The following is a 57,671-nucleotide window of genomic DNA, read 5'->3' on the forward strand; positions in this document are numbered from 1 at the left end:
ATCGAGACGGTGAAGGCGGGCGAGACGTTGCGCTATCGGTGCGACCGGCCGCACACCATCCGCAACACAGGCACCGAGCCGGCGCATGCCTTCATGGTGTGCATGATGAAGGCGGCGGTTCTCGACTGACCACTGTCGCGCCTTTCGCGAAAAGCGGCCCTCAATAGACGTCGCGGCAATAGCGGCGTTCTTCGGCCAAGGTCTCCAGTGCCTGCGCGCCGATGAGGTCAGCGAGCGCATGCTCCACCGCCGGTGCCATCCCCTCCAGACTGCCGCAGACGTAGATGGCCGCTCCATCCTTCAGCCAGGACAGGATGTCCGCCCCAGCCGCCTTCAGACGATCCTGGACATAGACGCGCTCGTTTTGGTCGCGTGAGAAGGCCAAGTCCACGCGGGGAAGGGCGCCCGCGCTTTGCCATGCGGTGATCTCGTCGCGGAAATAGTAGTCGTGGGCAAGATTGCGCTCGCCGAAGATCAGCCAGTTGCGATCGCTGCCGCCCCGCACGCGCGCTTTCAGATGCGACCGCAGGCCGGCAAGCCCCGTGCCGTTGCCGATCAAGATCATCGGTCGATCCATCGGCGGGCTGTGGAATGCGGGGTTGGAGCGGATGCGCAGTGCGATGTCCTCCCCTTCCATCGCATGGGCAGTCAGCCAGCCGGAGCCGAGGCCAAGGCTACCGTCAGGAGCACGGGCCTGGCGCAGCAACAGCTCCAGCCGGCCGTCGGCGGGGATGGAGGCGATGGAATATTCGCGATGGGGCAGGGGCTTCAGGCTATCGGCCAGAATCTGCGCATCAGTTACAGCGAGCGCGGTGGCTTCGGGAAGGATGGAACCGGCCAGTGCGGTGCTGATGGTTTCCGCCTTGCCCGCCACCGTCACCTGTGCGTGCGGGGACAGGCCGAGCTTTGAGAGATACGCCGCTACCACGTCGGAGGCATGTCGGGGGCCGACCTCGGCGATGTCGCCCGCCTCCCAGGTGTGGGCCACGCCGTCGGCGGGTTCCAGCGCCACATGGAAGGTGGGCAGGCCGGCACTGCCTGGGTTGAGGCAGCGGCGCTCAACGAGGCGCCATTTCTCATATGCAGGTGGGGTCCAGTCCGGCAACGTGGTCGCGCCGGCGAGGGTGCTGAGTTGGGCCTGCCAGTGGCGCAGTGCGCCGGGATCGTCCTTGTCCGCCTCGATACGGTCGAACAACGGCGTGGCGCCATGGGTGCGCAGCCAGGCATCCAGGCTCTGGCCGAAGCCGCAGAATTGCGGGTAGGTGCGGTCGCCCAGCGCCAGCAGCCCGTAGTCGAGATGCCCCAGCGAGCGACCTTGCCCCATCATGCGCCGGGCGAAGGCACGCGCTTGGTCTGGCGGTTCTCCTTCGCCGAAGGTGGACACGACGAACAGCGCGCGTGAGGACGAGGCAAACGCTTCAGCGCCGAGTGTCGCGAGGGGGGCAACCTTCACCGAGAGACCTGCCGCCTGCAACATTCCCGCGCTTTGCCAGGCGAGGCGTTCAGCGGTGCCGGTCTGGCTCGCGAAGGCCACCAGTACCGGGGCTTCGCTGCCGGTCATCGACTGCACGGCACCGGCGGCCTTGCGCACCGCCTTCTTCTTGCTGCGGCGATCAAGATACAGCAGCCAGCCGGTGACGGCGAACAGCGGCATCAACAGGCTCGCCACCATCATCAGGATCAAACCGGGCATGCCGAAGAAGCTGCCGGAATGCAGCACGAAGATGCTGCTGATCAGCTTCTGGCCCCAGGCCTGATCCTCGTATTTGCGATTCTCCCGCACGGTGCCGGCGGGGTCCAGAACCATGGTGTTGTTGGCCCGCTCGTGGATCGGCACGACGGGCTGATAGCTGATGGTGAGGGTCTGGGCATTGCCCTGCGGCAGGCGCAGTGTGGCTGTCGAGAAGCCCCCACTCTCCTTCAGGAACACCGGCCAGAGCTTGCCTATATCCAACGCCGGGCGGTTCTGCCCGCCGCCTCCGCTCGCGCCGCCCTGCTGTCGCTGGCCGCCTTGAGCGCCCTGCGCAGGCGCGCCTTGTGCCGGTGCAGCTTGCCCAGGTGCACCCTGCGCCTGCCCCTGTGGCGGCGGCGGGCCGCCGGGCCGCATCTGCTGCTGCGGGCGGGGTGTGCCGGTGATGTCGAACAGGGCGTTGCGGTACCAATCATAGGACCACCACAGGCCGGTGAGGGATGCCAGCAGATAGAACGGCAGCACCCAGGCGCCGATGACCGAGTGCAATTCCCATAACAGACTGCGGCCGCGATGGGCGAAGTCGATCACGAACCAATTGCGCCAGTCCCTCCAGCGTCGCGGCCAGCGCAGGTAAAGGCCGGTGAGCGAGAGCACCACCAGCGCCACGGTGGAGCCGCCGACGATCTGCTTGCCGATATCGTCCGCCGCCAGCCAGCGGTGGATCTGCATGGTGGTGCGGAAGAAAGCCTGGCCCTGGACATCGCCGAGCAAAGCGCCGTCGTAGGGGTTCACATAACGTGTTTCTCCTCGTCCGCCGCCGCTGCCTCCGGGCACGGCGGCAAGGGTGACGCGGGCGGGGGTCTCGGGATCGGCGGAGACGGTTAGCGCCGTGATGGTCCGGCCGGGCGTGTTGGTGCGGATTTTATCCAGCAGTGCACTTGGCGCGAGCTTGCCGACCGGCTGGGCGATCACCGTGCGCACCCCGGGGTTCATGGCGTTGAGAATTTCATCCTCGAACGACAGCATCCCGCCAGTGAAGCCGACCACGGCGAGCACCGTGCCAGCGGTAATGCCCAGCAGCCAGTGAAGCTGAAACCAGATGGCTTTGATCATCAAATATGCCCCGAGGCAGCGGCGCTGAAGCCGGCGCCGTTCACTTCACTTCAAAGACGAGATTGGCGTTCGCGACGTAGCGGCCGTGCGTCGGCGCGGCCTCGGTCGCTGTGTGGGAGACCTTCACCAGCCAAAGGCCTGGAGCGGTGATCTTCACGTAGGCGATGCCATCCTTCTCGCTTCCGCTGGCATAGGCGTAGGTGGCATCCCGCGTGGAAAAGCCGTCGTAGGTCGCGAGGATCCGCGCAGACAGAGGCTTGCCATCGAACAGGATTTTCACCGGAAGCTCGCTGCCCACCTTAGCATCGGCGGGGTTCGCGAGAGGCACGATTTCCAACCGATCACCAGAAGCGGCACCAAAGTTCGCGTCGCCGGGGCCGAGGTTTAGAAGCGCCTTCGAGGTGCTTTCCGACAGGGTCGCCGGTTCGGGCGGCTTGCCGGCTTCCTCGCGCGCCGGACGCACGCGAGACATCTTCGCGATGGCAAGCATGGAGCCCGTCCCTGCCGCCGTGCCGGTCAAGGCCTTGGCGGCGGGATCGGCGGTGAGCGCGATATCGGTGGTTTGACCTCCCGAGATGGTGCGCAGTTTCACGTTCTCGATGGGAAGAACCACGTCGCCGAGGGCGAACACCTCTGTCAGCATCACCTGGAGAGGGACGCCGGAACCAGAGCCAGCCAGTGGTTTCAGCACGAGGTCGTGGGCGCTGACCGCAGATAGCGATCCAAAAGCAAAAAGCGTGGCGGCAACAAAGGTTCGATAACAGAGATGCGGCATGGTTCCTCGCAGGGAGGCTCATGCATGGCCTATTTTGCCATGCAATAACGGCGTGTCATGCCACATAACAAGCGCGCGAAGCCGCCACAACACATGGCGCCTTTCAATGGAATGATTGTAAGGCGCCTCTTTTAAATCGCTCTAAGCTTGTAATAACTTCGCTTACTCAGCGTTCGACGAATGCTTTCTCGATCACATAATGACCAGGCGTGGACTGGCTTCCCTCGTCAAAGCCGCGCGCTTCAAGAAGGTCGACCACATCCTTGAGCATCTGCGGGCTTCCGCACAGCATGAGCCGATCATTCGCGGGATCGAATGGCGGCAGGCCGATATCCTCGAACAGCTTGCCAGTCTCGATCAAAGTGGTGATGCGACCCTCGTTGCGGAACGGCTCGCGGGTGACGGTCGGGTAATAGATCAGCTTTTCCCGCACCTGCTCGCCGATGAACTCATTCTCCGGCAGATCGCGCGTCAGATAGTCGTCATAGGCGAGTTCGGCGACTGTCCGGCACCCGTGGATCAGAACGATCTTCTCGTAACGCTCATAAGCCTCCGGGTCCTTCACCACCGAGAGGAAGGGCGCGAGGCCGGTGCCGGTCGAGAGAAGATAGAGGGTCTTGCCCGGAAGCAGGCTGTCCTGCACCAACGTCCCGGTCGCCTTGCGCCCGACCAGGAGCTTGTCGCCGACCTTCAGGTGCTGAAGACGTGAGGTGAGGGGGCCGTTCTGCACCTTGATGGAGAAGAACTGGAGGTCTTCCTCATAATTGGCGCTCGCGAGGGAATAGGCGCGCAGAAGCGGCTTGCCGTTCACCATCAGTCCGATCATCACGAACTGGCCGTTGAGGAAACGAAAGCCGGTGTCGCGGGTGGTGGTGAAGGTAAAGAGGTCGTCAGTCCAATGCCGGACGCTGGTTACGGTCTCTTCGTTCAAATTGCTCATGGCGCGGCCATCTAACGGCGGAACGACCGGGACGGCTTTTCGCCTAATCACCGAGCCTGTTCTGTGGGATTTTCAATTTCACTCTATAATCCAAGCGTGCCGGGCGCGCCACCATGCGGCGGCGCATGCGGCGCCGTGTCCCCACGCATGGCTCGCAGTGTGCTTAGAACTCCCCGTCGGCGATCCGAACGAGATAGCGCCCATAGGTCGACTTGCCCTGGACCTTCGCGGCCTCGATCAATTGCGCCGTGTCGATGAACCCCTCGCGGAACGCGATTTCCTCGGGGGAGCAGATTTTCAGCCCCTGCCTCTGCTCGAGAATCTGCACGAACACGGCTGCCTCAAGCAAGGAATCCGGCGTGCCGGTGTCGAGCCAGGCGAAACCACGCCCCATGCGGGCGACATGCAACTCGCCCATCTCCAGATAGGCGCGGTTCACGTCGGTGATCTCGATCTCGCCGCGCGCGGAGGGCTTCACATTGGCGGCGATGTCGAGGACGCGGTTGTCGTAGAAATAAAGCCCGGTCACGGCGAGGTTGGAGCGTGGCTTGGCGGGCTTCTCCTCGATCGAGAGCACCCGGCCGCTGCGGTCGACCTCGGCAACGCCGTAACGCTCGGGGTCCTGCACCGCGTAGGCGAACACCGTCGCGCCCTGTTCGCGGGAGACCGCATCGGCCAGGAGTTCCGACAATCCATGCCCGAAGAACAGATTGTCGCCCAGCACCAAGGCGACCCGGTCCGACCCCACGAAATCCCGGCCGACGATGAAGGCGTCCGCAAGACCGCGCGGGCTTTCCTGCACGGCGTAGGACAGGGAAATGCCAAACTGGCTGCCATCGCCCAGAAGCTTGCGGAACAGGTCGCTGTCGTGGGGTGTGGTGATGATCAGGATGTCCCGTATTCCCGCCATCATCAGCGTTGACAGCGGATAATAGATCATCGGCTTATCGTAGACCGGCAGGAGCTGCTTCGAGACAACCTGGGTCATCGGATAAAGCCGCGTGCCGGACCCGCCGGCGAGGATGATGCCCTTCATGTGGCCTCCTTGAGGTCGGGAGCAAGCAGGCTATCCACCACCTGGGCGGCACGGGCCTGCCAGGGCTGTGCGCGGCAGCGGAAGCTGCGCTCGAACAGGCTTGAATTGAGTTCGGAATTGGCTGGGCGCCGGGCAGGTGTCGGATAGTCCGCCGTGGTGATGGTAGCCACCTCGGGCATTCGCCCGGTATGCCGCGCCGCCAGACGGATGATTTCCGAGGCGAACCCGTGCCAGGTCGTGACGCCGGTGCCAGCGAAATGGAACGTGCCGAACCGCGCGCTGCTAGCCGAAGCCCCAGCTGCGGCGGTCAGAAGCGCTTCCGCGATGTCGCGAGTGGCTGTGGGGCATCCGCGCTGGTCTGCGACGATGGTGAGGCGGTCACGCTCGCCGGCAAGCCGCAGCATGGTTTTCAGGAAATTGGCGCCATAGACGCCATAGACCCAGGACGTGCGCAAAATAATGTGCCGCTCCGTCGCTGCCCGCACGGCAGCTTCGCCCGCCGCTTTGGTGCGCCCGTAGACGCCGAGGGGCGCAATCGGGTCGCTTTCCACATAAGCGCCCACCTTGGTGCCATCGAACACATAGTCGGTCGAGATGTGGATGAGCGGAATGTCCTCACGCTTGCAGCGCTCGGCGATCAGCCCCGGGGCCAAAGCATTGACCCGCGCCGCGACGTCCGGCTCGGTCTCGGCCTTGTCGACAGCGGTGTACGCGGCGGCGTTAATGACGACATCCGGCCGTGCCGCCTCGAATGCCCGCGAAAGCGCAACCGGATCCGCGATATCGGCGCCGGCACGATCGAGCGCGACAAGGTCGATGCCGCGTTCAGCGGCAAGCGCCGTGGTTTCCCGCCCAACCTGACCATGGGCGCCGAACAGAAGCACCCGCATCACGAGGCAAGTCCCAGTCGCTGGCCGGCATAGTTCGCCCGCAGCGGCTCCCACCACGCCGGATTGGCGAGGTACCACTCGATCGTCTTGCGAAGGCCGCTTTCAAAGCTCTCGCGCGGGCTCCAGCCAAGCTCGCGGTTGAGCTTGGAAAAGTCGATTGCGTATCGCGCATCGTGCCCCGGACGATCGGTGACAAAGCGGATCAAATCCGCCCGCTTGCCGATGCGCGCATCGGGGCGAATGTCATCCAGGATCGCGCAGATGGTGCGTACCACGTCGACGTTCCGCTGCTCGCTGGCGCCGCCGACATTGTAGCTCTCTCCGAGCCGGCCCTGCGTGGCGATGAGATACAGGGCTTCGGCGTGGTCTTGCACGAACAGCCAGTCGCGCACGTTCTCGCCGGTCCCGTAGACCGGGAGGGGTGCGCCTTCTAGCGCGTTCAGGATCACCAGCGGGATCAGCTTTTCCGGAAAATGGTACGGCCCGTAATTGTTCGAGCAGTTCGACATCACGGCGGGCAGGCCGTAGGTGTGGAACCACGCCCGCACCAGATGGTCTGACGCCGCCTTGGAGGCGGAATAGGGGGAGTTGGGCTGGTAGGGGGTGTCCTCGCGGAACAGGCCTTCCGCCCCCAGGCTGCCGAACACCTCGTCGGTGGAGATGTGGTGGAAGCGGAAAGCGTCGGCAGCGTCGCCCTTGAGTCCGCGCCAGTAGCGCAGCACTTCCTGGAGCATGGTGTAGGTGCCGACTACATTGGTTTCAATGAACGCCGACGGGCCGTCGATGGAGCGGTCGACGTGGGATTCAGCAGCCAGATGCATCACAAGGTCGGGCTGAAAACCATCGAGCGCAGCGCGAACCGCCTCCGCATCGCAAATATCGCCGCGCACGAAGCGGTGGCGCGGGTTTTCCGCCACCGGAGCGAGCGAGGCGAGGTTGCCGGCATAGGTAAGCTTGTCGAAGGTGAGCACCTCAAGGCCCGAGGCGATCAGGTGGCGCACCACGGCCGAGCCGATAAAGCCCGCTCCGCCGGTGACGAGAATGCGTTGTGCCATGATAATGCCGTCCGGCCGTCAAGCGTAGTCAAACGGGCTGTCATAGCCGCGAAGCTTCGGGAGCAGCCGGTCCTTGTCCGAGAGGATGGCCTCCGCGACCGGCCAATCGATGGCAAGGTCGGGATCGTCCCAGGCAAGGCCCCCTTCGCTTTCCCGCGAATAAGGATTGTCCACCTTGTAGAGCACCTTGGTGTTCGGCACGAGGGTGCAGAAACCGTGGGCGAAGCCGCGCGGCACGAACAATTGCTCACGTCCTTCCGCCGTCAGCGTCGCGCCTACCCATTTGCCGAAGGTGGGAGAGCCTTTACGGATATCCACGGCGACATCGTAGATCACGCCCTGGGCCACGCGCACCAGCTTTGCCTGGGCGAACGGCGGGGCTTGAAAATGCAGGCCGCGCAGGGTTCCGATGGGCTCGGACAAGGATTCGTTGTCCTGCACGAAATCTCCGACGATCCCGTTCTGCTCATAGCGCGACTTGACGTAGGTCTCGCTGAAATATCCACGGGCATCATCCAGCCGCGCCGGGGTCACGAAAATGACCTCCGGGATGGCCAGGCGCGCAAAAGCGATCATGGTGAATTCAACGGCCTCGGTAAGGGAAAGCGCGCGGACGTTAGCCTTCCTGTCCCCTTATGGTCAATGTTAAGCCAAGCCACGCTCAAGAGCGGTTGTAGACGTCCTCCAGGCGGACGATGTCGTCCTCGCCCAGATAGGAGCCGGTCTGCACCTCGATCAGCTCCAGTGGAATGCGTCCCGGATTGGCGAGCCGATGCACACCGCCGAGTGGGATATAGACAGATTGGTTCTCGTGCACGGTGGACACTTTATCGTCCACGGTGACCTCCGCCGTGCCGCGAACCACCACCCAATGTTCCGACCGGTGATGGTGCTTCTGGAGCGAGAGCTTGGCGCCGGGCTCGACGACGATTTTCTTCACATGGAAGCGTTCGCCCCGGCAGATGGTCTGGTAGGTGCCCCAGGGCCGATGCATTTTCATGTGCTCGTCGGCTGCGGTGTGCTTCGCGGCCTTGAGGGAGGCCACGAGGTTCTTCACGTCCTGCGCGCGGTCCGAGGGCATGACGAGGACGGCATCCTCGGTTGCGATCACCGACACCCCTTCGAGGCCAATGCCTGTGACCAGGGGGCCTTCGGAGCGGACGTAGGAATTGTGGCTGTCCAGCAGCGCCACTGAGCCCTGCATCACATTGCCGTTCTCGTCGGCTTCCGCGATTTCCTGAACCGCATCCCAGGCGCCGATATCCGACCAGCCGAAATCACCCGCCACCACGGCGGCGTTGCTGGTGCGCTCAAGCACGGCGAAGTCGATGGACTTGGAGCGGGCCGAGGAAAATGCCTCCGGCTCAAGGCGTATGAACCCGAGATCCTCCGTGGCATCCGCCACCGCGCGCAGTGCCGCCGCTGCCATGTCCGGCTCGAAACGCTCGGCTTCGGCGATCATGAGGGATGCGGGGAAAAGGAAGTTCCCCGAATTCCAGAGGTGGCCGCTCTTTATATAAGCCTCGGCGGTCGCCCGATCGGGTTTTTCGACGAAGGCATCCACCACATTGCCGCCTTCGGGCAGCGCCGTCCCCGGACGGATGTAGCCATAGCTGGTGCGGGGCGCGTTCGGGGTGATGCCGAAGGTCACGATCTTGCCTGATGCTGCGACGCGGGCGGCGATCTTCACAGCGTCCAGGAAGGCCTGCGGATTGAGGACCACATGGTCCGCGGCGAGCGCCAGGACCAGCGTGTCCGGCCCGTAGAGCTTTTCCGCCACGGCGGACGCGGCCAGCAGGGCCGGGGCGCTGTCGCGCCGCGCCGGCTCCAGGATCACCGTGGCGTCTATGCCGATTTCGCTCGCCTGCCGGCGTGCAAAAAAACGGAAGTCTTCATTGGTGATGACGATGGGCGGCAGGAAGCCCGCCTCGGCGGGGGCACGCAGAAGCGTGTCCTGGTAGAGCGTCTTGTCTGTGGCGAGGGCCAGGAATTGCTTGGGCAGGCTGTTGCGCGACAGCGGCCAGAGGCGCGTTCCGGTCCCCCCGGCCAAGATGACGGGAACGATCTTTCCATCCGCCTGCATCCGAGCACCTTCAGTCACAATTCCCAGGCCCCAGCTAGTCGCACAGCCGCTTGCCAGCGTCCAGCAGGCAGCATCCCGCCGAAAGTGCCTGAACGAGACGCTGCGACTCTGCCATTGCGACTTTGCGGCGCACCCCTCACACTCCCAGACATAAAAAGAACCTGAAACGGGTTGGGAAACGAAAAAGGGTGGGTTTCATGTTGGCTTTGCTGCTGATTATCGTCTGCGGCCTCTTCGCCGTGGCTTATGGAGTTTGGGCCGGTCGCGCCATTCTGGCGGCGGACCCTGGGAATGCCCGCATGCAGGAGATCGCAGCCGCGATCGCCGAGGGCGCCAGGGCTTATCTGCGCCGGCAATATGCGACGATCGCCGTCGTCGGCATCGTGATCTTCGTTCTGGTGGGTCTCTTTCTCGGCTGGCTGGTCGCCATCGGCTTTGCCGTGGGTGCGATCCTATCGGCTCTTGCCGGATTCATCGGCATGAACGTGTCGGTCCGCGCAAACGTGCGCACCGCGCAGGCCGCGACCAAGTCGCTGGCCGGCGGGCTTGATATCGCGTTCAAGGCGGGCGCGGTCACCGGCATGCTGGTGGCGGGGCTGGCACTGCTGGGCGTCACGGTCTATTTCGCCGTCCTCACCCATGGCCTCGGCCTCGCCCCCAGTAGCCGCACGGTGGTGGATGCGCTGGTGGCGCTCGGCTTTGGTGCCTCGCTCATCTCCATCTTCGCCCGCCTCGGCGGCGGTATCTTTACCAAGGGCGCGGATGTCGGCGGCGACCTCGTCGGGAAGGTGGAGGCCGGCATCCCCGAGGATGACCCGCGCAACCCCGCGACCATCGCTGATAACGTGGGCGACAATGTCGGCGACTGCGCCGGCATGGCGGCTGACCTGTTCGAGACCTATGCGGTGACCCTGGTCGCCACCATGGTCCTCGCGGTGATCTTCTTCGCCGCAGTGCCGGCGACGCTCTCCACCATGCTGCTCTATCCGCTCGCCATCGGCGGGGCGTGCATCCTCACCTCGGTGGCTGGCACCTTCTTCGTAAAGCTCGGGCCCACGTCCTCGATCATGGGCGCGCTCTATAAGGGCTTTGGGGCATCCGCCGGGCTGTCGGTGTTTGCGGTCGCCCTCGTGACCTGGCTGTTGCCGGGGTTCGGCACCTTGCCGGGCAGCACGATCACGGGCTTCCACCTGTTCCTCTCCGGTGTGGTCGGTCTCGCTGTCACCGGCGCCATCGTGGTCATCACCGAATATTACACCGGGACGGGCTACCGCCCCGTGGTGTCGATCGCCCAGGCATCGGTGACCGGGCACGGCACCAACATCATTCAGGGCCTCGCGGTGTCGCTTGAGTCCACCGCGCTGCCGACGCTGGTTATCATTGCCGGCATTCTTGCCGCCTACGGCCTTGCCGGCCTGTTCGGCATCGCCATCGCCGCGACCACCATGCTGGCTCTGGCCGGAATGGTGGTGGCGTTGGATGCCTTCGGTCCGGTGACCGACAATGCCGGCGGCATCGCGGAAATGGCAGGCCTGCCGGCCGAAGTGCGTCACGCCACCGACGCGCTTGATGCGGTGGGCAACACCACCAAGGCCGTGACCAAGGGCTATGCCATCGGTTCCGCCGGCCTCGGCGCGCTGGTGCTGTTCGCGGCCTATAGCCAGGACCTGAAATATTTCATCGCCCAGGCCGTACCCGGCACCTACTTCTTCGGCGTGACGCCCAATTTCTCGCTGGAGAATCCCTACGTGGTGGTCGGCCTTCTGTTCGGCGGGCTGCTGCCGTTCCTGTTCGCCGCCATGGGCATGACGGCGGTCGGCCGGGCGGCCGGCGCCATCGTCGAGGAGGTGCGCCGGCAGTTCCGGGAGAAGCCGGGCATCATGCTGGGCACCGAGAAGCCGGATTATTCCCGCGCGGTGGACATGCTCACCAAGGCCGCGATCAAGGAGATGATCATCCCCTCGCTGCTGCCGGTGCTCTCGCCCATCGTCTGCTACTACGTCATCTATGTGGTGGCGGGCGGCGGTGTGGCGGGCAAATCCGCCGCCTTCTCGGCGCTGGGGGCAATGCTGCTGGGCGTCATCGTCACCGGCCTGTTCGTCGCCATCTCCATGACGTCGGGCGGCGGCGCCTGGGACAATGCCAAGAAGTCGTTCGAAGACGGCTTCGTGGATAAAGACGGCGTGCGCCACTACAAGGGCTCCGAGGCCCACAAGGCGTCCGTCACCGGCGACACGGTTGGCGATCCCTACAAGGACACCGCCGGCCCGGCTGTGAACCCGATGATCAAGATCACCAACATCGTGGCCCTGCTGCTGCTGGCGGTGCTCGGGCACTGAACTTGCCGCGATAACGGAAAATGCCCGGGCTTGGCCCGGGCATTTTTCAACGCAGAAAGTTTAATTGGGGCGCTTATTCATGTCTTTATCCGATTGGCTACCAAAACATGCGACGAAGTGGGGATTAATTTCAGTCGTATTCATGGCGGCTACTTTGGCAACGGCCCAAACACCAGCCCTGCAACAAACCGAAATGGAGAACAACCAACCGGCTAATGGGTTGAGCCTGCGCGAGCAAGAGAGGCCGCCTCCAGCGGGGGAGAATCTGCAGGCCTCTTATTCCACCGATCAAGAGCGAGCCACGCCCAAGCTTTACAAATCCACTTGCGGCGACACCGAGAGTCATCCTGAGGCCGATCTCTGTGAACAGAAAAAAATGGCTATCTCTGCGCGCGAGACTGTTGTCTATGCGCAATGGCAGTTGATTATTAGTGTTATTGGCCTTGTTGCTGTAGGGTTTTCGCTTTTGTTTACGGGGTGGGCAACCATCGCCGCCAGCAGAGCTGCCAACGCTGCTACTGAAGCTGTGGGAACAGAGCGAGCATGGATCTCATTACATAGGCCCGAAACCGGCACGGGCACAAATGTCAATATTAACGGTGTTCAGCACGAGCAAGCTTTTGTAATTTCGCTTTCGCTTCTGAATTCTGGGCGCAGTCCGGCTTTAAATGCGACCCTTTATATTAGTAATAAAATTACAAAATCTGATAAAGGTGTTCCAATTTTTGAAAAAACCTGAAAATGACTACAGTAGAAAAACAATGCTTGGGCCAGGACAAATTGCGTATAATGGATTTATTGCTATTCCGTGGAATGAGATGTTAGATATAAAAAATGGAGATAAGAATTTTTATTTATATTGCATCGTAAGATATTTTACTATTTTCGATTCGAAAATCGAAAGGACGTCAGAATTTTGTCTTTTGGTTGAGTTTAACGGTCAACGTCAAAGCAGGCACGGTGAGATGTCGGAAAATGTGAATGTGATTGCTGTTGGTTCTCAGAATTCTGCTAATTAACGGGTGTTTGATTAAAGTATCGGAGGCTCCTCAGTTTTTAATAAACTTCGGTGCTCCTCGCTTATTGCGTTTCCTATTTAACGCAAAAATTTATACCTCGACTTTAAGGTCGTCGCCGCAACCCAGCCCAGCCCCCCACGCAAGCCCCTCGCCCTTTCATTACCCGGCGCGATCGTGTAGGAACGCGCCGAAATTCAGAATTAATTTGGTGCGTGCCCATTCAGTGGCGCGCAGACGATGGAATCCATGCAGACTGTCCTGATCGTCATTCACCTGATGGTGGTGATCGCCCTTATCGGCATCGTCCTGATCCAGCGTTCCGAAGGCGGCGGCCTTGGAATTGGCGGGGGAGGCGGCGGCGGTGGCGGCGGCTTCTTCAGCGCACGCGGCTCGGCCAACGTGCTGACGCGGGCGACCGCCGTGCTCGCGGGGATATTCTTCGTGACCAGCCTGTCGCTGACGATTCTCGCCGGCTGGGGCCGCACCCCTCCGGCGCTGCTTAATCAGCCCGGCATCCCGGCAGGCCCGTCCGTGCCGCAGAGCGGCGGGTCCATTCTCGACCAGATTCGCCCCCAGGCGCCCGCCGGGCAGGTTGCACCTGCCGCTCCGGCTCCGGCTCCCAGCGGGCCGCAGGTTCCTCCGGCTCAGTGATCGTGCGCGGCGGGTTCCCGCCGCGTGAGGTTCTCCACAGGCGAGGCGAAGCGATTCTGCGCTTTGCTCTCGCCGAATCGCGTTTGCGCGGAATAGAGTGAAGACCCATGGCGCGCTATATCTTTATCACCGGCGGCGTGGTGTCCTCTTTGGGCAAGGGCCTCGCCTCGGCGGCTCTGGGTGCGCTTCTTCAAGCGCGCGGCTACACCGTCCGTCTCCGCAAGCTGGATCCCTATCTGAACGTCGATCCGGGCACCATGAGCCCGTATCAGCACGGCGAAGTCTTCGTGACCGACGACGGTGCGGAGACCGATCTGGATCTCGGCCATTACGAGCGTTTCACCGGACGCCCCGCGACCCGTCGGGACAACATCACCACCGGCCAGATCTATCAGGACATCATCAACAAGGAACGGCGGGGCGACTATCTCGGCGCCACGGTCCAGGTGATTCCGCACGTCACCAACGCCATCAAGGATTTCGTCCTGGAGGGCAATGACGCGGTTGATTTCGTGCTGGTGGAAGTCGGCGGCACAGTCGGCGACATCGAGGGGCTGCCCTTCTTCGAGGCGACGCGCCAACTCAAGAACGACCTGCCGCGCGGCCATTCCATTTTCATCCACCTGACCCTGATGCCTTACATTCCCTCGGCGGGGGAGCTGAAGACCAAGCCGACGCAGCATTCGGTCAAGGAACTTCGCTCCATCGGCATTCAGCCCGACATCCTGCTGTGCCGCACCGACCGGGAAATCCCGCGCGAGGAGCGTCGAAAGCTGGCGCTGTTCTGCAATGTGCGCGAGAGCGCGGTGATCGAGGCGCGCGATGTGGACAACATCTATGCCGTGCCCTCCGCCTATCACGCTGAGGGTCTCGACACCGAAGTCCTGGCCGCTTTCGGCATCGAGCCGGCGCCGATGCCCAAGCTTGGCCGCTGGACCACCATCGAAGACCGGGTGCGTAACCCCGAAGGCGAAGTCACCATCGCCATCGTCGGCAAATACACCGGCCTCAAGGACGCATATAAGTCGCTGATCGAGGCGCTGGCCCACGGCGGAATCGCCCACAAGGTGAAGGTGAAGCTCGACTGGATCGAGAGCGAGACCTTCGAGCGGGAAGACCCCGCGCCCTTCCTTGAGCATGTGCACGGCATTCTGGTGCCCGGCGGCTTCGGCCAGCGTGGCGCCGAGGGCAAGATTCGCGCGGCGCAGTTCGCACGCGAGCGGGCTGTGCCCTATTTCGGCATCTGCTTCGGCATGCAGATGGCGGTGATCGAGGCAGCGCGAAATCTCGCCGGCATTCCTGCGGCAAATTCGAGCGAGTTCGGCGAAACGCCGGAGCCGGTGGTAGGCCTTCTCACCGAGTGGCTGCGCGGCAACGAGCTTGAAAAGCGTCGGGCAAATGGCGATCTCGGCGGCACCATGCGGCTCGGCGCCTACCCCGCGCACCTGGAAACTGGCAGCCGTGTCGCGAGCGTGTATGGCGGCCACGACATCCAGGAACGCCACCGTCATCGCTATGAGGTGAACACCTCATACAAGGCGCGGCTGGAGCAGTGCGGCCTGCGCTTCTCAGGCATGTCGCCGGACGGCCTCCTGCCGGAGATCGTCGAATACGCCAACCATCCCTGGTTTATCGGCGTGCAATTCCATCCGGAGTTGAAGTCACGCCCGTTCGATCCCCACCCGCTGTTCGCGTCCTTCATCGGCGCCGCCAAGGAGCAGAGCCGGCTCGTCTGAGCCCCCTCGCATTCCGGGTTCATTGCCGGTGGGACGGGGAACGTGCCACAAGACCAGCGGGCTTCCGCGTGGCGGCGGCCTCCGACCCTGAGGGAGGCTCCCATGTTGCGCGGTCTTGATCACCTGGTGCATGTGGTGAGGGATCTCGACGCGGCGGGCGAGGTGTATGATCTGGTCGGCTTCACCGTCGGGCCGCGCAATCATCACCCCTGGGGCACGCACAACCGCATCGTGCAGACGCCCGGCTTCTTCATCGAGCTTCTGGAAATCGCCGAGCCGGCGAAGATTCCGCCCCATGCCGGCGACCATTTCTCATTCGGCGCATTCAATCGCGATTTTCTCGCCAGGTGCGGCGAAGGGTTCTCGATGCTGTCCTTGGAAGGGCGCGACCCCGCCGCGGACAAGGCCGACTTCGACGGTGCGGGTTTCGGTGGTTTCGATCTGTTCGATTTCTCCCGGCAGGCGCGCCGGCCCGACGGGGAAGAGGTGGAGGTGGGGTTCTCTCTCGCCTTCGCGAAGGACCCGCTGGCGCCGGACGCCGGCTTTTTCACCTGCACCCAGCGCCGGCCGGAAAATTTCTGGGCTCCGTCCATGCAGCGGCACGCCAACGGTACAACCGGCATCGCCGGTGTGGTGCTGGTGACCGACCACCCCTTGGATCACGCGAGCTTCATCGACACGTTCGCCGGGGCGACACCGCGCCGAGTGATGGACGGCTGGTATATCGCTTCGACCGCGCGCGGCGAGATTGACATCATGACCCGCGCGATCTTCACCGAGCGTTTCGGCGTGCCGGCACCGGCTGGCGAGGGGCTGAGGATCGCGGGGGTGCGCTTTTCTTCGCCTGGCGCCGTCGATATGCGGCGGGGCCTCGCGGTGCGCGGCATGCTGGAAGAGAAGATCGAGGGACTGGTGGTCATTCCACCCAAGGCCGCAATGGGTGCAACGCTGATCCTGGATCGTCCCGCTATCGATTGAGGCCTGGGGTCGGCTGTTTGAAAAGCCGTGCCGTGCGCGGCGCTGTCGCTTCCGGAAGTTGGGAATGGCGCCATGAGGCGCAAGATTGCGCGACGATGACGGGTGCGCCTGGTGTTCTATTCCGGACAGTTGGCCCAGAGCGCCCAGGAGAACATTGTGAAAAGTGGTTTCTCCCCGAAGTTCTGAGCTAGGCTCCAGGGGAGATTCGATTGGTCTGGCTGAGGAGGACAGGGTGGCGGGACGCGGCGTGAAGGTGGTAGCCAAGCCGGCGAAAGTGTCGGGACTCGGCTTCGCGCGCGAACGTGCCGCCTACAAGCTGGGCGCGACGCCGATTGCCGGTGCCGACGAAGCGGGTCGGGGGCCGTTGGCGGGTCCCGTGGTGGCCGCAGCCGTCATCCTCGATCCGCGCCGCGTGCCCAAAGGGCTCGACGATTCCAAGAAGCTGAGCCGCGAAAAACGGGAGGCTTTGTTCGCGGAAATCTGCGCCACCGCCGAGGTCGCGGTGAGCCTGGCTCCGCCCACCCGTATCGACCGGGACAACATCCGCCAAGCCTCGCTCTGGGCGCTGGCGAGCGCGGTGCGCGGCTTGTCCCGTTGTCCCGCCCTCGTCTTCGTCGACGGCAACGATCCCCCGCCCATGCCCTGCGATCTGGAAATGGTGATCGGCGGCGACGCGCTCATCGCCTCTATCGCCGCCGCCTCTATCGTCGCTAAGGTGACGCGGGATCGGCTGATGATGGCTGTGGGCGCAGCCTATCCCGTCTATGGCTTCGAGCGGCACATGGGCTATTCCACCCCCGCCCACGGGATCGCACTTCGCGCCCATGGTCCGTGCAAGCACCATCGCCAATCCTTCGCTCCCGTCCGTGAGCAGCAGCTTCTGCTGTTCAGCGACGTTGATTTGGTCGCAGCGGAGTAGGGCGCTGCCGCGCTTCCCGCCGGCCGGTGTCCCTCATCCCGCATAGCCTGCTTGCGCGCCCGTAGTTGAAGCCTGCGCGCCCTCATTCCCAATCACTCACGCACCTGAGATGTTCGAGCCTGCATCCCGCATATGCGCGGGAGCCACGGCAGGCGACGCGCTGTTGAGGCGCCAACCCCTTATCTACGTCGAGATTCAGGAATTTGTCATAACCAATTGAAATTCATTAACTATGTTTCGTTCTTAATGTGCTTTATCGCACGCAGCACCGCAGCGAGATTCATCCTATGTACGGCCTCGTAGGGCTCGAAATAGGTGAGGGCTCCCGTGGCAAACGCGGCATGGGCAAAGGATCTTAGGTCCTCATTTTTTACGTGAACTTCATTTGAAATCTGAGCGAGCTTCTCGATATAAGATATTGTTGCATCAATAAATTCTTTTCCATAACCGCCGGAGGCAATGGTCTCTTCCGCTCCGTGGTTGGGCAGGATGCGAGCGACGTCCCAGGACAGCATTGCTCGCAAATCCCTAAGATGGATCGAAAGCCGCTCGGGCTCATCCACATAGGTCACGGGGTCTTCGAGCGTGTCGCCCGCCAGCATCAGCCCACCCGGCAGGAGCATGACGGTGCCGTCGCGCGAGTGGATATTCACCTGCCGCAGCAGCACGGGAATGGCGCCGACCGTCAGCGCCAGATCCCCCTCGAATGTGCGGCTCGGCATCACCAGCGGCTTGATGGGCGGGTCGGCGCTCTCCAGTGCTTCGCGCTTCTCGGCGAGGATTTCTGCGGTGAGGCGGTTGGAGATGATCTCGCAATCCGCGAACACGGCGTTGCCCGCAACGTGGTCGTCATGCCAGTGGCTGAGCACCACCGTCATCTCACGCACGCCTCTGGCTTCCAGGGTCCGGCGGATGATGGCGGCGTGGGTGAGGGAGATGTGGGTGTCGTAGACCAGCGCCTGGTCGCCATCGATCACGGCATAGGAGGCGATGCCGGCTTCGTAGGCGCCATCGTCCAGCCAGTTGGGCGCAGGGGAATGGAGGCGGACCCCAGGCACCCGTCCGTCATAGAAGGCAAGCACATGGGGCGCGGGCTGAAGCACCCGCATCGTGGCGCCCAGTGCGGGGCGCGGGGGCATGGCGGGCGGGCTATTCCGCCGCGACGCGGGCGTGGCCGAGGCGCTCCGAGAGCGTGACCACGAGATCGCGCGCGGCGTCGGCGATGACCGTGCCTGGCGGGAAGATCGCCTCGGCGCCCGCCGCCTTCAGTGCCTCATAATCTTGTGGGGGAACCACGCCGCCCACCACCACCATGATGTCGCCGCGCCCTTCCGACTCCAGAGCCTGCTTCAGCGACGGCACCAGCGTCAGGTGCCCGGCCGCGAGGGAGGAGATGCCGACGATGTGCACGTCGTTCTCCACCGCCTGCCGGGCTGCCTCCTCGGGGGTCGAGAACAGCGGGCCGATGTCCACGTCAAAGCCGAGATCGGCGAATGCCGAGGCGATCACTTTCTGGCCGCGGTCGTGGCCGTCCTGGCCGACCTTGGCGACGAGAATACGGGGGCGGCGCCCCTCGGCATGCTCGAACGCCTCGACCATGCGCTGCACCTTGCCCACCTTCTCGGTCATTGCGCCTGCCTCCCGCTTGTAGACACCGGAGATGGCGCGGATTTCGGCGCGATGCCGACCGAACACCTTCTCCAGCGCGTCGGAAATCTCCCCCACGGTTGCTTTGAAGCGGGCGGCGTTGACCGCCAGTTCCAGCAGATTGCCGCCGCCGGCCGCGCCATTGGTCAGCGCGGTTAGCGCGCTTTCCACGTCGCTGTCGCTGCGCTCGGCCTTCAGGCGGCGCAGCTTTTCGATCTGCGCGGTGCGCACGGCGGAATTGTCCACCTTCAGCACGTCGATCTGCTGCTCGCTGGTGGGCTTGTACTTGTTGACGCCCACCACGGTCTGGGCGCCGCCGTCGATATGGGCCTGGGTGGTGGCGGCAGCCTCCTCGATGCGCAGCTTGGGGATGCCGGCCTCGATGGCTTTCGCCATGCCGCCCAGCGCCTCCACCTCCTGGATATGCGCCCAGGCCTTTGAGGCGAGGTCGGCGGTCAGGCGTTCGATGAAGAAGGAACCGCCCCAGGGGTCGATCTGGCGGGTGGTGCCGCTTTCCTGTTGCAGCAGGATCTGTGTGTTGCGCGCGATACGCGCGGAGAAGTCGGTGGGCAGCGCCAGCGCCTCGTCCAGCGCGTTGGTGTGTAGCGACTGGGTGTGTCCCTGGGTGGCCGCCATGGCCTCCACCATCGTGCGCATCACGTTGTTGAACACATCCTGCGCCGTCAGGCTCCAGCCGGATGTCTGGCAATGGGTGCGCAGCGGCAGCGACTTCAGGCTCTTGGCGCCGAGATCGGTCATCAGCTTGGTCCACAGGAGGCGGGCGGCGCGAAGCTTGGCCACCTCCATGTAGAAATTCATGCCGATGGCCCAGAAGAACGACAGGCGCGGCGCGAACACGTCGATGTCGAGCCCGGCCTTTGCGCCGGCGCGCACGTATTCCACGCCGTCGGCCAGCGTGTAGGCCAACTCCAGGTCCTGCGTCGCCCCGGCCTCCTGCATGTGGTAGCCGGAGATGGAGATGGAGTTGAAGCGCCCCATCTCCTTGGAGGTGTAGCCGAAGATGTCCGAGATGATGCGCATGCTCGGCGTGGGCGGATAGATATAGGTGTTCCGCACCATGAATTCTTTGAGGATGTCGTTCTGTATGGTGCCCGAGAGCTTGGCGTGGGGCACGCCCTGCTCCTCGCCAGCCACCACGAACAGCGCCAGGATCGGCAGCACCGCCCCGTTCATGGTCATGGACACGCTCATCTGGTCCAGCGGGATGCCCGAGAACAGGGTGCGCATGTCGTAGATGGAATCGATGGCGACCCCAGCCATACCCACGTCGCCGGCGACGCGCGGGTGATCGCTGTCATAGCCGCGATGGGTGGCAAGGTCGAAGGCAACCGAGAGGCCCTTCTGCCCGGCGGCGAGGTTGCGCCGGTAAAAGGCGTTGGAATCCTCCGCCGTGGAGAATCCGGCATACTGCCGGATGGTCCACGGCTGGTTCACATACATGGTGGGGTAGGGGCCGCGCAGATAGGGCGCGATGCCGGGATAGGTATCGAGGAAGGAGAGCCCAGCCACATCGGCAGCGCCATACAGCGGCTTCACCGGAATGCCTTCCGGCGTGATCCAGGGTGCGGCGTCGACGGGCGGCGGCACGAGGTTCGGCGCGCGCCAGTCGATATCGGCGAATGCGGGCAAACGGCTCATGGTCCCCATCCTAACTCAAAAGGCGCCGCGAGGCGCGCACGTTATGCAACCGGCCCCAGACCGCCCGCCCCCTCCCCAGCCCTCCCCCGCAAGCGGGAGAGGGGGCTCGCGGGCGGCGCAACCATAAAAGCCCTCTCCCGCTTGCGGGGGAGGGCTGGGAGGGGGCCTTATCCGATCCCCAACGCCCGATGCGCCTTGCCGAGCGCCTGCACCACATCACACCCGGCGAAGATGAAGTCCTGCACGCCCGCCGCCGTCAGCGAGGCTTCCAGATCGCCGGGTTTCCCCGCCAGCCAGATGCCGGTCGCCCCCGCACCCTTCAGCGCGTCGGCGGCAACCACGCCTTCGGCGGCATAGACCTCGTCCGAGGAACACAAACACGCGAAGGTGGAGCCCGATGCGGTGAAAGCGCCGATCAGATCGTCGAGGCGTGCGAAGCCCTCGGGAACGGGAGCGGCGATGCCGCCGGCCTCGAAGAAATTCTTCGCGTAGGTGGCGCGGGCGGTGAAGGCGGTAATTGGGCCGAGCGCAGCCAGGAAGATGCTGGGCGCTATGGGCGCGGCCTCGGCGGCCTCGCGCAAAGCCTCGAACGGCTCGGCGAGGCGGTGCGGGGTTAGCGCGGTCTCGGTCGCCGGTGCGGGAAAAGCTGGAGAGGCAGCGAGGACGCTGGGAACCGTCTGCCCCAGAAGCGGGAATTCGGAGGTTCCGGTGATGGGTTCCTTGCGGGTTGCCACATCCCTCTCGCGCCGCGCGCGCACTGCCGCAACCTCGCCCTGCCACCAGCCGCGCGACAAGGCCTCCGCCATGCCGCCCTTGGCCTCGATGGCGCGGAAAATGTCCCATGCCGCCGCCGCGAGACCCTCGGTGCGGCTCTCCATGGCGCCGGCACCGGCGGAGGGGTCGGCGACGCGGTGGAGATTGGCCTCTTCCAGCAGCACAAGCTGGGTGTTGCGCGCCAGCCTGCGGGCGAACGGGTCGGGCAGGCCGATGGCCTGGCTGAACGGCAGCACGGTCACGCTGTCCGCCCCACCGACGCCCGCCGAAAACGCCCCGATGGTCGAGCGCAGTAGATTCACATGGGCATCGCGCCGGGTCATGGAGCGCCAAGCTGTGGTGGCGTGGATGCGGGCGGGCGCCGGCGTCATACCGGCCTCACGGGCGATGGCCGCCCAGAGCAGCCGCATGGCGCGGAACTTTGCGATGGTGTCGATCTGGTCTACGTCCGCCGTCAGCGCCAGCTCGATGCGCGGCGCTGCGTCTTCGAGCGCGATGCCCGCCGTTTCCAGCGCCCTGAGATAGGCCACCGCCGTGGCGAGCACGGCGGCAAGCTCCTGCGCGTCAGAAGCGCCGGCCGCGTGATGCACTGCACCGTCCGCCCGCGCCACCGGCGACGTGAAGCCCCGCGCCGCGAGAATGCCGGTGGTCTCTGCAAAGCGTTGCGCGAGGTTGGCCCAGGGCATCGGCGTGGAACCCGCCTTTGCGATGTCTCCGATGGGGTCGAGTCCGAAGGAGACGTTCAGCCCTTTGGGGTCGTGTCCGCGCTCATCCAGCAGTTTGGCGAAGGCGAGGGCGTCTTCCCGGCCCTGGAAATGGCCACTCTCGATCCGGGTCTCGATCAGATCGAGCATCACGCTGTCGAGCACGCGGGTCAGCACTTCGCCATCCGGCAGGCCGAAGCCGTGGGCATGGGGGGAGGAGGCGAACACCAGGGTGAGGCCGGAGGCGCCGCCATCGAGGTCTTCGAGCGCCTGGGCGTTGGCCGCGTCCTCGTCCTTCTGGTCGACGCGGGCCGAGACGACCCAGGCAGCTCCGGCCGGCCGACCGGCGATGGGCTGGGCGTCCGGGCTGCGCGGCGGCAGGGGATCGAGCGTCAGGCCGTCATAGGTGCGCGAAACCAGTTTCTTGTCGTAGGGCGCACCCTTCAGCACCCCATCGACCAGCTTCAGCCAGTCCTGGCGGGAGGCGGGCTTGAGGTCGGCGGCGAAGGGGAGGTCGGTCACGCCGGTATCTCCGTGGTTGGGGAGGCTGGGCCGCGATCCGCAGCTGCAAGCGCGCGCTCGCCATCGAACATATAGTTCCGCTGCACCGGCACATCGTCACGACGCTCGGACAGGAGCAGTTGGAAGACCATGTTGGAGCCGTGCAGGAAGCCCAACTCGACGGCAGAGAGATAGAAGTCCCACATCCGGGCGAACCGCGCGCCCATCATGCCCTCGACCTCGCCGTAGCGCGCCATGAATGCGTGGCGCCATGCCCGGATGGTCCAATAATAATGCAGCCTCAACACCTCCATGTCGGCAACCCAAAGGTGGGTGCGTTCGGTGGAGGCAAACACTTCCGAAAGCGCAGGCACATAGCCGCCGGGGAAGATGTATTTGCGGATGAAGGGCGCGGTGGTGCCGGGCGGCGACATGCGGCCGATGGCGTGCACCAGGGCAAATCCGCCGGGCGCGAGAAGCTCGCGAATCTGGGTGAAATACTCGTCGAAGTGGTTCACGCCCACATGCTCCATCATACCTATGGAGACGAGGCGGTCGAACTTTCCGTCGAGATTTCGATAATCCACCTCGCGGAAATCGATGAGATGGCCCACCCCCGCCGCCTCCGCGAGCCGCCGGGATTCCGCGAGTTGTTCGGGCGAGACGTTGATGGCTGTGACGCGCGCCCCGCAATGCTTGGCGAGATAAATGGAGAGGCCACCCCAGCCGGAACCGATCTCCAGCACCTTCATGCCCGGCTCGATCTTCAGCTTCGCCGCGACATGGCGGAACTTGGCGCGCTGGGCGTCGGCGAGGGGCTGGTCGGGATAATCGAAATAGGCGCACGAATACGCCATCGTCTCGTCGAGCCACAGCCGGTAGAACTCCGCCGGATGGTCGTAATGGCTGGAGACGTTCTCCTTGGCCTTGCCTACCGGGTTGGCCTGCTGGAACCGCTTCACCGAGCGCCACGCCTTGCGCAGCGCCTGCTGCACCGGGTGGCTGCCGAGCCCCTTGCGGTTCACCGAGAACAGCAGCAGCAGATCGAACACGCCCGACCCGTCCTCAAATTCGAGGCGTCCGTCCATATAGGCTTCGGCCGCGACCAGTTCCGGATTGAAGAACACGTCCCGCTCCAGTTTCTGATCCTTCATCCGCACCGTGACTTTCGGCCCTTCGATGCCCGATCCGAACACGAAACGCTGGCCCTTGGCCGTGATGACGGTGAGAGCGCCTTTCTCCACAAAGCGCGACAGGAGATGGGAGAGAAGACGCATTAGATCGGTTCCTGTGGGTCGCAAGATGTCCAGCGCTTCTCCAAAGAGAAGCCGTCATGCCCGGGCTTGTTCCGGGCATCCACGCGGTGCGGCTGGGTGTCATCGGCGTCCGTCGCCGCAAGCGGATCGGCGTGGATGGCCGGGACAGGCCCGGCCATGACGGTACTTCCTATGAGATATCTTCGTACAGGTCGCGCCATTCTGGATTCATATCCAGGATGATCCTTACCTTCCATGCCCGCGGCCAGTGCTTCATGGTTTGCTCGCGCTGGATGGCGAGCGAAATTGTTTGATGCTGTTCGAAATAGATCAGTTTCTTGAGGTTGTAGCGTTTCGTGAAACCGTCCGTGACGCCCTCGCGATGTTCCCACACCCGGCGAATGAGATTGTTCGTCACGCCGATGTAAAGCGTGCCGTTTGGGCGATTGGTGATGATGTAAACGTAAGCTTCGCGCATCGTTGAAGCCCGTCGTGGCAAAGCCGTCATGCCCGGGCTTGTCCCGGGCATCCACGCAGTGCCGGGGGAACTGAGCGTCAAAGGTTTGAGTAAACTGATGGGCGTGGATGGCCGGGGCAAGTCCGGCCATGACGACATCTTTTGATGAGCCGCCGCCCATCCCCATCACGCGAATTCCATAATCACCGCGTCCACCGCGAGGCTGTCGCCGGCCTTGGCGTGGACGGCCTTGACGACGCCGTCGCGTTCGGCGCGCAGGACGTTTTCCATCTTCATGGCTTCCACCACCGCCAAAGCCTCGCCCGCCTTCACCTCCTGGCCGGGAACGGCGGCAATGGAGACGACGAGGCCGGGCATGGGGCAGAGCAGTTCCTTGCCGCCGCCGGTTGCTTTCTTCTCCGGCATCCAGGCGGCGAGTTCGGCTTCGCGCGCGGTGAACACCCGCGCCTCGGTGGCGATGCCCCGGAACGCCAGAGCCACGCCGTTGGGAACCGTGCGGACCTGAAGCGCGGCCGGCGTGCCGTCGATGGTACACAGGAACACCGGCTCGCCCGGCTTCCACGCGCTGGTGATGATGTGGACGTGCCCCTTGGCGCCATCCTCGCCGAACATCTGCACCTTATAAGCGCCATCCGCTTCCTTGACCTCGCAGGGCACGACCATCAATGCGTGCGAGCCGCCGAGATGCACCACGCGGCGCTTCTCGAAGGTGACGGCGGTGCCCATCATCTGGCCGGAGATGCGGCGCTTCCGGGCATTCTGGATGTGGTCGATGATGGCGGCCACCGCCGCCAGCGCGTGGGTCAATTCGCCCTCGGGCGCGCGGGCATGGAAGCCGTCGGGATATTCCTCGGCGATGAAGCCGGTGGAAAGCTTGCCGTCCTTCCACCGCTGGTGCGCCATCAGGGCGGAGAGGAAGGGAATATTGTGGCCGATGCCGTCGATGCCGAACGCATCGAGCGCGTCCGCCTGGGCCTCGATCGCCGCCGCGCGGGTGGGGGCGTGGGTGACCAGCTTGGCGATCATCGGGTCGTAATACAGCGAGATTTCCCCGCCCTCGTAGACGCCGGTGTCGTTGCGCACTGTGATGTCGCCAAACGTGCCTTCGACCGGCGGGCGATAGCGAACCAGGCGGCCAATGGAAGGCAGGAAGTTGCGGTAAGGGTCTTCCGCATAGATGCGGCTTTCCACCGCCCAACCGGTCAGCTTGATATCGTCCTGGGTGAAGGCGAGCTTTTCGCCATAGGCCACGCGGATCATCTGCTCCACCAGATCGATGCCGGTGATCAGCTCGGTTACGGGATGCTCCACCTGGAGGCGAGTGTTCATCTCCAGGAAGTAGAAGCTCTTGTCCTGGCCGGCGACGAACTCAACCGTGCCGGCGCTGTCGTAGCCAACCGCCTTTGCCAGCGCGACCGCCTGCTCGCCCATCTTCTTCCGGGTTTCCTCGTCCAGCAGCGGGGAGGGGGCTTCCTCGACCACCTTCTGGTTGCGCCGCTGGATCGAGCATTCCCGCTCGCCGAGATAGAGCACGTTGCCGTGCTTGTCGCCGAGTACCTGGATCTCGATGTGGCGCGGATCGACGATGAATTTCTCCACGAACACGCGATCATCGCCGAACGAGGATTTCGCCTCCGATTTGGCGCGGTCGAACCCATCCTGGACCTCATCGCGCGAATAGGCGATGCGCATGCCCTTGCCGCCGCCACCTGCGGAGGCCTTGATCATCACGGGATAGCCGATCTCGTCGGCGATCTTCGCCGCCTGGGTGCCGTCCTCCAGCACGCCGAGATAGCCCGGCACGGTGGAGACGTTCGCCGCCGCCGCCGCCTTCTTGGATTCGATCTTGTCGCCCATGGCGTCGATGGCATGGGCATTGGGGCCGATGAAGACGATGCCCGCTTCCTTGAGCGCGGTCGGAAAGGCGGATCGCTCGGAGAGAAATCCGTAGCCGGGATGCACCGCCTCTGCGCCGGTCTGCTTACAGGCGGCGATGATCTTTTCGATGATCAGATAGGATTGAGCGGCGGCCGGCGGGCCGATGTGCACGGCCTCGTCCGCCATCTCCACATGGAGCGAATCCTTGTCGGCATCCGAATAGACGGCGACCGTTTTAATGCCCATCTTGCGGGCGGTCTTGATGACGCGGCAGGCGATCTCGCCTCGGTTCGCGATCAGGATTTTCGAGAACATTCAGTTAGTCCCCCGGCGCCGCTGGCGCGAATTTCTTTCAGTTCACGTCCCGCCTTCCCCCGCCCCAGCCCTTCCCCGCTTGCGGGGGAGGGTTGGGAGGGGCCGCTAAAGCGGCAGGTTGTCGTGCTTCTTGAGCGGCTGCTCCACCTTCTTGGAGCGCAGCATTGCGAGCGCGCGGGCGAGGCGCTTGCGCGTCGTCTTCGGTGTGATCACCTCGTCGATATAGCCGCGCTCGGCGGCGACGAACGGCGAGAGGAACCGCTGCTCGTAATTCTTGGTCTGCGCCGCGATCTTTTCGGGATCGCCCATGTCGGACCGGAAGATGATCTCAACTGCGCCCTTGGCGCCCATCACCGCGATCTGCGCGGTGGGCCAGGCATAATTGACGTCGCCGCCCACATGCTTCGAGGCCATCACGTCATAGGCGCCGCCGAACGCCTTGCGGGTGATGACTGTGACCAGCGGCACGGTCGCCTGTGAATAGGCGAACAGCAGCTTGGCGCCGTGCTTGATTAGGCCGCCATATTCCTGCGCCGTGCCGGGCAGGAAGCCGGGCACGTCCACGAAGGTGACGATGGGAATTTCGAAGGCGTCGCAGAAGCGCACGAAGCGGGCGGCCTTGCGGGAGGCGTCGCTATCCAGCACGCCAGCAAGGCTCATGGGCTGGTTCGCCACGAAGCCCACGGTGCGGCCCTCGATGCGGCCGAAGCCGGTGACCATGTTCTTGGCGAACGCGGCTTGAATCTCGAAAAAATCGCCTTCGTCCACGACCTTCAGGATGAGTTCCTTGATGTCGTAGGGCTTGTTGGGATTTTCCGGCACCAGGGTGTCGAGACTCTCGTCGATCCGCAGCGGATCGTCGAACGAGGGCCATTCGGGCACGCCGGACTGGTTGTTGAGCGGCAGGAAGTCGATGAGGCGACGGGTCTGGAGCAGCATCTCCACGTCGTTCTCATAGGCGCCGTCCGCCACCGAGGATTTGGTGGTGTGCACCTTGGCCCCGCCCAGTTCCTCGGAGGTGACGGTTTCGTTGGTGACGGTCTTCACCACGTCCGGACCGGTCACGAACATGTAGCTCGTGTCGCGCACCATGAAGATGAAGTCGGTCATGGCGGGGGAATAGACGTCGCCGCCCGCGCACGGCCCCATGATGAGCGAGATCTGCGGGATGACGCCGGAGGCGATGACGTTGCGCTTGAACACCTCGCCGTAGCCGCCCAGCGCCGCGACGCCCTCCTGGATGCGCGCGCCGCCGGCATCGAACAGGCCGATGATGGGCGCGCGGGTCTTCAACGCGAGGTCCTGGATTTTGGTGATCTTGCGCGCGTGCTCCTCAGAGAGGGAGCCGCCGAACACGGTGAAGTCCTTGGCGAAGACAAAGACCTGCCGGCCGTTCACCGTGCCCCAGCCGGTGACGACGCCGTCACCGGGAATCTTCTGGCTTTCCATGCCGAAATCGACGCAGCGATGCTGCACGAAGGTGTCGAACTCCTCGAACGAGCCACGATCCAGCAGCAGCTCGATTCGCTCGCGGGCGGTGAGCTTGCCGCGCGCATGCTGCGCATCGATCCGCCGCACACCGCCGCCGAGCGCCGCGACACCGCGCCGGCTCTCAAGCTCTTCGAGAATTTCCTTCATGCGTCGTCCCCCGGTGCCATCGCACCCTCTGCAACTCGAATCAGTCTAATGGTGCCTGACCATGAAGGGGAAGGCCCAGCTTTGCGCACCATGTGCAAAATGCGGCAGCAGCGAAGGAATCTTTTCGCGGATGCGTAAGGAAATGCGTCCTGCCCGGTATTTGCCGGAAGGTTCGGCGCGGTTACACGAAGATGCCGTGGCCGTGACCAAATCCCGCCACGCCTGCGGGCTGGAAATGCCGTCGAGTAAGGTCTGAATGAGCTTCTGCCGTTCGGGCAGGCTGGTGAGGATAAAATGTCCGTTTCGCGCGTTGCGAGTTTGATTGTGGGATTGGGGCTGGCGTGCACCGCGACCGCAGCCTCTGCGTTCGGTGGCTTCACCACAGGCAATGTGAACCTGCGGGCCGGGCCGGACACGGCCTACCCGAGCATCAATGTCATCCCCAGGGGATCGCAGGTCGATATCGCCGGCTGCCTTTATAATCAGGCCTGGTGCGATGTCAGTTACGGGCCCTGGCGCGGCTGGGTATTCGGCGAATACCTCGGCGTCTATCAGGGCGGCCAGACGTTTCTCGTACCCGAATATGCTCCTGTCCTCGGCATCCCGGTCGTCGCTTTCAACTTCGGCAATTATTGGGGTCGCTATTATCAGGGCACGCCCTGGTGGGGACAGCGTGGGCGCTGGATGAATTATAACCCCCGCCCCCGTCCCGGCTGGGGCGCACCGCCTCCCGGACCTGGGCCGCGCCCGCCCGGCTGGTGGAACAATCCCGGTTACCGTCCTCCGGGTTGGAATGGCGGGGGCTATCCCCCAGGGCAGCGCCCCGGCAATCCCGGCTGGCAGGGAAATCCAGGCAATCCAGGTGGTCCAGGAAATCCGAGCTGGCAGGGCAATCCAGGACGACCGGGAAATCCGGGCAATCCCGGCAATCCAGGGTGGCAGGGTAATCCCGGACGGCCCAACAATCCCGGCGCCCCCGTCAACCCAGGTTGGCAAGGCAATCCTGGCCGGCCGAACAACCCCGGCGGCCAGCCGCCGCGCAACCCAGGTGGTCCGCCGCCCCAGGTAAACCAGCCGCGTCCGAACCAGCCTCCCCCCAATATGGGCGGTCAGCCGAATCGTCCCCCGCCCAACCAGGGGGGGCAGCCCAATCGTCCGCCGCCACAAGCCGCGCCCGCGCCGGCTCCGCAGCAACAGCAGCAGCATTATGCACCGCGCGGCGGAGGACAGGCACGGCCGGCGGGGCAGGGCGCGCCGCAGCAGAGCCCGCCGCCGAACCGTGGTGGTGGTGGACAAAACCCGGGATGCACGCCGCAAAGTCCCTGCCCGCCATCACGGTGATCCGGGCTTTGGCTTGAACCGCATATCCATCCCCCCGCCCTCGCGGACGGGGGATGGGCTTCCCTCCGGCGGCGCGGCGCTCTAATGGCTGTCGGCTATGTCCGAGCCTGTCCTGCGCTTTGCGCCGTCGCCCACCGGCCTGCTTCATGTGGGCAATGTTCGCACCGCTCTGCTGAACGCCTTTCTGGCGCGACGCGCGGGCGGCATCTTCATCTTGCGATATGACGACACCGACGCCGGCCGCTCGCGGCAGGAATTCGTCGATGCCATCGCCGAGGATCTGTCCTGGCTCGGCATTCCCCCCGATCGAGTCGAACGCCAGTCGTTCCGGCTGCCAATCTACGTCGCGGCCGCCGAGCGCCTGAAGGCCATAGGGCGGCTTTACCCCGCCTACGAGACCGAGGAAGAACTTGACCTCAAGCGCGGCTTACAGCGCGCGCGCGGCCTTCCGCCGGTGTATGACCGCGCCGCTCTCGCGCTGAGTGACACCGAGCGCGCGACGCTGGAAGCGCAGGGGCGCAAGCCGCACTGGCGCTTCAAACTGGACCACCGGCTCGTGGCCTGGGTCGACGGGGTGCGCGGTCCGCAGCAGGTGGATACGGCCGGCCTGTCGGACCCGGTTCTGGTGCGGGCCGACGGTTCGTTCCTCTATACGTTGCCCTCGGTTGTGGATGACCTCGATTTCGGCGTCACCGACGTGGTGCGCGGCGAGGACCATGTCACCAATACCGCGGTGCAGATCGAGATCTTTGAGGCGCTCGGCGGTCCGTCCCCGCGCTTCGCCCACCACAATCTGTTGACGCTGCCGAGCGGAGAGGGGCTTTCCAAGCGCCTGGGCCATCTCTCGGTGCGGGCCTTGCGCGAGCAGGGGCAGGAAGCGCTGGCGGTTGCCGCCGCCGCCGTTCTGGTCGGAACATCGGAGGCTGTGGCACCGGTGGAGAGCCTGGAGGCTCTGAGCCAGAAGGTGGAGCTGTCGCGCATCTCCCGTGCTCCGGCGCGGTTCGACCCGGAGGAGCTTGCCACCCTCACCGCGCGCACCCTGCACCATCTGCCGTTCCAGGCGGTGGCGCACCGGCTGGAGAATGCCGGGATCGGCGGCGGGGCCGATTTCTGGCTCGCCGTGCGCGGCAACCTCAACCATTTCACCGACGCGAAGGACTGGTGGGAGATCGTCGACATCCCCCGCACCGGCATTTTCGCGCCGGAGGATTCCGGGTTTCTCGCTGAAGCTTCGACCCTGCTCCCGCCCGAGCCCTGGGACGCCGGCACTTATGCCGCCTGGATTGCCGAGGTGAAGGCGAGCACCGGACGCAACGGAAAGGCACTGTTCCGTCCCCTGCGGCTGGCCCTGACCGGACAGGAAAAGGGGCCGGAATTGGCCGCGCTCCTCCCGCTCATGGGCCGCCGCTGCGTTGGTGCGCGGTTGCGCGGGGAGATGGGCTGATCGATCCGCTGGGCGGATTTTCCGTCATCTGACGCGCCCGCTTCCTTCCCACTTGCGTCCTTCGCCCCCATATTGGCGCCATGGCCAAAGCATCCCGTCCAGGCAAGCTCGGCGAACGCTCGCAGCGTCATTTCGAGCCCGCGCCGCTTCAGACCCTTGATCCCACCGTCGCCGCCTCGCTGGGGCTGGCGCCCGGTGACGATATCGGCGCGTTCGAATCCGCCGGGGCCTCCGCCACCGTTGCGGCGCTCTCCAAGCTGATCGAAACCGGACGGGCCGAGATCAACGGCCAGACCTGGGTGCCCCATCGCCCGCCCCGCCCCGCCAAGAGCGAGGGTGGCATCCGCTTCGAACTGAAGAGCGAATTCGAGCCTGCCGGCGACCAGCCCGCCGCCATCGCCGAGCTTTCCGCCCAGGCGCGGGCGCAGGAGAAGGATCAGGTTCTGCTGGGTGTTACCGGCTCCGGCAAAACCTTCACCATGGCCAAGGTGATCGAAGGGCTACAGCGCCCGGCCATCGTGCTGGCGCCGAACAAAACCCTGGCCGCACAGCTTTATGGTGAGTTCAAGAGCTTCTTCCCCGACAATGCGGTGGAGTATTTCGTCTCCTATTACGACTATTACCAACCGGAAGCTTACGTTCCCCGCAGTGACACCTATATCGAGAAGGAATCCTCGGTAAACGAGCAGATCGACCGCATGCGCCACTCGGCGACCCGCTCGCTGCTGGAGCGTGACGATGTCATCATCGTCGCCTCGGTGTCCTGCATCTACGGTATCGGCTCGGTCGAGACCTATTCCTCCATGACCTTCAAGCTGGAGGTGGGCGAGCGCATCGACCAGCGCCAACTCATTGCCGATCTGGTGGCCCTGCAATACAAGCGCATCCAGTCCGACTTCGGGCGCGGCACCTTCCGGGTGCGCGGCGACAGCGTCGAGATTTTCCCGGCCCATTACGAGGATCGCGCCTGGCGCGTCTCGCTGTTCGGCGACGAGGTGGAGAGCATCGTCGAGTTCGACCCGCTCACCGGCCACAAGACCGGCGACATGAAAAGCGTGAAGGTCTACGCCTCTTCGCATTACGTCACGCCGCGCCCGACCCTGATCCAGGCCATATCGGGCATCAAAAATGAACTGCGGGTACGGCTCGACGAACTGAACAAGATGGGCCGCCTGTTGGAGGCCCAGCGCCTCGAGCAGCGCACCCGCTACGACCTGGAGATGATGGAGGCGACGGGCTCCTGCGCCGGCATCGAGAATTATTCCCGCTGGCTCACCGGCCGCAAGCCGGGTGAGCCGCCGCCGACCCTGTTTGAATATGTGCCTGATAATGCCCTCGTCTTCATCGACGAGAGCCATGTCACCATCCCGCAGATCGGCGCCATGTATCGCGGCGACTTTCGGCGCAAGGCGACGCTGGCGGAATACGGCTTCCGCCTGCCGTCCTGCATGGACAACCGCCCGCTCAGGTTCGAGGAATGGGACGCCATGCGGCCCCAGACCGTCCATGTCTCGGCGACGCCGGGGCACTGGGAGATGGACCGCACCGGCGGCGTGTTCGTGGAGCAAGTGATCCGCCCCACCGGCCTGATCGACCCGCCGGTGGAGATCCGCCCCGCCCGCACCCAGGTGGACGACCTTTTGGGGGAAGTGCGCGCCGTGGCGGCAGCGGGCTATCGCACGTTGGTCACGGTCCTTACCAAGCGCATGGCCGAGGACCTCACCGAATATCTCCATGAGAACGGCGTGCGTGTCCGCTATATGCATTCGGACATCGACACCATCGAACGCATCGAGATTCTGCGCGACCTGCGGCTTGGCGCGTTCGACGTGCTGGTCGGCATCAACCTGCTGCGCGAGGGGCTGGATATTCCGGAATGCGCGCTCGTCGCCATTCTTGACGCCGACAAGGAAGGCTTCCTGCGCTCCGAGACATCGCTGATCCAGACCATCGGCCGGGCCGCGCGAAACGTGGACGGGCGGGTGATCCTCTACGCCGACCATGAAACCGGCTCCATGCAGCGCGCCATGGCGGAGACCACACGCCGCCGCGAGAAGCAACTCGCCTACAATGCCGAGCACGGCATCACGCCGGAAAGCGTGAAGAAGGCGATCGGCGACATTCTCGGCTCGGTCTATGAGCGCGACCATGTGCAGGTGGACGTTGGCCTTGCCGAGGAGGGCGCCGCGTTCGGGCACAATCTCAAAGCCGTCATGGCGGACTTGGAGAAGCGCATGCGTGCCGCCGCCGCCGACCTCGATTTCGAGACCGCTGCGCGCCTGCGCGACGAAATCAAGCGGCTCCAGGCCACCGAGCTTGCGGTGAGCGATGATCCGATGGCGCGCCAGGAGGCGGTGGACGACAAGACCGGCGGCTTCCGTGGTCCGAAGAAATACGGCCGCGCCGCCAACGAGCCGCCCAAGACCGCCAAGATCAAGCGCGCGCTTCCGCCCCCGGAGGACGCCGCTGCGGTCGGCAAGGTGCAACCCGCGCCGACCAAGCGCGACCGCTCGCCGGAAGAGCTGCCGATGTACGCCCCGCGCGCCTCCGCCAAGGTGGCCAAGCCCTCGCTCGACGACATGGGTCCCGGCACCGACCGCGCCGAGCCCATGTCCGCCCTCGACTACCAGCCGGGACCCAGGCCCGATCCCCAGACCAAGAGCTACCGCAAGGGCGGCAGAAGGAGAGGGTAGGGCAACCTCCCGACCGCTCCTCTTTCGGCCTGAGGGGACACCATTGCCTAACAATAGAGGGTGGCAGGTTCCCGCCGGCACGACTATCCTCGCACCGACAGGCTCAAGCCTGGAGCGACGGAGAACACCATGCGCGTGCGTCAGCCGGCCTTTTCTCCCGCTTCCGAAGGCGCCTCCGGGCCGGACCCCATCGAGAGCCGCTTCGCCGAGGCGAATGGCGTCCGCCTTCACTACCTGACCGCCGGAACAGGCGCGCCGGTGCTTCTGCTCCATGGCTATGCGCAGAACAGCCATATGTGGCGGCCGCTGATTGTCGAGCTGGCGAAGACCCACACCGTCATCGCGCCAGACCTGCGCGGCTTCGGCGAAAGCGCCAAGCCGGACGGCGGCTACGACAAGAAGACCCTGGCTCAGGATGTCCATGCCCTCATGGCGTCGCTGGGTCACACGAAGTTCGGCCTCGCCGGTCACGATATCGGGCTGATGGTGGCTTATGCCTATGCCGCGCAATATCCCGACGAGGTCAGTCGCATCGCGCTGATGGATGCGTTTTTGCCCGGCATTGGCGACTGGACCAATGTCTGGCTCATGCGCGACCTCTGGCATTTCCACTTCTATGGCAAGACGCCCCTGGCGCTGGTGGAGGGCCGGGAGCGGACCTATTTCGAGCACTTCTGGAACGACTTCGCCGCCGACCCCGAAAAGTCCGTGTCGGAGGCTGATCGGCAATTCTATGCCGCCAGCTACGCCCAGCCGGGCGCCATGCGCGCCGGCTTCGAGATTTTTCGCAATTTCGAGCAGGATGCGAAGGACTTCGTTGCACTCGCCCAGACCAAGCTGAAGATGCCTATGCTGGTGCTCACCGGCGAGAAGGCTTCCGGCAGCTTCCTTATCGACCAGGGTCGCCTCGTGGCCGAGGACGTGACGGGCGTGGTGATCGAGGGTTCGGGCCACTGGCTGATGGACGAAGCGCGCGACAAAGTGGTGCCGAAGCTGGTGGCGTTTTTTGGCGGCTAATGCGCCGCAATATTGCCAACTGCAAGGTTCACGGTTGTGTGACGTTAGGTTCGCCTCCGAATTGCCCGGGCGCGCCGGGAGATGTCACATGGCGCGTATCACCCTGCCGTTCCTGATTCTCCCATTTTTAGCCGGGTGCGCGACCGCCCCTTTGGGCGAGAGCGGGTCGCTCACCTCCTATAGCGATCTGACCCAGGCCGATGGCTTGGTTGCGAAATCCAAGCTTCGCGTCGACAAGGACGCCGTGCTCGCGGCGAAGACGGTGCGTCTCGTTCCAACGGTGTTCGCCCCATCTGCGCAGCTTGAGGCGATAACGGACGATCAAAGAAAGCTCATCGCTAACGCAGTGGACCGTTCGATGTGTGCCGGGCTCAGCGAGCGGTTCGAGGTGGTCGAGCCTTCGGAGAAGGCGGATCTGACCATCCACGCCGTTATTACGAACATGGTCCCCACAGATGAAAAGGCCGTTGCGGCCACAAAACTAGCTTCGGTTGCCAAATCCATTCTCTTGCCGGGAATCCCCGTGCCGACGCCGCGCATCCCGATCGGCTTGGGCAGTCTTTCCATGGAGGCGGAGGCGCGGGCGCCGGACGGTAAGCAGGATGCCGCGATGGTGTGGGGAAGGGGCGCCACCTTCCTTTCCGGCGGCGCGCGGGTCTCGACTTCGGGGGATGCCTATGAACTTGCCAGCGCGTTCGGCGAGGACTTCAGCAAGCTTGTCGTCACCGGGGAGAGCCCTTTCAAGTTCCAGCCCAAACCACCTTCGGTGGAGCGGTTGCAAGCCTGGGCCGGAGGAGCGCCGAAACACGCGGCCTGCGCGGCGTTCGGGCGGGAGCCGGGGATTGCCGGGCTGGTAAGCGGGGCGGTCGGTCTGCCCCAGGAGTGGACGGACAAGGGCAATGGTGGTGACACAGGGAGTGTCGTCGCCACGAAAGAATAGCGCAGCGGGCATGTTTCGGCTGTAATCGCGAGCCTGATTGCAAAATGCTCAGCGTTCACCGGGGGCACGTTTGCCGAAGCGGTCGCCAACACGCAGTCCCCAATATCTAGGGCACCAGGTAATGCGCGTCCCAATCCTCGCGGGGGACCATGCTGCCGAGTTTGTATTGGAAGGTGACGACGCTGGTGCCGTTGTCGCCGGTTTCGCAGGTGTAGGAGAGCCGGAACCACTTCCCGGCCGAGCGCACCGCCGCACCGGGCGCGCGGATCGAAGCGTCCTTTATGACGGTGTCCGCGAAGGCGTAGGCTACCAGTTCGTCGGGGTGCAGGTCGTGGTGCTCGCGGCCGATCACGCCCATGGCTTTGGCGTTGCACCGCTGCTCGATGCGCACGTTGGGCGCCAGCAGCATGATTTCCTTCGCATCTGGCGGTGCCGCCAAGGCGAGGCTGGGTGCAAGAATCGCCAGAGCCGCAAGAACTGGCGGGACATTAGCGCGCAGGAAAGAAGCAGGCAGAAAAGCGCCATTCTTCATATTCTTAGGTCCGCTCCTTCTCGGCCATGTGGTCACATCTCCACATGCCGGGGGCCGGCAATCGATGGGTATAATTTGCGATTCGCCGCGGGATCGTATGGCTCTTAAACTCAGGCATGTGGCGACCCTGTGGCCATTTTTGGGCTCGCGTTGCGGCATCACCCTGGGTCGCCTTGCGGCTGGCGCTTCTCGTGGAAGCGTTTGAGGGAATGGGAGATTTTCATGGCTGAGCCGACCAAACCCCTCGTTGTCATCACCGGCGCCAGCCACGGCATCGGCGAGGCGCTGGCGGAGGCGTTCGGCCATGAGGGGCATCCGCTGCTGCTGACCTCCCGGAACATGACGCCGGGCGTCGATGGGAACGTCATGCGTGCGGCGGTGGATGTGGTGGACTACGCGGCGCTGGAAGCCGCGATCCTTGCGGCGGAGGACAGGTTCGGCCCGGTGGACTGCCTCGTCAACAATGCCGGCTTCATCCATATCGGCCCGCTGGCCGAACGGGCTCCGCAGGATATGGCTTATGAGGCGGACGTACTGTTCAAGGGCGTGCTGAACGGGGTGCGCGCAGTGCTCGGCGGCATGCAGGCCCGCAAGCAAGGCACGATCTTCAATATCTCCTCGGCCGGCGACCGGATACCGGGTCCCCAGGGCGAGGTCTACCATGCTGCCAAGGCCGCGGTCCGCTCCCTGTCCGGCTCTCTCCAGAAGGGCGAGGCGGTCAACAACATCCGCGTCATGAACATCGCACCTGGGCTGGTGAAGACCAACATCCATGTCAGCATGGGCGTGCCCTTCGAGGATTATTACGAAATGCTCGGAAGGCCCGAGTTCATCGAGGCGTCGGAACTCGCTGAGATCATCCTCTACGCCTACCGCCTCCCGCAGCGGATCTGCATCCGGGATATGTATATCTTGCCCACCTCGTCATCCCTCGGATGATGGTCTGCCGGCTTCGCGCGATCCGGGGAAACCGGTCGGGCGACGGTCGACGTGCCTCATGGCGTCATGTGCCGGCGCGTGTTTGAGATGACGCAGGATCGGAGCCTGACATGCCCACATTGACCTGCGAAATCTCACAATCCCTCTGGGACGCCCTTCACGCGGCCGCGCAGGAAAATGATGAAAGCGTGCCGCACATAGTCTCCCGTGCCCTCGCCGATACCTTGCAGGTGGACCATGGCACCCTCTTCCAGGTGTCCACCTCGGGCGCGCTGGTGGAGGGGTTGTTCGGCGGCGTGGTCTCCATCGAGACGCTGCGCGAGCATGGGGACTTCGGCCTCGGCACCTTTGCTGGGCTCGATGGGGAGATGATCGCCCTCCATGGCGAGTTCTTCCAGATCCAGAGCGATGGGAGCATCCACAAGGCGCGCGAGGACCAGCAGGTGCCGTTCGCCGTGGTGACGCATTTCACGCCCAGCGAGACCGCGACGCTGGAGCCGTTCGCCTCGATCCACGATCTGGTCGAGCAACTCGACCGCTGGCGCTCGTCCGACAATCTGTTCTATGCGGTGCGCCTCGCCGGCCGCTTCTCTCATGTGCATGATCGCGTGGCCTGCAAGGCGGGGGAGCATGAGACTCTGGTGGAGGCGACCTCGCACCAGGCCGAGTTCAGCGACGACGACATCGCCGGCACCATGGTCGGCTTCTGGACGCCGCACTATGCCAAAGGCATCGGCGTTCCCGGCTGGCATATGCACTTCATCAGCGACGACCACCTCCACGGGGGACACGTCCTGGATTGCGCCGGCAACGCTATCGTGCTCGCCATCGAGACCTTGGACGATTTCCGCCTCGCCATGCCGGAAACCGTCGCTTTCCTGGCGGCGGACCTGACCGGCGATACCGAGGCGGCGCTGAACAAGGCGGAGCGGGTGTCAGTCCGCGCGTAAGAGCTTTTTGGGGACCTCAGGGTTGCTCGCGGCCCCGGTTGGGCGTGTTCTTCAGCGCATTGTCCTTGTCCTTGCGCTTCTTCACCGCGCCCTTGGGTCCCTTGGGGAATGGCGTGCCGTCCGGCCGCTTCTCGCGGCCGAACGCGCCCCGCACCTTCGCCGCCGGCGGCTCGGCCGGGCGATCTGAAGCCACCGGGTTATAGCTCGGCTTGCGCGACTTGCCCGCCGGGCGGGCGGAGGACCCCTCGCCGGTCATCGGCTCGATCGAAATATCGCCGCCCTCGGATGCGCGGGCATTCTCGATGAAGCTGTCCGCCAACTCCCGTGAGACCTCGAACACGGTTTCGTTGTCGAAGATGCGGATCGAGCCGACATCCTGCTTGGTGACATTGCCGCGACGGCAGATCAGCGGCAGCAGCCATTTGGGATCGGCATTTTTGCGCCGTCCGATGGGCATGCGGAACCACACCGAATCCCCACTCGATCCAGCGGCGCCCGCGCGGCTGTCGCGGCTGCGCTCGGGGGGACGGTCATCCCGCTCGCGGCCACGCGCCGTGCGACCCTCGCCGGGGTCAAGCACGTCCTCAGGGGCAGGCAGACGGTCGCGATACAGCCGCGCCAGGGCGGCGGCGATCTGCTCCGGCGTGCGCTCCGCGAGAAGGGCCTGGGCCAGTTCGAGGTCCTCGGGGCTCGGCTCCTCGTTCATCGAGGTATCTGCGAGCATCCGCTCCTGGTCGAGCTTGCGGATTTCTTCCGGGGTCGGCGGGCCGCTCCAGATGGCGTTGACGCCGGCGAACGAGATCAATTGCTCGGCCTTGCGACGTCGCGAAGGCGGCACCAGCAGGATGCTGACGCCCTTGCGCCCAGCGCGGCCGGTGCGGCCGGAGCGGTGCTGAAGGCTTTCGGCGTCGTGCGGCAACTCGACATGAAGCACCAGTCCGACGCTGGGCAGGTCGATGCCGCGCGCTGCTACGTCAGTGGCCACGCACACCCGCGCCCGCCCGTCACGCAGTGCCTGAAGTGCCTGGTTGCGCTCGTTCTGGCCCATCTCACCGGAGAGGCCGACGGCGGCGAACCCGCGCTCCTGAAGGGTGGAGAGAAGGTGCCGGACACTCTCGCGGGTGTTGCAGAACACGATCGAGGCGGGCGATTCGAAATAGCGCAGCAGGTTCACTACCGCGTGCTCGGTCTCCTTCGGCAGGATGCGGACGGCGCGATATTCGATGTCTGCGTGACCGCCGCGAGTGGCCTCCACCTCGATGCGCATAGCATCGTGCTGGTACCGCTTGGCGAGGGCGACGATACCGCGCGGGAGGGTCGCGGAGAACAGCAGGCTCCGGCGCTCCGGGTGCGCGGCGGACAAGATGAATTCGAGATCTTCGCGGAAGCCGAGGTCGAGCATCTCGTCGGCTTCATCAAGCACGGCGACGGACAGCGTCGACAGGTCCAGCCCGCCGCGCTCGATGTGGTCGCGCAGGCGGCCGGGTGTTCCAACCACGATATGAACGCCGTTCGCCAGCGCCCGGCGCTCGCTGCGGGGGTCCATGCCGCCGACGCAGGAGACGATGCGCGCGCGCGCATTTTCGAACAGCCATGCCAGTTCGCGTTGCACCTGGAGCGCCAGTTCGCGGGTCGGCGCGACGACCAACGCCTGCGGCGCGCCGGCCTGTCCGAGAAACTCCGCCTCTCCAAGCAGGGTTTCGGCGATGGCGAGGCCATAAGCGACGGTCTTGCCGGAGCCGGTCTGAGCGGACACCAGCAGGTCACGCCCCATGGTTTCGGGTGCGAGCACCAGCGCCTGGACCGGCGTCGGCTCCTGGTAATCACGCGCAGCGAGTGCCCGTGCGATGGACGGGGAGGGGGGAGAGAAGGTCAAGGGATATACCTGTCTGCGGCTGTCGGGTCGGCGCGGGTCCCTTCCGGGGAGCCAGCGGACGCTGCGCGCTTGGGTCCTTCGCCGAAGCGAAGTGTCGGACACCGACGCGCGATGAATGAAACAGCCGTCCTTCTACCCGAATGTGCCGCGACGCGCCATGGGCGCCCTGCCACGCCTAAAGTGGCATGCGGAAGGTGAAGCGGGTTTCGCCGGTTCGGGACGTTACGGTCAGCGTTCCACCGTGCGCCCGGGCGACTTCGGAAGCGATGAACAAGCCGAGGCCCAGGCCCTGCTGGCTGGCCTTGACCTCGCCGCGTGCGAACGGCGTGAACAGGCGCTCCATGGCCGCCGGCGCGATCGCCTCGCCGGCATTGGTCACCGAGAGTTCAAATACGCCGTTGGACGTGGAGGCGGTCACTTGGATCGGCTGGTCGACGGCACCGTGGGTCAGGGCATTGCCAAGGAGATTGGAGAGAATCTGCGCGATACGGGTGCGGTCGCAGTTTACCGGCACGGCCAGATCGAAAGCCGTTGCGATTTCCCGCTGGGGATGGATGGCGCGCAGTTCGGAGACGACTTGGGTGAGCACCGGCTCTAGGTCCACCGCGCCGTTGCGCGAGAGCGCAAGCCCTCCGCCCAGCCGGCCCCGCGCGAAATCGAGCACGTTGTCGATCAGGTCGGACATGCGGATCACTGTGGTCTGGATCAGCCGGAGAAATTCGCCGGATGTTTCGGTCTGCGGCTCGCGCCGCAGCAGGCGGGTGCCGGCGTCGATGGCAGCGAGGGGATTGCGCAGATCATGGCCCAGAACGGCGATGAATTGGTCGCGCAGCTTGGCGGTTTCCCGTTCGTCCGCAAGGTCGGCTTGGCTGGCGGCCACCCTTTGGAGCGCATCGAGATGAAACGCGATGAGGTCCGCGAACAGTTTGAACATGCCGATGACCTCGGGCTTGTTCAGCTCCGCCGGCCGAGGATCGATGGCGCACAAGGTGCCGAAGAACGTCCCGTCCGGCAGAACGATCGGCATCGAGATATAGCTTTGAAAGCCATACATGGCCGGCGTCGAATGGATCTGGAAGACTGCGTCCTCGGCCACATGGTCGATGACGACGGCGGTCCGGTGCTGCCGGATCTCGTTGCAGATGGTGGTTTCGAGCGCCAGTTCACCGCCCGGCTTTAAGCCGAACGAAATGTCATCCTTGACGCTGCAGGCGATCCACCGGTCCTCGGTCACCCGCGCGACGGCGGCGAAGCCCATGCCCGTGGTGCGGCAGATGACATCGAGGATGGTCGGCACCGCCGCGACGCTGCCGATGGCCTCGATGGCCTCCAATATTTGCTTCGACATCGTGATTCCGGACTGGGCACCCCTGCGCACCCTAGCGCAGGACGGCAGTGCCGTCCTTAATCACGATTGGTTTAGTAGATCACCACCGAGCGGATCGATTTCCCTTCGTGCATCAGGTCGAAGGCGGTGTTGATGTCGTCGAGCGGCATGGTGTGGGTGATCAAGTCGTCGATGTTGATCTTGCCCTCCATGTACCAGTCGACGATCTTCGGCACATCCGTGCGCCCACGCGCGCCGCCGAATGCTGTGCCGCGCCAGTTGCGCCCGGTGACGAGTTGGAACGGACGCGTGGCGATCTCCGCGCCCGAGGGGGCGACGCCGATCACGATGCTGGTGCCCCATCCGCGATGGCAGGCTTCGAGCGCCTGGCGCATGACGGTGACATTACCGGTGCAGTCGAAGGTGAAGTCCGCGCCGCCGTCGGTGAGATCCTGGATGGCGGACACCACCTTGTCGGCGCCGACCTCCATGGGATTGATGAAATCGGTCATACCGAACTTGCGGGCGATCTCGACCTTTCCGGGGTTTATGTCGATGCCGATGATCTTGTCGGCGCCCACCATCCGGGCACCCTGGATCACGTTGAGGCCGATGCCGCCGAGGCCGAACACCGCGACATTGGCGCCGGGCCAGACTTTGCCTGTGTAGACAACCGCCCCGATTCCGGTCGTGACGCCGCAGCCGATGTAGCAGATCTTATCGAATGGCGCGTCGCTACGAACTTTGGCAAGCGCGATCTCGGGCAGGACCGTGAAGTTCGAGAAGGTCGAGCAGCCCATGTAGTGGAAGACTTCGCCGCCATCGCATTGGAAGCGTGAGGTGCGGTCCGGCATCAGGCCCTGGCCCTGGGTTGCGCGGATCGAGGTGCAGAGGTTGGACCGCTGCGAGAGGCAGGTTTTGCACTGCCGGCATTCCGGCGTGTAGAGCGGGATCACATGGTCGCCGACCTTCAACGATGTGACGCCCGCGCCGATCTCACGCACGATGCCCGCGCCCTCATGGCCGAGAATGGCGGGGAATTTGCCCTCGGAATCCAGTCCCGACAGGGTATAGGCGTCGGTGTGGCACACTCCGGTCGCCATCACCTCCACCAGCACTTCGCCGGGCTTCGGGCCGCCGACCTCAATGGTCTCGATGGTCAGGGGCTTGTTGGCTTCCCAGGCAACGGCGGCGCGAGATTTCATGGGATGTGCCTTTGAAAGCTGAGCCAGATCACGGGAATCCGGTCGGGTGGAGGTTCGAGCGGCAATTTCGGACGCGGGGCAGATTTGTCAATGCACGCCGATGGCGTCCTCACGTCCCGATGTCGTCCAGCTTGACGCCTGTGGTCTCGATCTGGAAGCGCCATGTCACCCAGGCTCCCACCAGTGAGGCAACGGCCAGCATATAGAGTAGGGGCTTGGTGCCGAAGTCGGCCAGCAGCACAGGGAACAGGAAGGCGGTCAGCACCGCGCCGATCTTGGCGAAGGCGGCGGCGAAGCCCGCGCCGATCCCGCGCACATGGGTTGGGAAAACCTCACCGGCGAGCAGGTAGGTCTGGGCGTTCGGGCCCATGTTGGTCATGAAATTGAACAGCATGAAGCCAACGTAGATCAGGAACAGCGACGTGCCGCCCTGATAGTCCACCGAGAATGACGCGATCATCAGCCCGGCAGCGCAGCCGATGAAACCGAGGATCTGAAGCGGGATACGGCCGACGCGATCCGCCAGCATCACCGCCGCAATCATGCCGACGAGAAGCAGGGCATCGATGAAGGCCGCCCCTTTGGCCGCTTCCAGGTCGTTGGCGATGATACTGGTGATATTGTGCGAAACACTGGTGTGGTGGGCGCCGATGGCGGCGGCGAGGATGGTCGGCGTGAAAATGCCGATGCCGTAGGTCGACAGGTCCTGCAAAAACCACGGCACGGACGCCAGCACTGTGGCGCGGCGGGTCTTGGCCTTGAACAAGGTGCCGAGATGCCGCTCCTTCTGGTGGTGATGGTGGGTCTGCTTGACCTTAAGCTTGATGTGCTTGGGGTAGTCCGGGCTGCGCTTGAGAAGTTTGCGAATTTCCCGCTCCGCCTCCTGCACGCGTCCCATGGACGCCAGCCAGTGGCTGCTTTCGGTGATGAAGAAGCGGCCGACGAGAACCACCAGTGCGGGAATGATCGCCGAGGCATACATCAGGCGCCAGGAACTGACTTCCGGCGCGATCGACAAGATCAGATAGCCGATGGCGGTGCCGGCCAGTGCGCCAACCGCCTGGAAGGCGAAGGCGGCGAGCACCAGGCGCCCGCGCGCCAAGGAGGGGATGCTCTCGGAAATCACGAGATGGGCGGTGGGATAGTCGCAGCCCAGCGCCAAGCCGACTCCGAACAGGAAAAAAAGCAACCAGTAGAAGGTCGGTGCCACCGCGAGCAGGGCGAGGAAGAGGATGAAGATCACCATCTCCACCACGAACATGAGCTTGCGGCCGAAATGATCCGCCAGCCCGCCCAGTGTGAGCGCGCCGACGAGGATGCCGAGCAGGCTCGCCGCTCCCACCAGGCCATGTTCGAAGGCGCCCATGCCGAATTCCTCGGCCAGCAGGGGCAGGGCCACGCCGGTCATGAAAACCACCAGGCCCTCGAAGAACTTACCCGCCGCCGCCAGGCTCCAGATACGCCACTGCATGCCGGTCATGGGCGACATGGAAACAGGCGTGCCGTCACGCCACTGCGGGGTCTCGTCGATATAGTCCTGAACCGACCGCGCTTCCGGGTCTGACAGCGAGGTCGGCGCGATGGGTTTGTTCATGGGGCGTCCTGAGCTTGACCTTTTGCGTGACATGCCCCGTCCCCATGAACCGCGTGTGACATCGCGGGAGATGACCTTCGGCGTTCATCATGCCGCCAGTTTGTTGATTCTGCGCATGTTCCGAAGCCGCAGTGGCGATTTCATCCCGTCGAAAAGCACGGTATGAGGATTGGCAACGTAGTGGCGGAGGCGGGCATGCTTGCAGGGTTCTTGGGCCGGAGGCGGCCGGTTTTGGCGGGGGGTCTCCTGCTGCTGGGCGCATCGCTCGCCGGCTGTCAGGCCGTGGGCCCCACATGGGGCACCGGCGTGGTCAAGGAAACCGACGCCTGGGGTTATTATGAAGCGGTGGTGCCGATCCCTGCCGCGGACGCTCCGCCTCGGGTGTTCGAATGCAAGGGGCCCTGGTCGCCCACCACGTCGGATGTGAACCTCATCGCCGATTTCGGCCAGAACGCAATCAGCCATTCGGATGTCATGCAGCCCAACGGCTCGATGGCGCCGGGCACGATTTTGCTCGCCAATGAGCCCAAGCTGCGGGTCGACGTCGCATGGGGTGATGCCATCGGTTATTCGATACCGATCCGCACCGCATTCACTGAGGAGAGCCGTTGGAGCGTTGCCGGCGTCACCATCGGCACCTCCCTGGCCGATGTGGAAAAGGCCAATGGCGGGCCCTTCCGCATTGTCGGGTTCGGCGGCAATAATGGCGGCGTGGTCATGGACTGGCGCGGCGGCCGTCTGGCGAACATCGCCGGACCTTGCCGCCTCGGCGTGCAGTTCTCGATTTCCGCGCTGGCGTCCGATTCGGCCCAGGCGAGGGCGTCGGGGCCGAAGGTGTTCATGTCTACGGACCCCGCCATCCGGGCGCTGAGCCCCACGGTGGGTCTGTTCTGGGTGAATTATAAGTGGTGATTTCACAACAGGGCGGCCACGGTCTCGCCGGGGCACCCCTCCAAGGGAGCATGAAAATGGCTCGTATTTCTTCCCTCACCAAGCTCACCGCCGCTTTTGTCCTAGGCATCGGCGTCACCCTCGGCGGCCAGATGGCAGTCACCAGTGCGGTCGCCAACCAGCCCTGGATGATACAGGGCCTTGAGCAGCTTCGCGCAGCCCGTGCCAGCATCCAGTCGGCCGAGCCCAACAAGGGCGGCCACCGCGAGCAGGCCATCGGCCTGATCGACCAGGCCATCGAACAGGTGAAGCTCGGTATCGCCTACGCGGGCGGCTGAGGTGAACTGACGGTCGGCGGCTTGACTTTCCTCCGCCAAAATCACGGCGCAGGAACACGCATATGGATTGGATTTCTTTCTGGGACGGCGCCCACGCCATTTATGTGAGCGACCGTCACAAAGCGCTCCATTATGCGCGCATCGCCGCCGATCTCGCCCGCTTTGTGCCTGGACCAACGGCGCGGGTGCTGGACTATGGCTGCGGCGAGGCGCTCGCCGCAGCGGACCTTTCCCGTGTCTGCGGGTCGCTGACCCTGTGCGATGCCGCTCCAGGCGTGCGCGAGAAGATCGGCCAGCGGTTCCAAGCTGATCCAAAGGTCGCCGTCGCCTCGCCCGAAGAGGTCGAGGCCATGCCCGATGGCAGCTTCGACCTGATCGTCGCGAATTCCCTGCTGCAATATCTCAAGCGTCCCCAACTCGACGCCTTGCTGCGGGTTTGGCGGCGGCTTCTCGCCCCCGGCGGCCGGCTGCTGCTGGCAGATGTGATTCCCCCCGACGTCAGCGCGGTGCGCGATGCCGGCGCGCTGCTCGCGTTCGCGGCGCGTGACGGATTTCTCGGGGCGGCCGTGGTCGGGCTGGCCCGCACGGCGGTCTCCCCCTATCGCAAGCTGCGCGGTGAATTGGGGCTTTCCACTTATCGCGAGGGGGATTTCCTCGCAGTTCTGGCCGGCGCCGGTTTCGCGGCCGAGCGAACCCGCCCGAACGTCGGGCACAACCAGAGCCGCATGGCCTTCCTCGCCACGCCGACGGGTTGAACGGACCTAACCCCGCTTCTCCCGGAACGCCCATAGCCGGTAGCTGTTGAAGGTCCACAGCAGCACCACGCCGCTCGTGAGGCCCTGCGCCAGCAGATAGAAAATGCCGAGCCGGTGCGTGAAAAGGTCCATCAGGATCGCGTTGAGCACAAAAGCGACACCCGCGACGACAAAATATCGCGGCATGGCCCCTGCGTGGGTGCGGGTCGATTCGAATGTGAAGCGGCTGTTGAGCGTGTAGGTCACAAGCGTTCCCACCACGAAACCCACCATGGAGGCCGTCACAGGCCCCAGGATCCCCATTTCAACCAGACCGCCTAGCACCAGGAAATGCGCGACGAAAGCGGTGGCGCCGACCGCGATAAAGCGCGCCAATTGCAGGATCAGGGGGCGGTGCCGCGTCAGAAGGTCGGTCAATGAGGCCATGGGGGAGGGCTGATCCGGTGGGGAGCGAGAGCGGCGGTCTTCCGTCGCGTGCAAATATGGTCTAAGGAAGCCAAATAGCGTGCCGGGCGAAGATCATTCAACGTTCTGGCGCAGCACCGGCCGCCCCCGTGGCGGACCCTCACCCACAGGGGCGCGTGACCCGCGGCCCTTTTTTTGCGCCTGCCGGGCGCCTGCGAGACATGCCGAAACGCACTGACCTCGAAACCATCCTCATCATCGGCGCCGGTCCCATCGTCATTGGGCAGGCCTGTGAATTCGACTATTCCGGTACCCAGGCGTGTAAGGCGCTGAAGGAAGAGGGGTACCGGGTTGTCCTGGTGAATTCCAATCCTGCGACCATCATGACCGATCCGGACATGGCGGACGCGACCTATATCGAGCCGATCACGCCGGAGATCGTCACCAAGATCATCGAACGTGAGCGGGGCGATCGGTCTAAGGGCTTCGCGCTGCTCCCCACCATGGGCGGGCAGACGGCGCTGAACTGCGCTCTTTCGCTGAAGCGCATGGGCACGCTCGAGAAGTTCGACGTGGAAATGATCGGCGCCACCGCCGAGGCGATCGACAAGGCCGAGGATCGCGAGCTGTTCCGCGAGGCCATGACCAAGATCGGCCTCGACACGCCCACCTCCCGGCAGATCAAGAATCTGCCGCAGGCGCTGGAGGCGCTGGAGATCGTCGGCTTGCCCGCGATCATCCGCCCGTCCTTCACCATGGGCGGCACGGGCGGGGGCATCGCCTTCAATCGCGAGGAATTCATCGAGATCGTCGAGCGCGGCATCGACGCCTCCCCCACCAGCGAAGTGCTCATCGAGCAGAGCGTTCTGGGCTGGAAGGAATATGAGATGGAGGTGGTCCGCGACAAGGCGGACAACTGCATCATCATTTGCTCAATCGAGAATCTGGACCCGATGGGCGTCCACACCGGCGATTCCATCACCGTCGCGCCGGCGCTGACGCTGACCGATAAGGAATACCAGATCATGCGCGACGCCTCGCTGGCGGTGCTGCGCGAGATCGGGGTGGAAACGGGCGGTTCCAACGTCCAGTTCGCCATCGACCCGGAAACGGGCCGCATGATCGTGATCGAGATGAATCCGCGCGTGTCGCGGTCCTCGGCGCTGGCGTCCAAGGCCACCGGCTTCCCCATCGCCAAGGTGGCGGCGCGCCTGGCGGTTGGATACACGCTCGACGAGATCGAGAACGACATCACCGGTGGGGCGACGCCCGCATCCTTCGAGCCCACCATCGACTATGTGGTCACGAAGATTCCCCGGTTCGCCTTCGAGAAGTTTCCTGGCGCCGACACCACGCTCACCACCTCTATGAAGTCGGTGGGCGAGGCGATGGCCATCGGACGGACCTTCCAGGAGAGCCTCCAGAAGGCGCTGCGCTCGCTTGAGACCGGCCTGACCGGGCTCGACGAGATCGAGATCGGCGGCCTCGGCAGGGGCGACGACAAGAACGCCATCCGCGCTGCGCTCGGAACCCCGACGCAGGAGCGCCTGCTTTACGTGGCGCAGGCCATGCGGTTCGGCATGACCGACGATCAGATCCACTCGGCCTGCAAGATCGATCCCTGGTTCCTGGGGCAGATCCGCGGGATCGTAGAGACTGAGGAAAAGGTGAAGCGGCTCGGCCTTCCCAAGACGGCCGGTGCGTTCCGGGGCCTCAAGGCCATGGGCTTTTCCGATGCCCGTCTTGGCGCCCTAGCCGGGCTTGCGGAAAACGACGTTCGCAAGCTGCGGCATGACCTGGACGTGCGCCCGGCCTACAAGCGCATCGACACCTGCGCGGCCGAGTTCGCCTCGCCCACCGCCTATATGTATTCCACCTATGAGACCCCGTTTGCCGGCGCGCTGGCGGACGAGGCGCGTCCCTCCGGCGCGACCAAGGTGATCATCCTGGGTGGTGGCCCGAACAGAATCGGGCAGGGCATCGAGTTTGACTATTGCTGCTGCCACGCGGCCTTCGCTTTGAAAGAAGCGGGCTACGAGGCCATCATGGTCAACTGCAATCCTGAGACCGTGTCCACCGACTACGACACCTCGGACCGGCTCTATTTCGAGCCGCTCACCGCCGAGGATGTGCTGGAGCTGATCGACCGCGAGCGCACCGCCGGTACGCTGCTGGGCGTGATCGTGCAGTTCGGCGGCCAGACCCCGCTGAAGCTCGCGCGGGCGCTCGAGGCGGCGAACGTGCCGATCCTCGGCACCTCGCCCGATGCGATCGACCTTGCCGAAGATCGCGATCGCTTCAAGACGCTGCTGGAAAAGTTGGCGCTGCGGCAGCCGGCCAACGGCATCGCTTATAGCGTCGACCAGGCTCGTATCGTGGCCGAGGGCCTCGGGTTTCCGCTGGTCGTGCGCCCATCCTACGTGCTGGGCGGCCGCGCCATGCAGATCCTGCGGGAGGAGCGCCAACTCGGCGACTACCTCCTGGATACACTGCCCGGCCTGGTTCCGCACGAGATCAAGGCGCGCTACCCCAACGACAAGACCCGGCAGATCGATGCCGTGCTCAACACCAATCCGCTGCTGTTCGACCGGTATCTTTCGGACGCCATCGAGGTGGACGTGGACGCGCTGTGCGACGGCACGGATGTGCATATCGCCGGCATCATGGAGCATATCGAGGAAGCTGGAATCCATTCCGGCGACAGCGCCTGCTCGCTTCCGCCCCATTCGCTGTCTCAGGACATGCTGCGCCGGCTCGGCGAGGAGACCGCCGCGCTCGCCCTTTCGCTGGGCGTGGTCGGGTTGATGAATGTCCAATTCGCCCTGAAGGATGACGACATCTACATCCTCGAGGTGAACCCGCGGGCTTCGCGCACCGTGCCGTTCGTGGCGAAAGTCATCGGCTTGCCGATCGCCAAGATCGCGGCGCGGGTGATGGCGGGAGAGAAGCTGGCGGCGTTCGACCTGACGACCATCCAGATCGACCATATCGCGGTGAAGGAGGCAGTGTTTCCCTTCGCCCGCTTCCCCGGGGTCGATACGGTGCTCGGGCCGGAGATGCGCTCCACCGGCGAAGTCATGGGGCTCGACAACGATTTCGGCGTCGCTTTTGCAAAGAGCCAGCTCGGCGGTGGCACCAAGGTGCCTAAGAGCGGCGCGGTGTTTGTCTCGGTGAAGGACAGCGACAAGCCGCGCATCCTGCCCAGCGTGCGCATGCTCCAGGACCTCGGCTTCAAGGTGATCGCGACCTCCGGCACCCACCGCTTCCTGGAAGAGAACGGCATCGCTGCGGTCAAGATCAACAAGGTGCTTGAAGGCCGGCCGCATATCGTCGATTCCATCAAGAACGGCGAAGTGCAACTGGTGTTCAACACCACCGAGGGCTCCCAGGCCCTGACGGACAGCCGTTCGCTCCGCCGCGCGGCCCTCTTGCACAAAGTGCCGTATTACACCACGCTGTCTGGAGCCGTGGCAGCGGCTCAGGGGGTCAAGGCCTATGTGGGCGGCGATCTCCAGGTGCGGCCGTTGCAGAGCTATTTCGGTGCTGGTGGATCTTCGGCGGTGGGTAAAACGTTCGTCGCCTGAGATTCGCGATGCAGGCCAGTGCGGGTGCTGAGGCGCCCGCACCGTCTGCGTGTGTTCTCCACTGGTACGCGCCGTGGCGCGAGACGGTCATCGTCCCGCGTTTACGGTTTCAATTTTTTCGCTTCGGCTCGCCCCCTTGCCGATGAACGGCAGGCGAGTCGGAGTCTCAGGAGGTCTTAAGACGGACCCATGGAAAAGATTCCCATGACCGGGGGCGGGTTCACCGCCCTCGAAATCGAGTTGCGGCACCGCCAGCAGGTGGAGCGCCCGCGGATCATCATAGCCATCTCAGAGGCGCGCGCGCACGGCGACCTCTCCGAGAATGCGGAATATCACGCCGCCAAGGAGTTGCAGTCGCTGAACGAGGGCCGCATCGCGGATCTGGAGGATAAAATCTCCCGCGCCGAGGTGATCGACGTCTCGAAGTTGTCAGGCGACACCGTGAAATTCGGCGCCACGGTCACGCTCGTGGACGAGGACACCGAGGAACAGCGCATCTGGCAGATCGTCGGCGACAACGAAGCCGACGCGAAGGCTGGACGCATTTCGATCTCTTCGCCCGTGGCGCGCGCGCTCATCGGCAAGCAGAAAGGTGCGTCGGTCGAGGTTGTCACCCCAAAGGGCGCTCGTTCCTTCGAGATCGTTCAGGTTAGCTGGCGCTAGAGCGGTAAACCCGCGCTCAGCCGGGCGGTGCTGCAAGGCGCCGCCCGCTGCCAGTGCCTTAATGCAGCATGTCCGGGATGATGAGGCGCTACTACAAATCCCGCGTGGATGGCCTGACCGATGGTGTCTTCGCCTTCGCGATGACGCTCTTGGTGCTGGATGTGCGCTTCGAGACCGGCTTGCCGATCAACAGCGCATCCGACCTGATGGTGCATCTGGTCAATTTGGCGCCGCGCCTGCTTACCTATCTCATCAGCTTCTTCGTGCTCGGTGCCCACTGGCGTGGCACCATCGAATTGCGGCCGAGTGGCGAGCATCTCTCCGCCGGCCTCGTCACGCTGTGGATGTTCTATCTCTTCTTCGTGACCATGGTACCGTTCTCTTCTAGCGTGGTCGGCAAATACGGCGAGTTCGCCCCGGCGGTGTTCGTCTATTCCGCGAACATGATCGCCCTTGGGATACTTCATATTGCGTGGCGATATTTCGAGGCGCCGCACGGGCAAAAATCCCTGTCCTTTGCGGCAGGGGCCCATCTGCCTCTGGTCATCATCGCGGCCCTGGTCTCCATCATCGTCAGCCTGTTCGATCCCAGGCAGGCGCTTTATGCCTACGCCCTGACTTTCCTGTCCCGCACGCCGTGGTGGCCTGCTCCCACGCCCCCGCCGGTGCTGCCGGTGCTGCCGGTTGGTGAGCGGAAAAAGTGAGCTAGGATCTGGTCATGCCCTATTCCCCGCCGGCCTCCATCGATGCCACCTCCGCGCTTCTTGAGGGCGCCGGCTATGTCCCCGACCGGGCACTTGCCACCGTGGTCCATCTCGCCCTGCGCATGCGCCGGCCGCTGCTTCTGGAAGGAGAAGCCGGGGTCGGCAAGACCGAGGTCGCCCGCACGCTCGCGAGTGCGCTCGGCCGCCGGCTGATCCGCCTGCAATGCTATGAGGGCCTGGACCTCTCTGCGGCCGCCTATGAATGGAATTACGCCGCGCAGATGATCGCCATCCGTCTCGCCGAGGCGGCGGGGGAACACGACAAGGGTGCCATCGCCGCGGACGTGTTCTCGGAGCGTTACCTGCTTCGCCGTCCGCTGCTTGATGCGCTCCAGCATGACCCCGCCGGCCCCCCGGTGCTGCTGGTTGACGAACTCGACCGCACCGATGAAGCCTTCGAGGCTTTCCTGCTGGAAGTGCTGTCGGATTTCCAGATCACCATACCGGAACTCGGTACGGTGAAGGCTGCGGCGCCGCCGATCATCATCCTGACATCAAACCGCACACGGGAAATCCACGACGCCTTGAAGCGTCGGTGTCTTTACCACTGGGTGGATTATCCCTCGGCCGCGAGGGAGCTTTCGATCCTGCGCAAGCGGCTTCCTGATGTGCCGGAGCGCCTGTCGGCGCAGGTGGTGGCGTTCGTCCAGGCGATTCGGAAGGAAGATCTCTTCAAGGTGCCCGGGGTGGCGGAGACCCTGGATTGGGCATCCGCGCTCGTGGAACTGGACGCGGTCGCGCTCGATCCGGCGCTGGTGGCGGATACCCTCGGCGTGCTGCTGAAGTATCAGGACGACATCGCCCGCACAGACGCTCCGCGCATCGAGAAGCTGATCGAGGAGGCCCGCCGCGCCGTGGCGGCGGAGTAGGCGCGGTGCCTGAGGGGCGCCTTGCCGAGAATATCGCCTATTTCGGCCGCGCCTTGCGGGCGGCCGGTCTTCCCGTGGGTCCCGGCGACATGTTGGATGCGGTTTCGGCGCTCGAAATCGTGGGCCTCGGCACGCGGGAGGATATGTACTGGACCCTCCACGCCATATTCGTGCGCCGGCACGAGGACCATGAGGTGTTCGACCATGCCTTCCGCCTGTTCTGGCGGCGCAGGGCGCCGATGGAGAAATTGATTGCCATGCTCTCCCCGGCGGCACCGGGACGGGAGCAGGACAAGTCAAAGTCCACACTGCGCAGGGTTCAGGAGGCGCTGTTCGCCGGTGTCGGCGAGGAGCGCCCGGCGGAAAAGCCGAAGCTGGAACTGGACGCCCGCTTCACCGCCTCCGCCGATGATGTGCTGCGCACCCGCGATTTCGCGCAGATGAGCGCCGAGGAAATGGGGCAGGCCCGTCGGCGCATCGCCGCCCTCCGGATGCCCGATGATGATGCGCCGACGCGACGGTTCCGGCCGCAGGTGCGTGGCGCGCGGTTCGATATGCGGGCGACGTTGCGGGCTTCGCTCTCCACTGGCGGGCTCCTATTGGCGCCACGCCTGAAGGGGCCACGCCGCCGTCCGCCGCCGATCGTGGCGCTGGTGGATATATCCGGCTCCATGGGGGACTATTCCCGCGCCATCCTGCATTTCCTGCACGCGCTCAGCGAAACGCGGAGGGTCCACAGCTTTTTGTTCGGCACGCGGCTGACCAATGTCACCCGCGCCATGCGCCGACGCGACCCGGACGCGGCGCTGGATGCGGTGGCCGGTGCTGCGAAGGACTGGTCTGGTGGTACCCGCATCGCCGCCTCGCTTCATGCCTTCAACAAGGAGTGGTCGCGGCGTGTCATGGCGCAAAATCCGGTGGTGCTGCTGATCACCGACGGGCTGGAGCGGGACCCCGACGCGCAACTTGAAACCGAGATCGATCGTATCCACCGGTCCTGCCGCCGTCTGGTCTGGCTCAATCCGCTGTTGCGCTATGACGGCTTCGAGCCCAAGGCGCGGGGTGTGAAGGCGCTTCTGCCGCATGTCGACGAGTTTCGCCCGGTGCATAGCCTTGCGAGCCTTGAGGCACTGGTCGCGGCTTTGTCGGAGGAGACGCCGGCCTCTAGGACGCTTCCTGGGGGTAGGCGTGCACCCCACCGCAATAGTCGATGACGGTATCGCCAGCCACATAGGTCGGGGTCAGCGGAACCTTCCCGTGGCCGCCGGGAATGTCGAGGACATAGGTTGGTAGGGCGAGGCCCGACACGCGGCCGCGCAGGGCGCGCATCAATGCCTGGCCCTCTTCGATCGACAGACGGAAATGCGCCGTGCCCGGGGCAAGGTCGGGATGGTGCAGGTAATAGGGTTTCACCCGGCACTCCACCAGGGCGCGGAATAGCTCGGCGAGGGTGGCCGCATCATCGTTCACACCGCGCAGCAGCACGGATTGGGAGAGGACGGGTATTCCCGCATCCACCAGCTTTGCCAGCGCCGTGCGGGCTTCCCTTCCGAGTTCGCGGGCATGATTCACATGGACGACGACGTAGGAGGTGACGCCGTCGGTCTTCAGCGCCGCCACCATCTCCGCGCTCACCCGGTCGGGCGCGGCGATTGGGATTCGGGTGTGGAAGCGGGCGATCTTCACATGCGCAATGCCGGCGAGCCGGCCGACGATGTCGCGCATGCGTCGCGGCGAGACCATGAGCGGGTCGCCGCCGGTGAGGATCACCTCCCAGATTTCCGGATGGGCGCAGAGGTAGGCAAACGCCGCCTCCAGCGCCTGCGGCGACAGCGCGTTTTCGGTGCCGGGGCCGACCACTTCCCTGCGAAAGCAGAATCGGCAATAGACCGCGCACACGCTCACCAGCTTCAGCAAAGCCCGGTCGGGATAGCGATGGACGATGCCGGGAACCGGCGAATGGGCATCATCGCCGATCGGGTCGGCGCGTTCTTCCGGGCGCACATCCAGTTCCGCCGCATCCGGCAGGAACTGGCGCGCGATCGGGTCTCCAGGCGCCATCATGGCCGCGAGAACCGGCGTCACCGCGACCGCATAACGCTGCGCCACCCGCTCCGCGTCGCCGCGTCCGGCCTCGGCAATGAGGCCGGCGGCGATCAACTCGTCCGCGGTGCGCAGTGTCGGCATGAGGTCTTTCGGCAAAGAAAATATCGGCGTGCGGCGCGCTTGGCGTGTCCGGCGGCTTTCCGGCGGGGTGCGCGCCCCTATATAGGGAAGGTTAAGCGGACGCCAAGCGCGCAGCGCGCGGGCACTCGTCAGGAGGTGGCCATGCTCTCGACCGAGGACGACGTATTGGAGGCGGCGCTGCGTTGGCGGCACGAGGGGCGGCAAGTGGCTCTGGCCACCGTGCTGGAAACCTGGGGTTCCGCGCCGCGCCCGGTCGGCAGCCATCTCGTGATCGACGCAGACGGCAATTTCCTGGGCTCGGTTTCCGGCGGCTGCGTCGAAGGTGAAGTGGTGAGCGAGGCCGGGGACGTGATCGAGAGCGGAACGCCGCGCGTGCTGGAATTCGGCGTCGCGGATGAGACCGCATGGCGTGTCGGCCTGTCCTGCGGCGGCGCCATCCGGGTCTACGTGGAGCGGGTGGACTGAACGCCCATGCGCCTCGATCTTCTCTCCTCCCTCATGTCGGAACGCGCGGCGCGCCGCCCCGCCATTCTCGTCACCGAGCTTGAAACCGGCACCCAGCGTCTCGTGACGCCGGCGGATGCGATCTCTGATCCGCTCGCTGCCGATCTCGCGAAGGCGCTTCGGACCGGAAAGAGCGGCATGGTGGGCGAGGGGGCGTCGCGCGCCTTCCTCACCGTGGAAGTGCCGCCGCCGCGCCTGGTGGTGATCGGCGCGGTGCATATCTCCCAGGCACTGGCGCCGATGGCGCGCATCGCCGGCTATGACATGGTGATCATCGACCCCCGCACCGCCTTTGCGACGCAGGAGCGGTTTCCCGACGTACGGGTGATCGCACAATGGCCGGACGAAGCCCTGCCGGAGGTGGGTGTCGACCCCTTCACCGCCCTGATCGCGTTGACCCACGACCCCAAGATCGATGAGCCTGCCCTTGAGGCGGGGCTCCGCGCCGACTGTTTCTATGTCGGGGCGCTGGGTTCGCGGCGCACACATGCCAAGCGTCTCGAGCGGCTTGCCGGGCGCGGGCTGAGCGCCGAAGTGACGGCCCGCATCCATGCCCCCATCGGCCTCGACATCGGCGCGGTAAGCCCCGGCGAGATCGCGGTGGCGGTGCTCGCCGAAGTCATCGGCGCCTTGCGCAAGGAGACGTCGGCAGCGGTGCGCTCCGAGGCGGCGGCGTGAGATTCGGCCCGGTCCCGCTTGATGAGGCCCTGGGCGCCATCGTCGCCCATACGGTGAAGTTCGATGGTGTGGTGATCCGCAAGGGCACCTGCCTCGGCGCGTTTGAGATTGCTTCGCTGCGACAGAGCGGCGCCCGTGACATCGTGGTGGCGCGGCTGGAGGCGGGGGATCTCGACGAGGACGATGCCGCCTCGCTGCTGGCGGGGCGTTTTGCCGGCACGGGCACGCGGGCAGCTGCGCCGTTCACCGGCCGCGCGAACCTCCACGCGACTACATCCGGCGTGCTGGAACTGGACCCGGCGGCGGTGGATGCCTTCAATCTGGTCGACGAAACACTGACCTTCGCGACTCTCGTGCCGCATCGTCCGGTACGGGATGGTGATCTGGTCGCCACCGTGAAGGTGATCCCCTATGCGGTGCCGGGGGCCCTGGTCGAGGCGGCGCTTGGCCAGGCGGTACCGGTGGTGCGGGTCGCCCCGTTTCGCCGAAAGGCTGTGGTGGTGATTTCGACTTTGCTGCCGGGCTTTGCCGCCAAGGTGGTGGAGAAGACATTGCGCGTCACCGCCGAGCGGCTGTCGCGCTGGGGCGCGCATATCGAAAAAGACGTGCGGATCTCGCACGACAGTGACAGCCTGCGTGCAGCTCTGCATGAGGCGCGCGCCGACGGCGCGGAACTCATCCTCGTGTTCGGAGCGTCCGCCATCGCCGACCGGCGCGATGTCATCCCGGCGGCGCTTGAAGCCGCAGGCGGTGCGGTAGAGCGGCTCGGCATGCCGGTGGACCCCGGCAATCTACTTCTGCTGGGACACCTGGGCGCGATTCCCGTGGTGGGCGCGCCGGGGTGTGCCCGCAGTTCCAAGGAAAATGGCTTCGATTTCATCTTGGCCCGCCTGCTTGCGGATCTGCCCCTCGCATCTGCCGACATTGCCCGCATGGGCGCGGGGGGCCTGATCGGAGAGATCGTGACGCGCCCCCAGCCGCGCGAGGCGCCGGCAGAGGCCGTTCCGGCGCTGGTCGCCGCCGTAGTGCTGGCCGCCGGCCGCGGCACCCGCATGGGCGGGCCGAACAAGCTGCTTGAAGAGGTGGGCGGTGTTCCGGTGGTGCGCCGTGTCGTGACGGCGGCATTGGCCTCGCGCGCCACACCCGTCGTGGTCGTCACCGGCCATGAAAGCGACCGTGTAAGGCAGGCACTGTCGGGGCTGGATGTCGTGTTCGCGTCCAACCCTAGATATGTCGAGGGCCTTTCCGGCTCGCTAGCGGCGGGCATCGGTGCCGTGCCGGACGCGGCTTCGGGCGCCCTGGTGTTGCTGGGCGACATGCCGCTTATGGAAACCTCCACCCTCGACTGGCTGCTCGCTGCCTTTGCGCCTGAGGGCGGCCGGCTCATCGTCGCGCCCGTGGTAGGCGGCCGGCGCGGCAATCCGGTGCTGTGGTCCCGGCGCTTTTTTCCTGCCCTCATGGCACTGGAAGGTGACATCGGCGCCCGCCATCTCATCGCATCCCATGCGGAAGCGGTTTTCGAGGTCGAGGTCAGCGGGGAGGGCACCTTGCTGGACGTAGATACGCCCCAGGCGCTCGCCGAAGCGCGCGACGCGCTGCGGGTGCCCGATCACGGCTGAGCCGATGGCCTCGCGATCAGAACGGGTCAGGCACCAGGTGCGCCACCGGAAGGTCCAGCCGCTCGCACAGCCATGCTGCCAGGCGCAGCCGGTGGCAGCCTTCGACATGGCGCTCGTAACACATGAGGCAGATACGGCGGCCCCTGGCGAGGCTCGCCAACTCGCCCAGCGCCTCGCGTGCCGGCGGCGTGGTGAGGTGGGCATCATAGATGCGCATGAGGGCGCCATGGTCGCCCGAACGTGCGGCGAGCCGCCCTTCCTTGGGTGTCCCCAACGCCCGCAGATGTACATAAGCGATGCCGTGGGCGGAAACGCCCGACGCAAGCGCGGTTTTGGAGAAGCCGGGTCGGCGCGAGGCGGCAACGGCACGCACATCCACCAAAAGATCGACGCCCGCGCGGCTCAGCGTGTCCTGGAATGCGGCCGGCGTGGTCTGCTCATAGCCGACCGTGAACAGTTCAGTGGTCGGCTTCACCATT

The 57,671-nt window shown here is 64.7% G+C and carries 49 protein-coding genes (1 of these 49 only partly in view); 25 read left to right on the forward strand and 24 right to left on the reverse strand.

Going from position 1 to position 57,671, the window contains the following annotated elements; translation table 11 throughout:
* Positions 1-129 carry the 3' end of a helix-turn-helix domain-containing protein gene (locus ADADO0_RS10745; RefSeq protein ID WP_511305135.1) on the forward strand. Its footprint begins 492 nt before the window's first position, so 129 of the gene's 621 nt are visible here — the last part of the coding sequence; its start codon lies off the left edge, out of view; the stop codon is at positions 127-129.
* Between the two features lie 31 nt (positions 130-160).
* Here the strand turns inward: ADADO0_RS10745 and ADADO0_RS10750 are convergent, their stop codons facing one another.
* The 8 genes from ADADO0_RS10750 to ADADO0_RS10785 all read right to left on the reverse strand — a co-directional run bounded on the left by ADADO0_RS10750 (position 161) and on the right by ADADO0_RS10785 (position 9,585).
* A complete protein-coding gene (locus ADADO0_RS10750; protein WP_511305136.1) occupies positions 161-2,806 on the reverse strand; it encodes a PepSY domain-containing protein in 2,646 nt (881 codons plus the stop codon).
* A 40-nt stretch (positions 2,807-2,846) separates the two neighbouring features.
* On the reverse strand, positions 2,847-3,581 hold the full coding sequence (locus tag ADADO0_RS10755) for a DUF4198 domain-containing protein (protein ID WP_511305137.1): 735 nt from the start codon (positions 3,579-3,581) through the stop codon (positions 2,847-2,849).
* Between the two features lie 166 nt (positions 3,582-3,747).
* Entirely contained in the window at positions 3,748-4,521 is a 774-nt protein-coding gene (locus tag ADADO0_RS10760) for a ferredoxin--NADP reductase (protein WP_511305138.1), read from the reverse strand.
* Between the two features lie 163 nt (positions 4,522-4,684).
* Positions 4,685-5,557: a glucose-1-phosphate thymidylyltransferase RfbA gene (gene rfbA, locus ADADO0_RS10765; protein ID WP_511305139.1), complete on the reverse strand. Its 873-nt coding sequence runs from the start codon at positions 5,555-5,557 to the stop codon at positions 4,685-4,687.
* Positions 5,554-6,447, reverse strand: a complete 894-nt coding sequence (rfbD, locus tag ADADO0_RS10770) for a dTDP-4-dehydrorhamnose reductase (RefSeq protein ID WP_511305470.1) — start codon at positions 6,445-6,447, stop codon at positions 5,554-5,556. The genes rfbA and rfbD overlap by 4 nt, the downstream gene beginning before the upstream one ends.
* On the reverse strand, positions 6,447-7,502 hold the full coding sequence (rfbB, locus tag ADADO0_RS10775) for a dTDP-glucose 4,6-dehydratase (RefSeq protein WP_511305140.1): 1,056 nt from the start codon (positions 7,500-7,502) through the stop codon (positions 6,447-6,449). The genes rfbD and rfbB overlap by 1 nt, the downstream gene beginning before the upstream one ends.
* A gap of 18 nt (positions 7,503-7,520) precedes the next feature.
* Positions 7,521-8,078 carry a dTDP-4-dehydrorhamnose 3,5-epimerase gene (gene rfbC, locus ADADO0_RS10780; protein ID WP_511305141.1) on the reverse strand — a complete coding sequence of 186 codons (558 nt, stop codon included), beginning with the start codon at positions 8,076-8,078 and terminating at the stop codon, positions 7,521-7,523.
* A gap of 85 nt (positions 8,079-8,163) precedes the next feature.
* A complete protein-coding gene (locus tag ADADO0_RS10785; protein WP_511305142.1) occupies positions 8,164-9,585 on the reverse strand; it encodes a mannose-1-phosphate guanylyltransferase/mannose-6-phosphate isomerase in 1,422 nt (473 codons plus the stop codon).
* Between the two features lie 197 nt (positions 9,586-9,782).
* Between ADADO0_RS10785 and ADADO0_RS10790 the strand changes: the two genes are divergently transcribed.
* The 6 genes from ADADO0_RS10790 to rnhB all read left to right on the forward strand — a co-directional run bounded on the left by ADADO0_RS10790 (position 9,783) and on the right by rnhB (position 17,227).
* Positions 9,783-11,924, forward strand: a complete 2,142-nt coding sequence (locus ADADO0_RS10790; RefSeq protein WP_511305143.1) for a sodium-translocating pyrophosphatase — start codon at positions 9,783-9,785, stop codon at positions 11,922-11,924.
* Between the two features lie 79 nt (positions 11,925-12,003).
* Complete coding sequence (locus tag ADADO0_RS10795; protein WP_511305144.1) at positions 12,004-12,663, forward strand: hypothetical protein; 660 nt, start codon at positions 12,004-12,006, stop codon at positions 12,661-12,663.
* 526 nt (positions 12,664-13,189) lie between these two features.
* The gene (secG, locus tag ADADO0_RS10800; RefSeq protein ID WP_511305145.1) at positions 13,190-13,594 is read left to right on the forward strand and encodes a preprotein translocase subunit SecG; all 405 of its coding nucleotides are present in this window, start codon (positions 13,190-13,192) and stop codon (positions 13,592-13,594) included.
* Between the two features lie 107 nt (positions 13,595-13,701).
* Positions 13,702-15,330 carry a CTP synthase gene (pyrG, locus tag ADADO0_RS10805; protein WP_511305146.1) on the forward strand — a complete coding sequence of 543 codons (1,629 nt, stop codon included), beginning with the start codon at positions 13,702-13,704 and terminating at the stop codon, positions 15,328-15,330.
* Positions 15,331-15,432: 102 nt separating this feature from the next.
* Entirely contained in the window at positions 15,433-16,308 is an 876-nt protein-coding gene (locus ADADO0_RS10810; protein ID WP_511305147.1) for a VOC family protein, read from the forward strand.
* 232 nt (positions 16,309-16,540) lie between these two features.
* Positions 16,541-17,227 (forward strand): ribonuclease HII, encoded by a 687-nt coding sequence (gene rnhB, locus ADADO0_RS10815; RefSeq protein WP_511305148.1) that lies wholly within the window; start codon positions 16,541-16,543, stop codon positions 17,225-17,227.
* A 230-nt stretch (positions 17,228-17,457) separates the two neighbouring features.
* Here rnhB and ADADO0_RS10820 read toward each other — a convergent pair whose 3' ends face one another.
* The 8 genes from ADADO0_RS10820 to ADADO0_RS10855 form a co-directional block, all read right to left on the reverse strand.
* On the reverse strand, positions 17,458-18,366 hold the full coding sequence (locus tag ADADO0_RS10820) for an MBL fold metallo-hydrolase (protein ID WP_511305149.1): 909 nt from the start codon (positions 18,364-18,366) through the stop codon (positions 17,458-17,460).
* 10 nt (positions 18,367-18,376) lie between these two features.
* Positions 18,377-20,533, reverse strand: coding sequence for a methylmalonyl-CoA mutase (scpA, locus tag ADADO0_RS10825; RefSeq protein WP_511305150.1), 2,157 nt, complete (start codon positions 20,531-20,533; stop codon positions 18,377-18,379).
* Positions 20,534-20,700: 167 nt separating this feature from the next.
* Positions 20,701-22,533 carry a methylmalonyl-CoA mutase family protein gene (locus tag ADADO0_RS10830; protein ID WP_511305151.1) on the reverse strand — a complete coding sequence of 611 codons (1,833 nt, stop codon included), beginning with the start codon at positions 22,531-22,533 and terminating at the stop codon, positions 20,701-20,703.
* Complete coding sequence (locus ADADO0_RS10835; protein ID WP_511305152.1) at positions 22,530-23,789, reverse strand: class I SAM-dependent methyltransferase; 1,260 nt, start codon at positions 23,787-23,789, stop codon at positions 22,530-22,532. Before ADADO0_RS10835 ends, ADADO0_RS10830 begins: the two co-directional genes overlap by 4 nt.
* Positions 23,789-23,947, reverse strand: coding sequence for a hypothetical protein (locus tag ADADO0_RS10840; protein ID WP_511305153.1), 159 nt, complete (start codon positions 23,945-23,947; stop codon positions 23,789-23,791). Before ADADO0_RS10840 ends, ADADO0_RS10835 begins: the two co-directional genes overlap by 1 nt.
* A gap of 11 nt (positions 23,948-23,958) precedes the next feature.
* Positions 23,959-24,246 (reverse strand): GIY-YIG nuclease family protein, encoded by a 288-nt coding sequence (locus tag ADADO0_RS10845; RefSeq protein WP_511305471.1) that lies wholly within the window; start codon positions 24,244-24,246, stop codon positions 23,959-23,961.
* 165 nt (positions 24,247-24,411) lie between these two features.
* On the reverse strand, positions 24,412-26,439 hold the full coding sequence (locus ADADO0_RS10850) for an acetyl-CoA carboxylase biotin carboxylase subunit (RefSeq protein WP_511305154.1): 2,028 nt from the start codon (positions 26,437-26,439) through the stop codon (positions 24,412-24,414).
* Between the two features lie 105 nt (positions 26,440-26,544).
* Positions 26,545-28,077: an acyl-CoA carboxylase subunit beta gene (locus tag ADADO0_RS10855; protein WP_511305155.1), complete on the reverse strand. Its 1,533-nt coding sequence runs from the start codon at positions 28,075-28,077 to the stop codon at positions 26,545-26,547.
* A gap of 294 nt (positions 28,078-28,371) precedes the next feature.
* Here ADADO0_RS10855 and ADADO0_RS10860 point away from each other — a divergent pair, with 294 nt between their 5' ends.
* From ADADO0_RS10860 to ADADO0_RS10880, 5 genes are all read left to right on the forward strand, one after another.
* A complete protein-coding gene (locus ADADO0_RS10860; protein ID WP_511305156.1) occupies positions 28,372-29,418 on the forward strand; it encodes an SH3 domain-containing protein in 1,047 nt (348 codons plus the stop codon).
* A gap of 97 nt (positions 29,419-29,515) precedes the next feature.
* Complete coding sequence (locus ADADO0_RS10865) at positions 29,516-30,862, forward strand: glutamate--tRNA ligase (RefSeq protein ID WP_511305157.1); 1,347 nt, start codon at positions 29,516-29,518, stop codon at positions 30,860-30,862.
* An 80-nt stretch (positions 30,863-30,942) separates the two neighbouring features.
* The gene (gene uvrB / locus ADADO0_RS10870; RefSeq protein WP_511305158.1) at positions 30,943-33,555 is read left to right on the forward strand and encodes an excinuclease ABC subunit UvrB; all 2,613 of its coding nucleotides are present in this window, start codon (positions 30,943-30,945) and stop codon (positions 33,553-33,555) included.
* A gap of 129 nt (positions 33,556-33,684) precedes the next feature.
* Positions 33,685-34,572, forward strand: coding sequence for an alpha/beta fold hydrolase (locus ADADO0_RS10875; protein ID WP_511305159.1), 888 nt, complete (start codon positions 33,685-33,687; stop codon positions 34,570-34,572).
* 88 nt (positions 34,573-34,660) lie between these two features.
* Positions 34,661-35,512, forward strand: coding sequence for a DUF3313 domain-containing protein (locus ADADO0_RS10880; RefSeq protein WP_511305160.1), 852 nt, complete (start codon positions 34,661-34,663; stop codon positions 35,510-35,512).
* A gap of 106 nt (positions 35,513-35,618) precedes the next feature.
* On the opposite strand, the gene ADADO0_RS10885 is transcribed toward ADADO0_RS10880, so the two are convergent.
* On the reverse strand, positions 35,619-35,921 hold the full coding sequence (locus tag ADADO0_RS10885; protein WP_511305161.1) for a DUF930 domain-containing protein: 303 nt from the start codon (positions 35,919-35,921) through the stop codon (positions 35,619-35,621).
* 345 nt (positions 35,922-36,266) lie between these two features.
* Here ADADO0_RS10885 and ADADO0_RS10890 point away from each other — a divergent pair, with 345 nt between their 5' ends.
* Both ADADO0_RS10890 and budA read left to right on the forward strand, forming a co-directional pair.
* Positions 36,267-36,983 carry an SDR family oxidoreductase gene (locus ADADO0_RS10890; RefSeq protein WP_511305162.1) on the forward strand — a complete coding sequence of 239 codons (717 nt, stop codon included), beginning with the start codon at positions 36,267-36,269 and terminating at the stop codon, positions 36,981-36,983.
* Positions 36,984-37,093: 110 nt separating this feature from the next.
* On the forward strand, positions 37,094-37,933 hold the full coding sequence (budA, locus tag ADADO0_RS10895; RefSeq protein WP_511305163.1) for an acetolactate decarboxylase: 840 nt from the start codon (positions 37,094-37,096) through the stop codon (positions 37,931-37,933).
* A gap of 16 nt (positions 37,934-37,949) precedes the next feature.
* Here the strand turns inward: budA and ADADO0_RS10900 are convergent, their stop codons facing one another.
* From ADADO0_RS10900 to ADADO0_RS10915, 4 genes are all read right to left on the reverse strand, one after another.
* Positions 37,950-39,809, reverse strand: coding sequence for a DEAD/DEAH box helicase (locus ADADO0_RS10900; protein ID WP_511305164.1), 1,860 nt, complete (start codon positions 39,807-39,809; stop codon positions 37,950-37,952).
* Between the two features lie 175 nt (positions 39,810-39,984).
* A complete protein-coding gene (locus tag ADADO0_RS10905; RefSeq protein WP_511305165.1) occupies positions 39,985-41,157 on the reverse strand; it encodes a GAF domain-containing sensor histidine kinase in 1,173 nt (390 codons plus the stop codon).
* Positions 41,158-41,228: 71 nt separating this feature from the next.
* Positions 41,229-42,341, reverse strand: a complete 1,113-nt coding sequence (locus ADADO0_RS10910) for an S-(hydroxymethyl)glutathione dehydrogenase/class III alcohol dehydrogenase (protein ID WP_511305166.1) — start codon at positions 42,339-42,341, stop codon at positions 41,229-41,231.
* Positions 42,342-42,450: 109 nt separating this feature from the next.
* Complete coding sequence (locus tag ADADO0_RS10915) at positions 42,451-43,935, reverse strand: MFS transporter (RefSeq protein WP_511305167.1); 1,485 nt, start codon at positions 43,933-43,935, stop codon at positions 42,451-42,453.
* Between the two features lie 195 nt (positions 43,936-44,130).
* Here ADADO0_RS10915 and ADADO0_RS10920 point away from each other — a divergent pair, with 195 nt between their 5' ends.
* The 3 genes from ADADO0_RS10920 to ADADO0_RS10930 all read left to right on the forward strand — a co-directional run bounded on the left by ADADO0_RS10920 (position 44,131) and on the right by ADADO0_RS10930 (position 45,919).
* Positions 44,131-44,847 carry a hypothetical protein gene (locus ADADO0_RS10920; RefSeq protein WP_511305168.1) on the forward strand — a complete coding sequence of 239 codons (717 nt, stop codon included), beginning with the start codon at positions 44,131-44,133 and terminating at the stop codon, positions 44,845-44,847.
* A gap of 56 nt (positions 44,848-44,903) precedes the next feature.
* Positions 44,904-45,164, forward strand: coding sequence for a hypothetical protein (locus ADADO0_RS10925; protein WP_511305169.1), 261 nt, complete (start codon positions 44,904-44,906; stop codon positions 45,162-45,164).
* A 62-nt stretch (positions 45,165-45,226) separates the two neighbouring features.
* Entirely contained in the window at positions 45,227-45,919 is a 693-nt protein-coding gene (locus ADADO0_RS10930; RefSeq protein WP_511305170.1) for a class I SAM-dependent methyltransferase, read from the forward strand.
* Positions 45,920-45,925: 6 nt separating this feature from the next.
* On the opposite strand, the gene ADADO0_RS10935 is transcribed toward ADADO0_RS10930, so the two are convergent.
* Positions 45,926-46,345, reverse strand: a complete 420-nt coding sequence (locus tag ADADO0_RS10935; protein ID WP_511305171.1) for a GtrA family protein — start codon at positions 46,343-46,345, stop codon at positions 45,926-45,928.
* Positions 46,346-46,545: 200 nt separating this feature from the next.
* On the opposite strand from ADADO0_RS10935, the gene carB reads away from it, so the two are divergent.
* From carB to ADADO0_RS10960, 5 genes are all read left to right on the forward strand, one after another.
* Positions 46,546-49,908 (forward strand): carbamoyl-phosphate synthase large subunit, encoded by a 3,363-nt coding sequence (carB, locus tag ADADO0_RS10940; protein ID WP_511305172.1) that lies wholly within the window; start codon positions 46,546-46,548, stop codon positions 49,906-49,908.
* A gap of 189 nt (positions 49,909-50,097) precedes the next feature.
* Positions 50,098-50,571 carry a transcription elongation factor GreA gene (gene greA / locus ADADO0_RS10945; protein WP_511305173.1) on the forward strand — a complete coding sequence of 158 codons (474 nt, stop codon included), beginning with the start codon at positions 50,098-50,100 and terminating at the stop codon, positions 50,569-50,571.
* 77 nt (positions 50,572-50,648) lie between these two features.
* Positions 50,649-51,275: a TMEM175 family protein gene (locus ADADO0_RS10950; protein ID WP_511305174.1), complete on the forward strand. Its 627-nt coding sequence runs from the start codon at positions 50,649-50,651 to the stop codon at positions 51,273-51,275.
* 14 nt (positions 51,276-51,289) lie between these two features.
* A complete protein-coding gene (locus tag ADADO0_RS10955) occupies positions 51,290-52,204 on the forward strand; it encodes an AAA family ATPase (RefSeq protein WP_511305175.1) in 915 nt (304 codons plus the stop codon).
* A 5-nt stretch (positions 52,205-52,209) separates the two neighbouring features.
* Positions 52,210-53,418 carry a vWA domain-containing protein gene (locus ADADO0_RS10960; RefSeq protein ID WP_511305176.1) on the forward strand — a complete coding sequence of 403 codons (1,209 nt, stop codon included), beginning with the start codon at positions 52,210-52,212 and terminating at the stop codon, positions 53,416-53,418.
* On the opposite strand, the gene ADADO0_RS10965 is transcribed toward ADADO0_RS10960, so the two are convergent.
* Positions 53,369-54,391 (reverse strand): lysine-2,3-aminomutase-like protein, encoded by a 1,023-nt coding sequence (locus tag ADADO0_RS10965; protein WP_511305177.1) that lies wholly within the window; start codon positions 54,389-54,391, stop codon positions 53,369-53,371. The two genes, ADADO0_RS10960 and ADADO0_RS10965, sit on opposite strands and share 50 nt — an antisense overlap.
* A gap of 141 nt (positions 54,392-54,532) precedes the next feature.
* Here ADADO0_RS10965 and ADADO0_RS10970 point away from each other — a divergent pair, with 141 nt between their 5' ends.
* Genes ADADO0_RS10970 through ADADO0_RS10980 form a run of 3 tightly spaced genes read left to right on the forward strand, consistent with a single transcriptional unit; the run spans position 54,533 to position 57,192 of the window.
* Positions 54,533-54,856: an XdhC family protein gene (locus ADADO0_RS10970; protein WP_511305178.1), complete on the forward strand. Its 324-nt coding sequence runs from the start codon at positions 54,533-54,535 to the stop codon at positions 54,854-54,856.
* 6 nt (positions 54,857-54,862) lie between these two features.
* The gene (locus ADADO0_RS10975; protein ID WP_511305179.1) at positions 54,863-55,573 is read left to right on the forward strand and encodes an XdhC family protein; all 711 of its coding nucleotides are present in this window, start codon (positions 54,863-54,865) and stop codon (positions 55,571-55,573) included.
* Positions 55,570-57,192, forward strand: coding sequence for an NTP transferase domain-containing protein (locus tag ADADO0_RS10980; protein ID WP_511305180.1), 1,623 nt, complete (start codon positions 55,570-55,572; stop codon positions 57,190-57,192). The genes ADADO0_RS10975 and ADADO0_RS10980 overlap by 4 nt, the downstream gene beginning before the upstream one ends.
* A gap of 16 nt (positions 57,193-57,208) precedes the next feature.
* Here ADADO0_RS10980 and ADADO0_RS10985 read toward each other — a convergent pair whose 3' ends face one another.
* Positions 57,209-57,670 (reverse strand): DUF488 domain-containing protein, encoded by a 462-nt coding sequence (locus ADADO0_RS10985; RefSeq protein WP_511305181.1) that lies wholly within the window; start codon positions 57,668-57,670, stop codon positions 57,209-57,211.
* Position 57,671 lies beyond the last annotated feature (1 nt).

Source organism: Aquabacter sp. (assembly GCF_965279295.1).
In the GTDB taxonomy this organism is placed as follows: Bacteria; Pseudomonadota; Alphaproteobacteria; order Rhizobiales; family Xanthobacteraceae; genus Aquabacter.

Coding starts and splice junctions, on each gene's coding strand:
- ADADO0_RS10750 (WP_511305136.1), bottom strand. CDS start 2,806: ATGATCAAAGCCATCTGGTTTCAGCTTCACTGGCTGCTGGGCATTACC.
- ADADO0_RS10755 (WP_511305137.1), bottom strand. CDS start 3,581: ATGCCGCATCTCTGTTATCGAACCTTTGTTGCCGCCACGCTTTTTGCT.
- ADADO0_RS10760 (WP_511305138.1), bottom strand. CDS start 4,521: ATGAGCAATTTGAACGAAGAGACCGTAACCAGCGTCCGGCATTGGACT.
- rfbA (WP_511305139.1), bottom strand. CDS start 5,557: ATGAAGGGCATCATCCTCGCCGGCGGGTCCGGCACGCGGCTTTATCCG.
- rfbD (WP_511305470.1), bottom strand. CDS start 6,447: ATGCGGGTGCTTCTGTTCGGCGCCCATGGTCAGGTTGGGCGGGAAACC.
- rfbB (WP_511305140.1), bottom strand. CDS start 7,502: ATGGCACAACGCATTCTCGTCACCGGCGGAGCGGGCTTTATCGGCTCG.
- rfbC (WP_511305141.1), bottom strand. CDS start 8,078: ATGATCGCTTTTGCGCGCCTGGCCATCCCGGAGGTCATTTTCGTGACC.
- ADADO0_RS10785 (WP_511305142.1), bottom strand. CDS start 9,585: ATGCAGGCGGATGGAAAGATCGTTCCCGTCATCTTGGCCGGGGGGACC.
- ADADO0_RS10790 (WP_511305143.1), top strand. CDS start 9,783: ATGTTGGCTTTGCTGCTGATTATCGTCTGCGGCCTCTTCGCCGTGGCT.
- ADADO0_RS10795 (WP_511305144.1), top strand. CDS start 12,004: ATGTCTTTATCCGATTGGCTACCAAAACATGCGACGAAGTGGGGATTA.
- secG (WP_511305145.1), top strand. CDS start 13,190: ATGCAGACTGTCCTGATCGTCATTCACCTGATGGTGGTGATCGCCCTT.
- pyrG (WP_511305146.1), top strand. CDS start 13,702: ATGGCGCGCTATATCTTTATCACCGGCGGCGTGGTGTCCTCTTTGGGC.
- ADADO0_RS10810 (WP_511305147.1), top strand. CDS start 15,433: ATGTTGCGCGGTCTTGATCACCTGGTGCATGTGGTGAGGGATCTCGAC.
- ADADO0_RS10820 (WP_511305149.1), bottom strand. CDS start 18,366: ATGCCCCCGCGCCCCGCACTGGGCGCCACGATGCGGGTGCTTCAGCCC.
- scpA (WP_511305150.1), bottom strand. CDS start 20,533: ATGAGCCGTTTGCCCGCATTCGCCGATATCGACTGGCGCGCGCCGAAC.
- ADADO0_RS10835 (WP_511305152.1), bottom strand. CDS start 23,789: ATGCGTCTTCTCTCCCATCTCCTGTCGCGCTTTGTGGAGAAAGGCGCT.
- ADADO0_RS10840 (WP_511305153.1), bottom strand. CDS start 23,947: ATGGCCGGGCCTGTCCCGGCCATCCACGCCGATCCGCTTGCGGCGACG.
- ADADO0_RS10845 (WP_511305471.1), bottom strand. CDS start 24,246: ATGCGCGAAGCTTACGTTTACATCATCACCAATCGCCCAAACGGCACG.
- ADADO0_RS10850 (WP_511305154.1), bottom strand. CDS start 26,439: ATGTTCTCGAAAATCCTGATCGCGAACCGAGGCGAGATCGCCTGCCGC.
- ADADO0_RS10855 (WP_511305155.1), bottom strand. CDS start 28,077: ATGAAGGAAATTCTCGAAGAGCTTGAGAGCCGGCGCGGTGTCGCGGCG.
- ADADO0_RS10860 (WP_511305156.1), top strand. CDS start 28,372: ATGTCCGTTTCGCGCGTTGCGAGTTTGATTGTGGGATTGGGGCTGGCG.
- ADADO0_RS10865 (WP_511305157.1), top strand. CDS start 29,516: ATGTCCGAGCCTGTCCTGCGCTTTGCGCCGTCGCCCACCGGCCTGCTT.
- uvrB (WP_511305158.1), top strand. CDS start 30,943: ATGGCCAAAGCATCCCGTCCAGGCAAGCTCGGCGAACGCTCGCAGCGT.
- ADADO0_RS10875 (WP_511305159.1), top strand. CDS start 33,685: ATGCGCGTGCGTCAGCCGGCCTTTTCTCCCGCTTCCGAAGGCGCCTCC.
- ADADO0_RS10880 (WP_511305160.1), top strand. CDS start 34,661: ATGGCGCGTATCACCCTGCCGTTCCTGATTCTCCCATTTTTAGCCGGG.
- ADADO0_RS10885 (WP_511305161.1), bottom strand. CDS start 35,921: ATGCTGCTGGCGCCCAACGTGCGCATCGAGCAGCGGTGCAACGCCAAA.
- ADADO0_RS10890 (WP_511305162.1), top strand. CDS start 36,267: ATGGCTGAGCCGACCAAACCCCTCGTTGTCATCACCGGCGCCAGCCAC.
- budA (WP_511305163.1), top strand. CDS start 37,094: ATGCCCACATTGACCTGCGAAATCTCACAATCCCTCTGGGACGCCCTT.
- ADADO0_RS10905 (WP_511305165.1), bottom strand. CDS start 41,157: ATGTCGAAGCAAATATTGGAGGCCATCGAGGCCATCGGCAGCGTCGCG.
- ADADO0_RS10910 (WP_511305166.1), bottom strand. CDS start 42,341: ATGAAATCTCGCGCCGCCGTTGCCTGGGAAGCCAACAAGCCCCTGACC.
- ADADO0_RS10915 (WP_511305167.1), bottom strand. CDS start 43,935: ATGAACAAACCCATCGCGCCGACCTCGCTGTCAGACCCGGAAGCGCGG.
- ADADO0_RS10920 (WP_511305168.1), top strand. CDS start 44,131: ATGCTTGCAGGGTTCTTGGGCCGGAGGCGGCCGGTTTTGGCGGGGGGT.
- ADADO0_RS10925 (WP_511305169.1), top strand. CDS start 44,904: ATGGCTCGTATTTCTTCCCTCACCAAGCTCACCGCCGCTTTTGTCCTA.
- ADADO0_RS10930 (WP_511305170.1), top strand. CDS start 45,227: ATGGATTGGATTTCTTTCTGGGACGGCGCCCACGCCATTTATGTGAGC.
- ADADO0_RS10935 (WP_511305171.1), bottom strand. CDS start 46,345: ATGGCCTCATTGACCGACCTTCTGACGCGGCACCGCCCCCTGATCCTG.
- carB (WP_511305172.1), top strand. CDS start 46,546: ATGCCGAAACGCACTGACCTCGAAACCATCCTCATCATCGGCGCCGGT.
- greA (WP_511305173.1), top strand. CDS start 50,098: ATGGAAAAGATTCCCATGACCGGGGGCGGGTTCACCGCCCTCGAAATC.
- ADADO0_RS10950 (WP_511305174.1), top strand. CDS start 50,649: ATGATGAGGCGCTACTACAAATCCCGCGTGGATGGCCTGACCGATGGT.
- ADADO0_RS10955 (WP_511305175.1), top strand. CDS start 51,290: ATGCCCTATTCCCCGCCGGCCTCCATCGATGCCACCTCCGCGCTTCTT.
- ADADO0_RS10965 (WP_511305177.1), bottom strand. CDS start 54,391: ATGCCGACACTGCGCACCGCGGACGAGTTGATCGCCGCCGGCCTCATT.
- ADADO0_RS10970 (WP_511305178.1), top strand. CDS start 54,533: ATGCTCTCGACCGAGGACGACGTATTGGAGGCGGCGCTGCGTTGGCGG.
- ADADO0_RS10975 (WP_511305179.1), top strand. CDS start 54,863: ATGCGCCTCGATCTTCTCTCCTCCCTCATGTCGGAACGCGCGGCGCGC.
- ADADO0_RS10985 (WP_511305181.1), bottom strand. CDS start 57,670: ATGGTGAAGCCGACCACTGAACTGTTCACGGTCGGCTATGAGCAGACC.